The organism is Acinetobacter sp. YH12236 (assembly GCF_013417645.1).
Taxonomy (GTDB): Bacteria; Pseudomonadota; Gammaproteobacteria; order Pseudomonadales; family Moraxellaceae; genus Acinetobacter.
In genome coordinates this window covers 1-57092 of the sequence record NZ_VPDM01000023.1, presented here as the reverse complement: position 1 = coordinate 57092, position 57092 = coordinate 1, and the positions used below count along the sequence as shown (strand labels likewise).

General features: G+C 43.3%; 56 protein-coding genes and 1 tRNA gene (1 of these 57 running past the window's edge). 26 read left to right on the top strand and 31 right to left on the bottom strand.

All coding sequences use genetic code 11. The features are described from left to right. Positions 1-944 carry the 5' portion of a dihydrolipoyl dehydrogenase gene (locus tag FTV14_RS11055; protein WP_180011703.1) on the bottom strand. The gene continues 454 nt to the left of window position 1, outside the view, so only the first 944 of its 1398 coding nucleotides appear in the window; the start codon lies at positions 942-944; the stop codon falls past the left edge of the window. Between the two features lie 156 nt (positions 945-1100). Here FTV14_RS11055 and FTV14_RS11050 point away from each other — a divergent pair, with 156 nt between their 5' ends. After that, positions 1101-3098 carry a hypothetical protein gene (locus FTV14_RS11050; protein ID WP_179993330.1) on the top strand — a complete coding sequence of 666 codons (1998 nt, stop codon included), beginning with the start codon at positions 1101-1103 and terminating at the stop codon, positions 3096-3098. 215 nt (positions 3099-3313) lie between these two features. Here FTV14_RS11050 and FTV14_RS11045 read toward each other — a convergent pair whose 3' ends face one another. Beyond that, positions 3314-3649: a TIGR01244 family sulfur transferase gene (locus tag FTV14_RS11045; protein ID WP_004783676.1), complete on the bottom strand. Its 336-nt coding sequence runs from the start codon at positions 3647-3649 to the stop codon at positions 3314-3316. A gap of 125 nt (positions 3650-3774) precedes the next feature. On the opposite strand from FTV14_RS11045, the gene FTV14_RS11040 reads away from it, so the two are divergent. The 3 genes from FTV14_RS11040 to FTV14_RS11030 all read left to right on the top strand — a co-directional run bounded on the left by FTV14_RS11040 (position 3775) and on the right by FTV14_RS11030 (position 5553). Further along, complete coding sequence (locus FTV14_RS11040; protein WP_180053916.1) at positions 3775-4671, top strand: alpha/beta hydrolase; 897 nt, start codon at positions 3775-3777, stop codon at positions 4669-4671. Further along, on the top strand, positions 4672-5106 hold the full coding sequence (gene trxC, locus FTV14_RS11035; protein WP_004783672.1) for a thioredoxin TrxC: 435 nt from the start codon (positions 4672-4674) through the stop codon (positions 5104-5106). A 75-nt stretch (positions 5107-5181) separates the two neighbouring features. After that, the gene (locus FTV14_RS11030; protein WP_171523022.1) at positions 5182-5553 is read left to right on the top strand and encodes an acyl-CoA thioesterase; all 372 of its coding nucleotides are present in this window, start codon (positions 5182-5184) and stop codon (positions 5551-5553) included. Positions 5554-5611: 58 nt separating this feature from the next. Here FTV14_RS11030 and FTV14_RS11025 read toward each other — a convergent pair whose 3' ends face one another. Both FTV14_RS11025 and FTV14_RS11020 read right to left on the bottom strand, forming a co-directional pair. Further along, on the bottom strand, positions 5612-6115 hold the full coding sequence (locus FTV14_RS11025; protein WP_179993327.1) for a DUF4442 domain-containing protein: 504 nt from the start codon (positions 6113-6115) through the stop codon (positions 5612-5614). 27 nt (positions 6116-6142) lie between these two features. Then, positions 6143-6631, bottom strand: a complete 489-nt coding sequence (locus tag FTV14_RS11020) for a YajQ family cyclic di-GMP-binding protein (RefSeq protein ID WP_004783667.1) — start codon at positions 6629-6631, stop codon at positions 6143-6145. A gap of 91 nt (positions 6632-6722) precedes the next feature. On the opposite strand from FTV14_RS11020, the gene FTV14_RS11015 reads away from it, so the two are divergent. After that, entirely contained in the window at positions 6723-7037 is a 315-nt protein-coding gene (locus FTV14_RS11015; RefSeq protein ID WP_005233835.1) for a rhodanese-like domain-containing protein, read from the top strand. 160 nt (positions 7038-7197) lie between these two features. Here FTV14_RS11015 and mnmC read toward each other — a convergent pair whose 3' ends face one another. Genes mnmC through FTV14_RS10995 form a run of 4 tightly spaced genes read right to left on the bottom strand, consistent with a single transcriptional unit; the run spans position 7198 to position 10611 of the window. Further along, a complete protein-coding gene (gene mnmC / locus FTV14_RS11010; protein ID WP_180053915.1) occupies positions 7198-9105 on the bottom strand; it encodes an FAD-dependent 5-carboxymethylaminomethyl-2-thiouridine(34) oxidoreductase MnmC in 1908 nt (635 codons plus the stop codon). Positions 9106-9144: 39 nt separating this feature from the next. Further along, positions 9145-9663 carry a hypothetical protein gene (locus FTV14_RS11005; protein WP_159123094.1) on the bottom strand — a complete coding sequence of 173 codons (519 nt, stop codon included), beginning with the start codon at positions 9661-9663 and terminating at the stop codon, positions 9145-9147. A gap of 5 nt (positions 9664-9668) precedes the next feature. After that, positions 9669-9971 carry a YciI family protein gene (locus FTV14_RS11000; protein ID WP_004783657.1) on the bottom strand — a complete coding sequence of 101 codons (303 nt, stop codon included), beginning with the start codon at positions 9969-9971 and terminating at the stop codon, positions 9669-9671. A gap of 28 nt (positions 9972-9999) precedes the next feature. Continuing rightward, positions 10000-10611 (bottom strand): septation protein IspZ, encoded by a 612-nt coding sequence (locus FTV14_RS10995; RefSeq protein WP_005233839.1) that lies wholly within the window; start codon positions 10609-10611, stop codon positions 10000-10002. Between the two features lie 44 nt (positions 10612-10655). On the opposite strand from FTV14_RS10995, the gene FTV14_RS10990 reads away from it, so the two are divergent. Next, positions 10656-11507 (top strand): PHP domain-containing protein, encoded by an 852-nt coding sequence (locus FTV14_RS10990; protein ID WP_159123093.1) that lies wholly within the window; start codon positions 10656-10658, stop codon positions 11505-11507. A 2-nt stretch (positions 11508-11509) separates the two neighbouring features. Here FTV14_RS10990 and FTV14_RS10985 read toward each other — a convergent pair whose 3' ends face one another. From FTV14_RS10985 to radC, 3 genes are all read right to left on the bottom strand, one after another. Beyond that, the gene (locus FTV14_RS10985) at positions 11510-12532 is read right to left on the bottom strand and encodes a hypothetical protein (RefSeq protein ID WP_159123092.1); all 1023 of its coding nucleotides are present in this window, start codon (positions 12530-12532) and stop codon (positions 11510-11512) included. A 67-nt stretch (positions 12533-12599) separates the two neighbouring features. Beyond that, entirely contained in the window at positions 12600-13511 is a 912-nt protein-coding gene (locus tag FTV14_RS10980; RefSeq protein ID WP_159123091.1) for a bestrophin family protein, read from the bottom strand. A 72-nt stretch (positions 13512-13583) separates the two neighbouring features. Continuing rightward, the gene (radC, locus tag FTV14_RS10975) at positions 13584-14279 is read right to left on the bottom strand and encodes a DNA repair protein RadC (protein ID WP_180053914.1); all 696 of its coding nucleotides are present in this window, start codon (positions 14277-14279) and stop codon (positions 13584-13586) included. Positions 14280-14392: 113 nt separating this feature from the next. On the opposite strand from radC, the gene coaBC reads away from it, so the two are divergent. Then, positions 14393-15667 (top strand): bifunctional phosphopantothenoylcysteine decarboxylase/phosphopantothenate--cysteine ligase CoaBC, encoded by a 1275-nt coding sequence (gene coaBC / locus FTV14_RS10970; protein WP_180053913.1) that lies wholly within the window; start codon positions 14393-14395, stop codon positions 15665-15667. Positions 15668-15889: 222 nt separating this feature from the next. Next, positions 15890-16402, top strand: coding sequence for a hypothetical protein (locus FTV14_RS10965; protein WP_166135648.1), 513 nt, complete (start codon positions 15890-15892; stop codon positions 16400-16402). A gap of 49 nt (positions 16403-16451) precedes the next feature. On the opposite strand, the gene dusA is transcribed toward FTV14_RS10965, so the two are convergent. Beyond that, positions 16452-17474 (bottom strand): tRNA dihydrouridine(20/20a) synthase DusA, encoded by a 1023-nt coding sequence (dusA, locus tag FTV14_RS10960; RefSeq protein ID WP_180053912.1) that lies wholly within the window; start codon positions 17472-17474, stop codon positions 16452-16454. A gap of 296 nt (positions 17475-17770) precedes the next feature. Between dusA and FTV14_RS10955 the strand changes: the two genes are divergently transcribed. After that, on the top strand, positions 17771-18415 hold the full coding sequence (locus tag FTV14_RS10955; protein WP_180031440.1) for a HEPN domain-containing protein: 645 nt from the start codon (positions 17771-17773) through the stop codon (positions 18413-18415). Between the two features lie 6 nt (positions 18416-18421). Here FTV14_RS10955 and FTV14_RS10950 read toward each other — a convergent pair whose 3' ends face one another. After that, the gene (locus tag FTV14_RS10950; RefSeq protein ID WP_180053911.1) at positions 18422-19609 is read right to left on the bottom strand and encodes an MFS transporter; all 1188 of its coding nucleotides are present in this window, start codon (positions 19607-19609) and stop codon (positions 18422-18424) included. 968 nt (positions 19610-20577) lie between these two features. Between FTV14_RS10950 and FTV14_RS10945 the strand changes: the two genes are divergently transcribed. Genes FTV14_RS10945 through FTV14_RS10935 form a run of 3 tightly spaced genes read left to right on the top strand, consistent with a single transcriptional unit; the run spans position 20578 to position 23489 of the window. Then, the gene (locus FTV14_RS10945) at positions 20578-21705 is read left to right on the top strand and encodes a Re/Si-specific NAD(P)(+) transhydrogenase subunit alpha (RefSeq protein ID WP_180053910.1); all 1128 of its coding nucleotides are present in this window, start codon (positions 20578-20580) and stop codon (positions 21703-21705) included. An 11-nt stretch (positions 21706-21716) separates the two neighbouring features. After that, on the top strand, positions 21717-22040 hold the full coding sequence (locus tag FTV14_RS10940; RefSeq protein WP_004783638.1) for a proton-translocating transhydrogenase family protein: 324 nt from the start codon (positions 21717-21719) through the stop codon (positions 22038-22040). A gap of 3 nt (positions 22041-22043) precedes the next feature. Then, on the top strand, positions 22044-23489 hold the full coding sequence (locus FTV14_RS10935; RefSeq protein WP_159123084.1) for an NAD(P)(+) transhydrogenase (Re/Si-specific) subunit beta: 1446 nt from the start codon (positions 22044-22046) through the stop codon (positions 23487-23489). 59 nt (positions 23490-23548) lie between these two features. On the opposite strand, the gene FTV14_RS10930 is transcribed toward FTV14_RS10935, so the two are convergent. The 6 genes from FTV14_RS10930 to FTV14_RS10905 all read right to left on the bottom strand — a co-directional run bounded on the left by FTV14_RS10930 (position 23549) and on the right by FTV14_RS10905 (position 30782). Further along, positions 23549-24496 (bottom strand): IS30 family transposase, encoded by a 948-nt coding sequence (locus FTV14_RS10930; RefSeq protein ID WP_166136546.1) that lies wholly within the window; start codon positions 24494-24496, stop codon positions 23549-23551. A 371-nt stretch (positions 24497-24867) separates the two neighbouring features. Further along, complete coding sequence (gene rsfS, locus FTV14_RS10925) at positions 24868-25269, bottom strand: ribosome silencing factor (protein WP_004783634.1); 402 nt, start codon at positions 25267-25269, stop codon at positions 24868-24870. 81 nt (positions 25270-25350) lie between these two features. Then, positions 25351-26139, bottom strand: coding sequence for a hydroxypyruvate isomerase family protein (locus FTV14_RS10920; RefSeq protein WP_159123083.1), 789 nt, complete (start codon positions 26137-26139; stop codon positions 25351-25353). 41 nt (positions 26140-26180) lie between these two features. Continuing rightward, the gene (locus tag FTV14_RS10915; RefSeq protein WP_180053909.1) at positions 26181-27047 is read right to left on the bottom strand and encodes an NAD(P)-dependent oxidoreductase; all 867 of its coding nucleotides are present in this window, start codon (positions 27045-27047) and stop codon (positions 26181-26183) included. A gap of 36 nt (positions 27048-27083) precedes the next feature. Next, complete coding sequence (locus tag FTV14_RS10910; protein ID WP_005233879.1) at positions 27084-27872, bottom strand: crotonase/enoyl-CoA hydratase family protein; 789 nt, start codon at positions 27870-27872, stop codon at positions 27084-27086. 102 nt (positions 27873-27974) lie between these two features. Next, positions 27975-30782 carry an ATP-binding protein gene (locus tag FTV14_RS10905; protein WP_180002936.1) on the bottom strand — a complete coding sequence of 936 codons (2808 nt, stop codon included), beginning with the start codon at positions 30780-30782 and terminating at the stop codon, positions 27975-27977. A 331-nt stretch (positions 30783-31113) separates the two neighbouring features. On the opposite strand from FTV14_RS10905, the gene cysM reads away from it, so the two are divergent. The 5 genes from cysM to FTV14_RS10880 all read left to right on the top strand — a co-directional run bounded on the left by cysM (position 31114) and on the right by FTV14_RS10880 (position 37366). Next, complete coding sequence (gene cysM / locus FTV14_RS10900; RefSeq protein ID WP_180031433.1) at positions 31114-32043, top strand: cysteine synthase CysM; 930 nt, start codon at positions 31114-31116, stop codon at positions 32041-32043. 17 nt (positions 32044-32060) lie between these two features. Beyond that, a complete protein-coding gene (locus FTV14_RS10895) occupies positions 32061-32879 on the top strand; it encodes a 3'-5' exonuclease (RefSeq protein WP_159123080.1) in 819 nt (272 codons plus the stop codon). 6 nt (positions 32880-32885) lie between these two features. Further along, a complete protein-coding gene (rlmD, locus tag FTV14_RS10890; RefSeq protein ID WP_166135671.1) occupies positions 32886-34262 on the top strand; it encodes a 23S rRNA (uracil(1939)-C(5))-methyltransferase RlmD in 1377 nt (458 codons plus the stop codon). Between the two features lie 44 nt (positions 34263-34306). Further along, positions 34307-36616, top strand: coding sequence for a bifunctional (p)ppGpp synthetase/guanosine-3',5'-bis(diphosphate) 3'-pyrophosphohydrolase (locus FTV14_RS10885; RefSeq protein ID WP_179992984.1), 2310 nt, complete (start codon positions 34307-34309; stop codon positions 36614-36616). Between the two features lie 93 nt (positions 36617-36709). Further along, entirely contained in the window at positions 36710-37366 is a 657-nt protein-coding gene (locus FTV14_RS10880; RefSeq protein WP_180053908.1) for a hypothetical protein, read from the top strand. Positions 37367-37415: 49 nt separating this feature from the next. Here the strand turns inward: FTV14_RS10880 and secF are convergent, their stop codons facing one another. The 8 genes from secF to queA all read right to left on the bottom strand — a co-directional run bounded on the left by secF (position 37416) and on the right by queA (position 45675). Further along, on the bottom strand, positions 37416-38390 hold the full coding sequence (gene secF / locus FTV14_RS10875) for a protein translocase subunit SecF (protein ID WP_180053907.1): 975 nt from the start codon (positions 38388-38390) through the stop codon (positions 37416-37418). A gap of 7 nt (positions 38391-38397) precedes the next feature. Further along, a complete protein-coding gene (gene secD, locus FTV14_RS10870) occupies positions 38398-40296 on the bottom strand; it encodes a protein translocase subunit SecD (protein WP_159123076.1) in 1899 nt (632 codons plus the stop codon). Between the two features lie 52 nt (positions 40297-40348). Beyond that, entirely contained in the window at positions 40349-40678 is a 330-nt protein-coding gene (yajC, locus tag FTV14_RS10865; RefSeq protein WP_004783613.1) for a preprotein translocase subunit YajC, read from the bottom strand. Between the two features lie 100 nt (positions 40679-40778). Beyond that, positions 40779-41909, bottom strand: coding sequence for a tRNA guanosine(34) transglycosylase Tgt (gene tgt / locus FTV14_RS10860; protein ID WP_004783611.1), 1131 nt, complete (start codon positions 41907-41909; stop codon positions 40779-40781). A gap of 122 nt (positions 41910-42031) precedes the next feature. Beyond that, positions 42032-42886, bottom strand: coding sequence for a DUF4303 domain-containing protein (locus FTV14_RS10855; protein WP_180053906.1), 855 nt, complete (start codon positions 42884-42886; stop codon positions 42032-42034). Positions 42887-42998: 112 nt separating this feature from the next. Further along, positions 42999-43568, bottom strand: a complete 570-nt coding sequence (locus FTV14_RS10850; protein ID WP_179992981.1) for a LemA family protein — start codon at positions 43566-43568, stop codon at positions 42999-43001. Positions 43569-43593: 25 nt separating this feature from the next. Beyond that, positions 43594-44622: a hypothetical protein gene (locus FTV14_RS10845; protein ID WP_180053905.1), complete on the bottom strand. Its 1029-nt coding sequence runs from the start codon at positions 44620-44622 to the stop codon at positions 43594-43596. 18 nt (positions 44623-44640) lie between these two features. Further along, entirely contained in the window at positions 44641-45675 is a 1035-nt protein-coding gene (gene queA / locus FTV14_RS10840; RefSeq protein ID WP_180011730.1) for a tRNA preQ1(34) S-adenosylmethionine ribosyltransferase-isomerase QueA, read from the bottom strand. A 167-nt stretch (positions 45676-45842) separates the two neighbouring features. Between queA and FTV14_RS10835 the strand changes: the two genes are divergently transcribed. Next, positions 45843-45929, top strand: a tRNA-Leu gene (locus tag FTV14_RS10835). Positions 45930-46192: 263 nt separating this feature from the next. Here the strand turns inward: FTV14_RS10835 and FTV14_RS10830 are convergent. Then, positions 46193-47836, bottom strand: a complete 1644-nt coding sequence (locus FTV14_RS10830; protein ID WP_180011732.1) for an acyl-CoA synthetase — start codon at positions 47834-47836, stop codon at positions 46193-46195. Between the two features lie 241 nt (positions 47837-48077). On the opposite strand from FTV14_RS10830, the gene FTV14_RS10825 reads away from it, so the two are divergent. From FTV14_RS10825 to infC, 4 genes are all read left to right on the top strand, one after another. Further along, on the top strand, positions 48078-49361 hold the full coding sequence (locus FTV14_RS10825) for a D-arabinono-1,4-lactone oxidase (RefSeq protein ID WP_180053904.1): 1284 nt from the start codon (positions 48078-48080) through the stop codon (positions 49359-49361). A gap of 12 nt (positions 49362-49373) precedes the next feature. Beyond that, positions 49374-50543: an alanine racemase gene (locus FTV14_RS10820; RefSeq protein WP_180053903.1), complete on the top strand. Its 1170-nt coding sequence runs from the start codon at positions 49374-49376 to the stop codon at positions 50541-50543. Between the two features lie 227 nt (positions 50544-50770). Continuing rightward, positions 50771-52693 (top strand): threonine--tRNA ligase, encoded by a 1923-nt coding sequence (thrS, locus tag FTV14_RS10815; RefSeq protein ID WP_004783592.1) that lies wholly within the window; start codon positions 50771-50773, stop codon positions 52691-52693. 5 nt (positions 52694-52698) lie between these two features. Further along, entirely contained in the window at positions 52699-53250 is a 552-nt protein-coding gene (infC, locus tag FTV14_RS10810; protein WP_081400954.1) for a translation initiation factor IF-3, read from the top strand. A 61-nt stretch (positions 53251-53311) separates the two neighbouring features. Here the strand turns inward: infC and FTV14_RS10805 are convergent, their stop codons facing one another. From FTV14_RS10805 to FTV14_RS10795, 3 genes are all read right to left on the bottom strand, one after another. Continuing rightward, positions 53312-53707, bottom strand: coding sequence for a hypothetical protein (locus FTV14_RS10805; RefSeq protein WP_004783587.1), 396 nt, complete (start codon positions 53705-53707; stop codon positions 53312-53314). 225 nt (positions 53708-53932) lie between these two features. Further along, the gene (locus tag FTV14_RS10800; protein ID WP_034590072.1) at positions 53933-54484 is read right to left on the bottom strand and encodes a hypothetical protein; all 552 of its coding nucleotides are present in this window, start codon (positions 54482-54484) and stop codon (positions 53933-53935) included. A gap of 99 nt (positions 54485-54583) precedes the next feature. Further along, entirely contained in the window at positions 54584-55048 is a 465-nt protein-coding gene (locus tag FTV14_RS10795) for an Hsp20 family protein (protein ID WP_004783582.1), read from the bottom strand. A 310-nt stretch (positions 55049-55358) separates the two neighbouring features. Here FTV14_RS10795 and FTV14_RS10790 point away from each other — a divergent pair, with 310 nt between their 5' ends. From FTV14_RS10790 to FTV14_RS10775, 4 genes are all read left to right on the top strand, one after another. Beyond that, a complete protein-coding gene (locus FTV14_RS10790; protein ID WP_004783581.1) occupies positions 55359-55979 on the top strand; it encodes a glutathione S-transferase N-terminal domain-containing protein in 621 nt (206 codons plus the stop codon). A gap of 72 nt (positions 55980-56051) precedes the next feature. Then, a complete protein-coding gene (locus tag FTV14_RS10785; RefSeq protein ID WP_159123055.1) occupies positions 56052-56342 on the top strand; it encodes a hypothetical protein in 291 nt (96 codons plus the stop codon). Between the two features lie 7 nt (positions 56343-56349). Beyond that, positions 56350-56772 carry a YqaA family protein gene (locus FTV14_RS10780; RefSeq protein WP_034170828.1) on the top strand — a complete coding sequence of 141 codons (423 nt, stop codon included), beginning with the start codon at positions 56350-56352 and terminating at the stop codon, positions 56770-56772. A 115-nt stretch (positions 56773-56887) separates the two neighbouring features. Continuing rightward, positions 56888-57092 (top strand): DUF4372 domain-containing protein (locus tag FTV14_RS10775; protein ID WP_180012377.1); only part of this gene is annotated, 205 nt, incomplete at its 3' end.

Sequence of the window (57092 nt, the reverse complement as noted above, 5' to 3'; positions counted from 1 at the left end):
GCTTCATGTTGAATTGGGACATCAGGGGCTGCATCGCCAACAATAAAAATAGGCAAGTTTTCTAATTGCTTGGTTTTTTTATTAATAGGTAGCTTTTTAACATCTTGGAATTCAGGATTAATTTTTTCCAAACCTAATCGATCTAAATTAGAACTACGTCCAGTAGCTGAGAGTACATAATCTACTTCAAGACTTTGTTTTTGATCATTCTCTATATAGTCAATTTTTACCTGATCAGTAAGGAGTTTGACTTGATTAGGTAAAGTTTTAAATTTGATATCCAGCTCGTTATTTAATTGCTCTCTAACCAAAGCTTGTAGAGTTGGACTGGTGAGTGCACCTATTTTCTGACTACGAGCAAACATAGTAGTACGTACCCCTAAACGTTGCATGGCTTGAGCCAATTCAATTGCAATAACGCCACTACCAATCACTGCTAAGGATTTAGGTAGCTGTGTAAGTTCAAAGATTTCATCAGATGTCAGGAGTTTATCGCCTAGTTCATCTTTTAAGGTAGCATCAAAATTTGGTCGAGAGCCTACTGCAATAATAAAACTTTTAGCTTGATAAGATTTTCCTTCTACTTGGACTGTTTGAGCATTGGTAAATTTTGCGTGCCCTGATACCTTATGAGTTGAATCCCATTGTTCTACTTCTTTTAAAGTGGCCCGAATATAATGATCACGAAGCTTATGCAGGCGATCCATAACGGTGGAGGTATTTATTACGGCATCATGCTGTAATCCGAGATTTTCTGCAGTTTTTATCTCATGCATACGGTTAGCAGAAGAAATCAGAAGCTTGCTCGGCATACAGCCTACACGAGCACATGTTGTATCCCATGAACCGGCATTAATAATTAAAATATTTTGGGTATATTTAATAGCTTCTTTATAAGCACTGATTCCTGCTGTGCCTGCGCCGATAATGATTAAGTCGTACATTTATTGCTCTTATCAAATTTATTTGATTGTTATAAGCTAGCATACAAAACATTTGGCTTACCTTTATTTACATAAAAGCTCAACTGTGGTTACATAACGCATAATTAAATAAAGATTGATAACAAACTCTGAAGATAGAGGGACTTGGGGATTTAAATGATTAGTAAACAATTAAGTATGAAGTTATCTGCTCTTACTTTTGCACTAATGTTGGCCGGCTGCGGCGGTGGTGGTAGTGACGGATATTATAATAGTGGATCAAATTCCGGTAATACTGGGGGAGGTTCAGATAATGGTATTGAAAATCCTGAAGTTTCTAAACTTAATATTAGTAATGTAGAAATCATTGATGAGAATGGCAAAATAACTACAGTAATTACAAGTGCTGGTGCTATTGCGCAAGTTAAAGTGACAGATGAAAATAAATCACCTTTAAGTGGTGTATTAGTTACTTTTTCAGGTGAAGGAATTGCATTTAGTACTAGCAATGCTTCTGTATTGACAGATATGAATGGTGTCGCTGTCATTGCAATTAAACCAGTTGATGATCAAATAACAGGTGCGTATAAAATTTCAGCTGCAGCTGAGATGAATGAAAATACTGCTCAATCCGCGGCAACAAACTTCACTATTGGTCAATTACAAACTAAGTTTGATAACGTTAAATTAGAAAGTACATCAATTGAAGCGGGTGGCTCAGTTAGATTAACTGCAAATACTGTTGATAAAAATACTGGTGTACTTTTAAACAATATTAAGGTTAACTTTGAAGCTGAATGTGGAACATTTAGCACGAATGAAATTTTTTCTAATCAAGGGATTGTTGAAACTATCTATACTGCTATTTCAAGCGGTGGTCAATTATGTACTGGTACTCAAAAATTAACACTTTTAGCAAACAATGGGGCTGTCACTACAACTCAAAATGTGAATATTAATGCGATTAAGGCAAACTCCATAGTTTATACTTCTGGAGAGTTAAAATTAGGCATTCTAAGTAGTGGATCAAGTTCATCTGGAAAAGTTGAATTTACAGTATATTCAAACAACATTCCTGCACGTAATCAGGATGTGAACGTTGAGCTAGTTTACGCACCAAATGATTTTTCATTTGTTTCTTTAAATAATAAAACAAGTAAAATAATTAAGTCTGATGATCAAGGGCGAGTTATTGTTGATGTATTCCCAGGAAGTATTCCTGGCCCTGTAGAAATTAAGGCGACTTTAGTAAGTGACTCACAGGTTACTGCATTATCTAAAGATGTTTCAGTAGCAACAGGCCGTGTAACACAAAATGGTTTTAGTCTTTCTGTAAGTAAAAATGCTTTACAGTGGAATGTAGATGGGGATAAAGCTACTATCACAGCTCGACTACGTGATCGTGTAGGAAATAAAGTACCAGATGGTACAGTCGTAAGTTTTAATACAGAGGGTGGTAGTATTACACCTAACTGTTCAACTGTAAATGGCGAATGTAGTGTGGAATTACAAACACAAGATCCACGTCCTGCTGACAATCGTGTAACAGTATTAGCGTATGTTGAAGGGGATAAATCTTATATCGACAAGAACTCAGATAATTTATATACAGCGGGTATTGATGAATTAACTAGTAATATTGGTGATTTTTTCCGTGATGATAATGAAAATAATATCTTTGAAAATGCGCTTGGTGAGTTTTTATATAAGAGAGGTGCCATCGGTAATACTTGTACACCAAGTAGTATCACACAGCCTAATATACAAGGTACTTGTAATCAGAATTTGCAAGCAGTAATACGTCAACAGTTGATATTTGCTTTCAGCTACGACACCCCTACTGTAGTAGATGAGAAAATTACAGATAGAGCTAAATTCAGTTTTAATGTTTTTGGTAATAATGCTCAATCAGTACCAATGCCAACAGGAACAGTAGTATCAGTGACTGCTGAAGATAATACTAAAGACAATGAAAAATCATGTACTGCAGAGTTATGGAGCGGAAATGCTACAGTGCCAAATGTATTTAATCTTTTAACTCCTAATAGCTTTAAAACAAGTTCTCAAGTTTATTATGAATATAAGCTTAAAGACTGTGATGAACGTGATAGTCTGATTTTAAGTATTACTGCACCAAATGGAAAAGTACGTAAAAAAGAATATATTCTTAATTAATAAAAAAACAGCGCTTCGGCGCTGTTTTTTTTGAGAACTTCTTTTTAAAAGTTAAACAGAAGTTCCCATACTGACACCCACAGTAGGCTTAAAATGCATTGAACTACAACCCATCAATGCAAGACTGCAACATATAACCAGTAAGAATTTATTCATAGGTCGAGCTCTGAAACTAAAAGGAGATGTTGACTAAAAGTACATCTCCCCCAAATATCTTAATCATCCAGCAGATCCATCTGTTTCGCCAGCTGATATAAATTGTTGGAGCGATTTCCTGTACGGCAGAACATCAAGATCGGCTTTGGTAATTCGTTATAATGGTTAGCAAAGGTGCGCACATCAAGCTCGGTAATCTGGCCAGCAACTACTGGCTGGAAGACATAATCCAGACCTGCACTACGAGCAGCTTCCTCAATTTGTACGCTGGTTGGCTGTTCAGGGCCACCTTCCATATCCGGACGATTATTGATAATTGATTTAAAACCTTTTTCAACTACTTGAGAGATATGTTCAGGACCAATTTGGCCAGCAAAGCCTACATTTTCGCTCATGATGTCACTCCATTATGTCATTTATCTTGATATGCTTTATGATAGCATTAAGCTGAAAACATGATGGCCTAGTTCTGAAAAATTTATAAACGATTACAACTATAAAATAACGCAATGGAGCGCGTATGTACGCCTATACAGTCGAACCACTGTATGTCAAAAGCGGTCAGGAAGTGATTGCTGCGGATTTCTATCGTCCTCAACAGATTGACAAACCAGCTGTGATCCTGATGGCTCATGGCCTGGCTGCTTTACGTCATTTTAAACTGGTGCAATATGCCCAGCGTTTTGCCAGTGCAGGTTATGCGGTGGTTCTGTTTGATTATCGCTATTGGGGAGGCAGTACCGGGCGTCCGCGTGAACTGGTATCGATCAGTGCTCAACTTGAAGACTGGCGTACAATGATTCAGCATTTGCAGGTACGTAAATCCATTGATGCCAAACGGATTGTGTTATGGGGAACAGCATTGAGTGGCGGGCATGTACTGACATTGGCCGCAGAACTAAAAAATATTCAGGCGGTAATGGTACAGGTACCCTTTGTTGATGGTGCAGAAAGTGCCAAACTTTATCCTTTGCAGCAATTGCCTAAAGCCCTGAAGATTTCCAGTCAGGATTATATGGGGGCAAAGGTAGGAATGGCGCCCAAGACCTTGCCGGTGGTTGATCGTCATGAACTCTGTTTTATGCCGACACAAGACAGTTATGAAGGATATCTATCCATTGTGAATCCAGATTATTACTGGAGTGGTCATATCCCAGCCCGGGTATTCTTTAAATTGATGCGATATCGTCCTATTCAGGAAGTCCGCAAAATCACTATTCCTGTTCTGTTTATCGCAGCACAACAAGACAGCCTGATTCCCATTGAAGCCAGTCGGGAAACCGCAACCAATATTGCACCATTTGTACAATATCATGAGTGGAATATGCGGCATTTTGATATTTATCATGGTGAATGGTTTGAAAAAGCAGTCTCGACCCAATTAGAATTCTTACATCAACATATTGGAGTGCGCTAGATGATCATTGTATGCCCGAATTGCCAGGCTAAAAATCGTGTGCCTGAAGAAAAATTAACGGCCGATCCAGCATGTGGTCAGTGTCATCAAGCTTTAGTTCCACTGGCGCCGATTGAGCTAAATGAACAGAACTTTAGTCAGTTTGTCACCCATAGTGATCTTCCCATCCTGATTGATCTATGGGCAGACTGGTGTGGTCCATGTAAAATGATGGCACCGCATTTTGCTGCTGTAGCAAAAGAAAATCCACAAGTGGTATTTGCTAAAATTGATACCGAAGCCAATCCGCGATTAAGCTCAGCATTTAATGTACGTAGTATTCCGACGCTGGTTTTGATGAATAAAACCAATGAAATTGCTAGAATAAGCGGTGCATTACGTTCAAGCGAACTACAAAAGTGGCTTGATCAGCAGTTAAATAATGCTCAATCCTAATTTAAAAAGCCTGGAGTTCAAGTGACAGATTCTCATATTAAACCAGAGGGAGTACTTTCCCTGCAGACGATTGCAATGCCTGCGGATACCAACTGGAGTGGAGATGTATTTGGTGGCTGGATTGTTTCACAAATGGACTTGGCGGGAGCAATTCATGCAGAGCGCTTTAGTAAAGGACGCTGTGCAACGATTTCGATTAACCAGATGACCTTCCTGGTTCCTGTGAAAGTCGGCGATGTCATTAGCTGCTATACCAAAATTCTAAAAGTCGGTAATACTTCAATCCAGATGCAAATCGAAGTATGGGACAGTCATGATAACTCACGTGCACCTGTACGCGTGACTGAAGGGGTATTTACCTTTGTCGCAGTAGATGTCAAAGGCAATAAACGTCCAATTCCAGATGAAGCAAAACAGAAATTTGCAGAATCTCAGCAGAACTCATAATTCATGAAATAAAAAAATCCCAGATCAATAATCTGGGATTTTTTTATCTGTATTGAAATTAGCCTGGCTTCAACTGGTTCTTGGCAATCCAAGCCCAGAGCATTTCACATTGAATCGGTGCTTCACCAGATTCATCAGTTACAATAACTTGTACTAGTGTTTCACCTTTTTCTGAACTTTGCATCAATTGCTGCTGTTCAGGAGTCAACGTAGCCACCGCAGTCATGGCACCTTTGGTTGGACGCTTAAAGTCCACTTTTAGGCTTTTAATCAGAACCACTGCGCTGTCAGGCACATTCATCGCAGTCACAAAACCGGTCGCTGTTTCTGCCAGCAGTGCCATGGCACAGGCATGAATCTGACCGATATGGTTCTGCATGACCTTATGATTGGCCATACTTACCACGACTTTGGAAGCACTGATTTCCTGATAGCGAATCTTGGCAGAGCCAACCATCGGAACTACTCGGCCAAAAGTCTTACTCAATAAAGCAGTACGCATACCTTGCGGTAATCTTGATGTCGCTTTGACCAGTTTGGTCAGTCGGTTGCTCTTTGCCATAATTCCATCTACAGACGTTGAAATATCTTAGTCTTTAAAGTTGTTAAACTGTAAAGGCAGACCGAATTGTTGTTCTTTCAGGAATGCCATCACTTGTTGCAAGGTATCGCGTTTTTTATCAGTCACACGAATCTTGTCACCCTGAATTGAAGATTGCACTTTAATGCCGCTTTCTTTAATGGCCTTATTAATTTTTTTCGCCGTATCTGAGTCAAGGCCATCTTTAAGCTTGATCACCTGAACTACATTTTTGCCTGAAGCGGTCATTTTTTGTGGATCTAGTGCCTGAATATCCACTTTACGCTTGAAGAAATGATTTTCCAGCATGGTATACACTTGCTCACATTGGAAATCACTTTCTGTGCTAATTTTAATTTCCTTGTTTTTTTCATTCAGTTCAATAGAAACATCCTGTCCACGGAAATCGAAGCGGGTTGCAATCTCTTTTTGGGTATTTTGAACTGCATGATTTACTTCAAAAATTTCTAATTCAGAAACAATATCGAAAGAAGGCATAGTTTAGACCTTTACAAAGGGAAAGAATATCTGAGATGCTAGGGATGTTTTCTTCATTTGCCAAGTGTTGTTTACATCAAAGGAGTGCGCAATGATCCGTAAACAAGAAATTACAACATTTGAGTTCCCAGAAAATGCTGTAATCTGGGATGTACGAGATGCAAGTGCTTATGCTGAAGCACACGTGAAAGGGGCGGTCAATCAGCCCATTAACGATCTTTCAGCAGATAGCCTGACTCAGGTGTCAGCGGATCAACCGATTTACATTTTATGTGGTGGTGGGAGTAAAGCTCCACGTGCAGCTGAAAAGTTAGAAGGTTTTGACAGCTCACGTGAATATGTCATCCTGATGGGTGGTACTCGTGCTGCTCGTGATGCAGGTATGCCACTGGAACAAGGTGCATAATTGACCTTGTGAAAAAAAACGCCTAAGGGCGCTTTTTTGTTGTCTGGATTTCTTCAAAGTCCCCCTTCTTTAAAGGAGGATTTAGGGGAATTAAACTCTTTCTAAAACTTCCTCCCTTGCGGAACAGTGTTCCTCACTCTTTATTAAAGGGAGGAGCTCTTTAATTTTGAGGCTTAAAATAAGGCTTCTTGGCTTTTACCTTCTTTTGAAAACGTGTTACGTCGAGTTTTTTTACCAAGTTTGAAGGTGCGGGGCAGGCTTCTCCCAAAATCTGGGCTGCCAGAATTTCACTACACAGTGGTGCAAATAGAAAACCTTTAGAGCCAAGACCCGCAAAACTGTAAGCTTCTTGATCTACATTCATCTTACCGAGCAAGGGAAAATAATCTTGACTCTGGGCGCGTACTGCTGCTCGACCTTGCCAGGTTTCGGTAGAGGGTAATAACTGTGCATATTCAGGAAAGACACTGTGGATAAGTTCATAATTATGCACATGATCTTCTACTAAGACTTCTGCATCATCCCGGCCTGGATAGAATGAAGCACCCAAAATCAGTTGTTCTGGATTGAGCTGCATACAGTAACCGCCGTAACTATAGGCTGTATCCTGATTCAATGGCTGATCTTGATTATTGACCCAGCTGACCTGTCCACGAATCGGTTTCAGGACTGGATAATGTTCAAAGAATTGCTGGGTATCACGTGCGGTACATACAATGATGTGATCAAACTTGCCTAAGGATTGCTGCTCTGCAAATAACGCAGGCTGTTCAGCAGCCTCAATATGACTAATTTTGGCTTGTTTATACTGAATAAGAGGATGCTGCAGAATTTCATCACGCAGTTGATGAGGTGAAACTGCACCCGCTGCTAATAGTTTTAAAGCTGGAAATTCAGTTTGAATCTCTTGGTCTGCTGCACTTTGAGCAGCAAGAATTTCTGTGGGATATTCATCTGCCAATCCTAAAAGCTGTTCAGGATTTTTTAAGGCAAGCTGATTGACCTGAATTGAGCGAAAAGCTTTAAATTTCTGATAATGAATTAAGGCATGCTGCCAGGCCACCGTCATCAGATGTTCAGCACTTTGCTCAACTGGACACAGTTTAGGATTGAGCAGGGCAAGGGGATTGCCGGAACCGCCTGAAAGCGGTGCTGACTGGTCGTAAATCGTGATTTGATGACCACGCTGAGCGAATGCCCATGCTGCACTTAAACCTGCGATTCCAGCGCCAATCACAGCGATTTGACGAGGTCTGGTAGGATTCTCTAGATCCGGTTTAGTTTTTTTTTGAGCAATTTCCTGTTCTAAAGCCGTTTCACTGCCTTTATTTTCTTCAACAGGATTCCAGATCGCTTTCAGCATTTCACGTTTATGCCCAAATCCACGTGGACGGGAAATAGAGACTCCATGACGTTTTAAACCACGCTTTAAGACACCCGCAACACTGAAAGAAGCAAAAGTCGTTCCGGTCTCGGATAAGCGCACGATATTATTTAAAACATTTTCTTCCCACATGTCCGGATTGCACGAAGGCGCGAAGCCATCCAGAAACCAGGCATTAACGGGTGCAGTTTTTTCAATGACAGGAAAGACATCATGTGCATCTCCCAGCCACAGATCCAGACTGAAACGCTCTTCAGGAAAGCTGAGACGATGACAACCGGCAATCGGCATTGGATATTGGGAGATGAGTTGATCTGCTAGCGGTTTCAATTCTGGCCAGGCATTTAAGGCACGGACTAAATCTGCTCTAGAAAGCGGAAATTTTTCTACTGAAATCGTATGCAGATGGCTTTGGTTATCCGGACGAACCTGTTGCCAGAGTTGCCATAACGCCAGAATATTTAAACCCGTACCAAAACCCGTTTCACCGACACAGAAATATGCAAAAGGTTTTAAATCGGCCAGACGGGTACTAAGTTCATTGCCATTTAAAAAGACATGCCGGGTTTCCAGCAATCCATTGTCTTTGGAAAAATACACATCACCAAATTGCTTGGACACAGGCACATCAATGCCATCCACCAATTGCCAATCCAGATCGGCAGTTTGAATTGCATGCGACAAAACGGGTACAACCTTAAAGATATTTGGACGGCTTATAGATTACCACTGACGGCGACGTTTGGTATAAACATAGCTCGCTATCAGAAAGCCAAGTAATACACCGACTGCCAAAGTTGCAGCGCCGTAGAGAAACATCTGGGCACTACGTTCACTTTGCAGGACCTGTACCTGAACCCCGAGATTGTCGTTCTTGAGCTGCAATTCCTGATTTTGTGACAGGGCTTCCAGATTGGCTTTTTCCAGTTGCTGTAGACGCGTTGCCTGATCTTTGACTAAAGCTTTGACTTTGGCATCTTGCTGGGCTTTCTGCTTGGCGATTTCTTCTGCGGTGAGCGGCTTTTTCTCAGTCGGCTGAACAGTCTGAGCAGTTGTTGCAACTGCTGGAATAATTCCAGCCTGCTGTGCAGAAGCGCCCTGAGCAGGTGCTTGTGTGGTAACAGCTTGGACAGGAGTAGCTGCTGGCTGTGTAGCCGGGGCAACTGGAGCAGAAACTTCAACAGCCCAGGCAGAAGGAATCATGAAACAAAAGCCAATGAAACTGGCGGTAACAGCGCGCATGAACCTTATCCTTTAGGAAATGCTTTATTAAATGGTTTCACATCAATATGCGCGTATACGCCTTCTTTCAGGAATGGCTCATCCTGTAACCATGCATCCAGTGCTTCACGACTGTCAAAATCAACGATGATGGTGCTGCCATAGAAACCGGCTTGAGGATTGGCTGGATCTTTAGGCATGGCACCTGCAACAATCAGACGGCCTTCAGCATCTAACTGTTCTAGACGTGCAAGATGTTGTGGACGAATCGCAAGGCGTTTTTCAACTGTACCTTCCCGGTCGGTACAGCTAACGACGAATAATGGCATGATGACTCTCTATCGTTTGTAGTTGGACTTATTCAGCTGTTCTAAAGTATTTGCGCAATACAATAAACTGAATAATGATAAAGGAAAACATCACGATCATGTCACCGAATGCAGTAAATTCGCCCCAATATTTTCCATCCATCCATAAATAGGCGAAGAATGTATGCAGAAATGACATGAGAGTAAACATACCGACCCAGGCATAGTTTAATTTAAGCCAGCCTTTGGCACTCAAATTGAATACCGGACCAAACAGACGCTGGATGAGTGGCTTCTTATCTTTGCTAAACCATGGCGATAACAGGAAGACACCTGCAAAGACCAGATTCAGTAATACAGCTTTAAGACGAATATAGAAATCGTCGCTGAGCATCAGGGTGATCCCACCGAAGATCACCGTCATAAACAGAACAATCCATTGCTGTTTGTCCAGGCGAAATTTCTGCATGACAAATAACGCACCATAGACCACCAGCATGGAAATGATCAGACCCGTAGTTGCAACGAGAATATTGTTATTGTCGACACCCCCCGCAGAACCGATCAATTGTAGAAGTTGATGGTCAGTGTCTTTTGGATCTACAGTTTTATATAAATAAAAGAAAATAATGAGTGGCACAAAGTCTAAAAGTGCTTTCATGTTAGAGTATCTAAATCTGATCAAATAAATGTCATAGTATAGAGATGCACGGCGTAGATTTACATACACATAGTAATATTTCTGATGGAACTTTGAGTCCTCAGCAATTGGTCGAAGCGGCTGCGGACAAACTTATCCATACTTTGGCCCTGACTGATCATGACACTATGGACGGTTTAGTGTTGGCTGAAGAAGCTGCCAAAAATCATGAGATTAAGATAATTTCTGGAGTCGAGATTTCTAGCCAGTGGTCACGTCCTGCGACCAAGAAAAATTATGGCGTACATATTGTGGCACTCAATGTTCAGAATCCTGAGCCGTTACAAAAAGCCCTCAATCAGCAGAAGATCATTCGTGCCGAACGCTCTAAACAGATCTGTGACCTTCTGGTTCCTTTAATTGGTCAGGATATTTATGCTGACGTGATTGCCAAAGTTGATAATATTCCTGATCGGGTTACCCGAACCCATATTGCCAAAACGCTGGTAGAAAAAGGCATTGTGACCCGCCCCCAACAGGCCTTTGATAAGTACATCAAGGAAGGTAAAAAGGCCTATGTCAAATTTGATGGTCTGGGTCTGGAAGAAACCATTCAGGTCATACATGACAGCGGTGGCTTTGCCGTGTTGGCGCATCCAACCCGTTATGATTTATCCGCGACTAATATTCGTTATCTGATCGAGATCTTCGCCAAGTTTGGTGGAGATGCGGTGGAGTTGCCGCCCGCTATTGATCCAAGTTCAACCCGTCAGATGGTTGACCGGATGATTGCAGAGCAAGGACTTAAAGTTTCAATTGGCAGTGATTTTCATGGTGACCATATGCCCTGGATTAAACTGGGGAATGTGCCGAGCTTAAAACCAGGGCAGGTCGGGATTTGGGAGAGTTTTTGTTAATTCTAAATCTTGATGAATGGATCAGTTTTAAGATCTTGGGCGAATTTATACATCAAATGCAGAATGAGGACATTAACAAGTAATAAGGCCCATTCAGAAGTGATTAAAGTCATGATGACGATATACAGCATGATGGAAGTCAGGACTAAATTTCGATAAAAGTTTGGATGTTTTTTTGAAATGAACAGATGATCAATCTTGAGATCAAGTTTGAACTTACGATAGGCAATCACATCAATGCGTGAGGATAAGGCGAGTTCCAATTGTTTAAAGTATTTTGCATGAGAATGAATGAGATAAGTTTTACCATAACCTGTGGTTAACTGTAAGTCATGACTTTCTGGACAGGTTCTCAAGGCTTCTATGTGTGTAATTCGGGATAAGTCGAGCATAAGCGCCGATGGGATTTTTTCTAATCTCCCTAGTCCTCTTTGTGCTCCAACTTCTGTGCCAATGAATATTGAAAAATCATTATTTTGGGAAATTTCAAATAACTGGATGATTACATGAGAGCGTGTCAAAAAATGTATATCGATCAGTTGCCCAATCATCGCATCACTTAATTTGACTTGAAGTGTAAAAAAAGGCGAAAGATTAAAAACCTGTTTTAAATCTACATTAAACCAGATGCCTTGATCATGATTGGGCAGTTGTAATAATAACTGTGGCTGTTTCACCTGCCACCATTTTGCACGAATAGTACGTTGAGCCAGAATAATTGCTTGTGAATGTTGGACTGCTTGCTCAGTCATATCTTTTTTGAGTTGAGGATCGATCAAATATTTTTGTATAAAAAAAGGAAACTTTAAATTTATTCCTCGATCCTGAAACAGAAAGAGGGGAACACATAGACTAAATAAAATATGGAAAACAGGCCTACGTTGAAGATCGAGAAAAAGTTCTGATTGGACTAATGAACTCACTATAAAAGCCAAGATGGCACAAAGTAAAAATAGTGCTAAAGCCAACCATGGTCGAACAATGGGTTGAGGCACCGCTTGTTGAATTTTTTGTTTTAATTTCATATTTTTTTGAATTTTTAGATAAAAATTAGAACCTCAAAATGCTAATTCTGAGGCATTTATTTATAAATTATAGCAAATTATTATCTTGTGCCTGAATCGGTGGCGGTGTCGGTTTGCCCAGAGTGCCTAACAGTTCGATTTCAATGGTACGAACCATGGAGTCCAGTGGCAAGTCATTGCTTTGAGTTCCGAAAGGTTCTTCAATCTCTGAGCTTAGTGCATCCAGTCCCAAAAAAGTATAGGCCAAAATACCGACCAGCAAAGGCGTAAACAGACCAAGCGTTGAGCCCAGACTAAAAGGTAAAATAAAACAGAAAAAATATACGGTACGGTTCAAGAGTACCGAATAGGCAAAAGGCAAAGGCGTCGTCGCAATCCGGTCACAACCTGTCTGCACAATACTGAGTTCCGCGACATGATTATTCATCTGCATATAAATGATGTCAGAGATTTCACCTTCTTTGAGAGCTTGCATTAGCTCCCACTGAATCAGACTCAAGGTATATTGCGGTGCATTGGCCTGTTGATAGAGCTGAGTAATCGCCTGCTGGCTCATCCCACTTGTTTCCACCAGTTCAGTCGGATTGGCTGTCTGATGGCGCAGACGGTCACGCAGTACGTTCGCGAAAACGATGACGTGCTGAATCACACGTTCACGACGGCCTTGAGACAACATCCGGCAGTCACGGTCAAAATGACGTGCATTGGCAATCAGAATACCCCAGAGTTTACGTGCTTCCCACCAGCGGTCATAACAAGCAGTATTTTTAAATCCGAGAAAGATAGACAGTACTACGCCGATGAGGGTAAAGCCGACGAGAGGGAGTTCTGGAAAATGAAAATAACCTACACGTGAAAAACCACCAATAATGGCTGAAATCAGCATGACCACGCCTAAAGGAGGTAAAACCTTAGGTAAAATCGTTCCTCGCCAGGAAAATAATAATTTAAAAACGTTCTGCTGGTCACGTACGATCATTTATTGGAATCATCACAATTTTTTTTCATGATCTTCTTGAGTTGTAGCTGCTTTGTCAAGTGCTATTCCCCCTTAGGCTTCAGGTTTGATGAGTTGCTGCTCAGCAAAGGAAAAACTGCCCTCCAGCGCGATGATGCAATGGTCAATTAAACGGATATCGACCAGTCGACATGCCTGTTGAATCTGGCGGGTCAGATACAGGTCAGCTTTAGAAGGAGTGGCTTGGCCCAAGGGATGATTATGCGCAATCACAATTGAAGTTGCCTGTTGGGTAATGGCATATCTGAGCAACTGATTAATCGAAATATCACATGCATTCACAGAGCCATAAAACAGCTTTTTAAATGCAATTTTCCTTAAACTGGCGTCCAGACACAGGACCGCGAATACTTCCTGATTTTCCCCCAGTAATTCGAAACGTAAATAATCCCGCAGTCTTTTTGAATTACTCAGTTCTAAGGCATCCTGTTTAAGATGCTCGGCAATATAACGCCGTCCTAATTCTTTAACAGCCATTAGCTGAGTGTATTTGCTAATGCCCATGCCATGAAACTGGCTGACTTCCTCTAAGGGTGCATCGAGTAAAGCAGTTAGATGACCAAAATGTTGAATCAGTAGCCGTGCTAATTCTACGGCTGAATGCTGTTGTGAACCTGATCGGAGAAAAATGGCCAGCAGTTCCGCATCAGATAAACTTTCTGCCCCATATTGAATTAAACGTTCCCGCGGCCGTTCCAGTTCAGGCCAGTTTTTGATTGAAAATTGCATAGTTATTAGACTTATTTATTATGAATTATGAGTTTTCCCTGAAGCTGATCTCTTGGGAATGCAATTATTTAATGCTATTGTGAGCCCCACTGCAACAGAAAGGTAAGCTGTTCGTGAGCTTTGATCTAAGTGTAATTCCTCATAAAAATATCATTTTAGCAGTCACTGGCGGTATTGCTGCCTATAAATGTGCCATTCTGGTTCGCCGTCTGAAAGATGCCGGGTTTAATGTGCGGGTCGTCATGACTCAAGGCGCACAGGCTTTCATTACCCCTTTGACCTTTCAAGCCTTGTCAGGCAATCCGGTACATACCGAGTTGCTGGATCCTGAAGCTGAAGCGGGCATGGGGCATATTGAGCTGGCACGTTGGGCTGATCTGTTATTGGTTGCGCCAGCCAGCTGCGACACGCTGGCAAAATTTGCAGCAGGCCTTGCAGATGATTTGCTGAGCACTTTGTATCTGGCAACCAATGCACCGGTCTGGGTCGCACCAGCCATGAACCAGCAGATGTGGGCTGCCAAAGCAACCCAGCGTAATCTTGCGACTTTGATTGAAGATGGCGTACATGTGATTATGCCGGATGCCGGTTCACAAGCTTGTGGTGATGTAGGCTTGGGCCGTATGCCGGAGCCGGAAGAGCTGGCACGTCAGGTCACAGAATATTTCCATAAAGCTCAGCGCGCGATTGCAGAAAAATTTGGCATGCTGGCGGGCAAGCAAGTCACGATTACAGCTGGTCCGACCCGTGAAGCGATTGACCCGGTACGTTATATTTCCAACCACAGTACCGGGAAAATGGGTTTTGCATTGGCAGCAGCCTGTTATGCAGCTGGAGCGAATGTCACCCTGATTGCTGGTCCGGTGAGCCTAGATACCCCAAATGGCGTCAAACGTAAAAATGTTTCTTCGGCAGTGCAAATGCTGAATGAAAGCATGCAAATGCTGGAGCAGGGTTGTGACATCTTCATTGCGACCGCTGCAGTAGCTGATTATCGTGTCGCACAGGTAGCCGAGCATAAAATCAAGAAAGCAGGCGATGAGCTGAATGTCGCTTTAATAAAGAATCCGGATATTGTGGCGACCATCGCACAGCAGGAAAAACGTCCATTTATGGTCGGCTTTGCTGCAGAAACCCGTAATATTGAAGAATATGCAGCGGGCAAACTGGTGGCGAAAAAACTGGATATGATTGCCTGTAATGATGTTTCGCGTGCGGATATCGGCTTTGCTTCTGATGAAAATGCCATGACGGTATTCTTTGCCGAACACTATCATCTGGATAAGCGTGATCTGGACAAAGCCTCTAAACAGGAAATTGCTCAGCAACTGGTTGAAGCGATCCATGATGCCTTGCACCATGATCCTGCTGCAGAAGATGATTTTTAAGTTTTCAATGACGGTTAAAGCCCTGACTGATTCAGGGCTTTTTTATAGGGTTTTTTACCATGAAGTTAAAAAGCCAGTACAACATAAAAATAAAAACGACTTTATAGACTAAGGATTTATTTATTCATTTATTTAAAAAAAGTATAAAATGGATCACAGAATAATCCAAAGATGAAAAGTTTTACACATCTGTAAAGCAGTGAGAGAACACAAGGGGGCGGGATGAAAAAAATCATAATGATATTGATGATCGCCTGTCTGGCTGGATGCAGCTATTTTGTATCGATTGATGAACTGGCCAGAAATATTCAAGGACAAATGCAGCAAGAATTTAATGCCAATCCGAATTATCAGCATTATCGTCTGACTGTAGTAAATGTAAAAATCCGCCATCGCAAAGGCAATGAGTTTGAAGCAGTTTCACATCTGAATTATCAGGGCAATGAATATCCCATTAACGTTAAAATTTCAAAGGTGAATGGTGGTTATAGCTGGGCCATTGAAGATGATGCTTTTGCCTTTATCGATGAAATCGAGATTGAAAAATATCGTCAGCAACTGGATCGTGAACTGGAACAGTTGGCCTCATCACTTGATGATCTGGAACCTGTGCATGAACCTACCAATATTGAGTTAGGGCCAGATGTCCGTCCAGTTACAGAGCCTGTTCTGCAAGCGGCTTCCTATGATGAAGAACCGATTCCGGTCGGAAATATTACGGCCTATACCCACTAATTTTTATTTTAGGTCATAAAAAAGCACCGGGTCTCGGTGCTTTTTGATTTTAAGGCTGAACTTGATGTTCACGCAGATAATCTTCAGTGCGCTGCATGGCTTCCTGAATATTCAATAATGCTGTTTCTACATCTTTTAGCGTTTTGGCATTGCCACCACTTAAAGCCTGACGCCATTTACGTGCACCTGGTAAGTTCTGAAATAAACCTAAAATATGACGGGTAATAATTGACAATGGTGCACCTTCAGCCATACGTTGGGCAATATAAGGCAGCATTTGTTGCATGATCTCAAAACGGTCCGGTGCTTCGAGATTCCATAGTTGACCCAGCTCAGCTAACAGGTACGGGTTGTGATAGGCTTCGCGGCCAATCATCACGCCATCGACATGCTTGAGATGTTCAAGCGTTTCTGCATAAGTTTTAATTCCGCCATTAATTTCAATGGTCAGTTTCGTACGGTCCTGCTTCAGACGGTAAACATCTTCATAGCGTAGTGGCGGGATTTCACGGTTTTCTTTAGGTGAAAGACCTTGGAGTAAAGCAATTCGGGCATGCACAATAAAGTTATCGCAACCGGTTTTGGCGACCGTATCCACAAAATGCAGCATTTCTTCATAAGAATGCATGTCATCAATACCAATGCGATGTTTCACACTGACCGGAATATCCACGGCATTACGCATTGCATCAATACATTCTGCGACCAGATCAGGTTCAGCCATCAGGCAGGCACCAATTTTATTATTCTGTACCCGATCACTCGGACAGCCGACATTCAGGTTAACTTCATTGTAACCCCAGTCCTGAGCCATTTTAGTACAAGTTGCCAGATCTTGAGGGTTGGAACCGCCGAGCTGTAACACAATCGGATGTTCTTCTTGATTGAAGTCCAGATGGCGTTTGGCATCGCCATGAATGATGGCGCCCGTAGTCACCATTTCGGTATATAAAATGACATTTGGATTAAACAGGCGCGCAAAGAAACGATAATCTTTTGTCGTCCAGTCCATCATCGGCGCAACACTGATGCGAGGTTGAAGTTTGTTTTCAATGGTGCTGAGATCAGTCATTCAAAATCACGCCTTAAATGAAATGGAAGAGAAATAGCAGTACTAGAATAAGCAGGAGTTGCTGGAAATCTGCTCAAAAAAAAGCAGTACTGCAAAAATAGGGCGTAATACTAGCATAAAATTTGCATGACCAAAGGCTGAACTGCATGAGGAACGATAACTGTCATTCCAATAAAAATATTTAACAAGAGAAATTGTGGGAATTGAAAAAATAAACTCCCAGTCATTCTGCAATGCTATATTTTGAGATATTTAAGATTAAGATAAAGAAAACGAGATAAATAAGGAGAATAACGATGCTCATGTTGGAGGAGATTTATAAAAGCAAAAAACCTCAGCATTCAGACTATTTTAATTTACGGATTCAACGGGGACTTAGCTGGTTTAAAAAAGCATTAGAGTTGGATCAGGAATTAGAGTTTAAGTTTATTAGCCTGTGGATCAGTTTTAATTCGATCTATGCACAAGAAACAGAGGTTCGTCAGGATCAACAAAGCCTGCATCAATTTCTGGAAACCCTCTGTCAAAAAGATGTGGAGCAAAAACTTCAGCATATTGTCTGGGAAAAATACAGCCAGCCAATTTCTACACTGCTGGATAGCCCTTATACCGATCAAGGTTTCTGGGATTATCGCCATCATAAAGTCAGTCTGGAAAGCTGTCGTGAAGCATTAGATCAGCAAAAACAGAAAATACAAAAAGCTGTTCAAGAGCGGAATTTAACTGAAATCTTATTGGTGATTTTTAACCGTCTTTCCACCTTGCATTATCAGCTTATGCAGGGCGGTGCGACTTATCAGAGCTCATTTAACGTCAAACAGCTCCAAGACAGTTGCCGGGTTCTGGCCGGGTTGCTGCCCACTTTTATCTGCATTCTTTTGGAAAATGCAGCGACTTGGGATTCGGGTAAACCTTATTACCCAGTGGTACAAGTCAGCTAAATCGGTTTAAGCTTTTGCTCGATGTTGTTGCCATTGATCAATCAACGCAAACAGGGCGGCGCATAGTGCCAAGCCAAGTCCAAACAGACAGGTCATGCTCCAGCCACCATGATGCCAGGCATATACCCCCAGAGCTGAACCACAGGCACCACCAATAAAATACAGCGTCATGTAAATAGAGTTCAGTCGTGATTTGGCATCTGGGCGCAAGCGGAAAATCACGTTCTGATTACAGCTATGAGTAATCGCCAGACCTAAGTTAATCAGGGCATAACCCAGAATATAGCTGAGCAGTGATACGCCACCAAAATATAAAAATAGCCAGCTTCCTGCCAGAATTGAACAGCCAATCCAGGTCAGGATCTTGATATAACCACGATCCGCCCATTTGCCAATAACCTGAGTCGACAGCGCACCAAAAACACCAACTAGTGTTACTAGGCCCACTATCACATCAGAAAGATGAAAAGGTTTCTGGGTCAGCAGCAGGGCAATGGTTGAAAACAGCATACTCATGGCGGCAAAGGCACATGCACCAATCAGGGAGCGTAAGCCCAGTCGCGGTTCCTCACGCAGTAGCATACCCATCGATTTAAAAATTGCTGCATAGCTGATTCGCATACGCGGCATGCTGGGCAATTGTCCTTTTAAGTAAAAGCCCAAAACCAGCAGTGCCATACTACTGAGCGCATAAATGGTTTTCCAGTGAAACAGGTCTGAAAGCAATCCGGCAATACTGGTCGACAATAAGATACCGACTAATAAGCCACTCATGAGAAAACCGACCACTTCTCCGGTTTTTTCAGGTCGGACAGCCATCGTAGCTAAAGGAATCAGAATCTGGGCAGCAACAGAAAATAGCCCGGCAATAATAGTCCCCACCCAGAGCATCGGCAGGTTGACTGCTGTGGCACAGATCAGCAAGCCTAATGCGGCACCAAACATCAAGAAAGGAATGAGTCTGGACTTATTCAGCATGTCTCCCAAAGGCACAATAAACAGCAGGCCCAAGGCATAAGACACCTGCGCAAAGGTCACGGTCAGCGCCACTTGGGATTCTGGTACCTGATAATATTGCTGAATTGAGGAGATAAGCGGTTGGCAATAATAGTTTGCACCTGCACATAAACCACATGCGATCGCCATCAGCCATAACAGAGATTTATTTTGACTGATATCGAGAGGAGGAGACATGGCAAGTACCTTAAGCTCAGGGAGAATTTTTATAAAGAACATCAAAGATGATGCAGAAGTTGCAGGCACTATAGGCGAAAACCCGTCAGGATAAAAGTAGAAAAATAGTGCAAAGTACTCGCACTCATAGAAGAGAAATGCCACAAAAAAGTACTTTTCTGGATTGATAAGAGATGAAAATTCGCTAGAAATTTAACTTTTTCACTTAAGAAAATGTACGTGGAAGCGCTTTGTATTAAGTCATCTCATTTAAGACCAAGTGACAGAGATCAATCTGAATCAGTGATTGCCCAAAATTGGTGCAAAATGAAGAGTTCGTAAATCTAACAGTAGACTGAGTATTAATATAATAAATGTTGCAGAATATTTTTTTCACCTATTTCAGGCAAGTCTTAAGACTTGAGCTGAATAAGTCAAGTAAGTGAATCCCAAATCAATTTTTTCATCATCAATTCATATTTTTTATGAGTGAAAAATGAAAAAGTTATAGGAAAACAGTATTTTTTGATCTTAAAAATGAATATTCCAAAGTAGATTAAATTTGTCAAAAAGGTCAAAAACAGAAAACTGCCCTAGAAAAGTGCCCTAATTTAGGCTTTATCAGTTCATTTGAAATAAAGATTTGCTGAGCAGAAAAAATGAAATATCTGTCAGAATGATCAATGTAACAAAATAAAACAAAAAGTAATCTAATAAAAAATAACCAGGAAAACAGTCATCGTTCAAGAGAATGAATATCGTTTATAAATTCAGCAAATCAAAATAATCAGGCTCAACTAATAAATGCTATATGACAGCATCATTTTTATGAATCGTCAGTTCAAAATATGGGTATTTATTAAATAAATAATAGGTAGTAATTTCTAGAAGTTTAATTAGAATCCAAAAATTCAACAAAAACACATCCTGAGGGGAAGCACCGTAAATCACGGTGTTTACTTAAGAAAAAATTAGCTTGAGGGACGCTCATGCAGATTGGAATTCCAGCCGAAACTGTCGTCGGTGAAAATCGCGTCGCTGCGACGCCTGAGACAGTAAAGAAATTGATCAGCGCTGGTCATAGTGTGGTGATCGAACGTGGAGCAGGTGCTAAAGCTGCTTACATCGACAGTGCCTATGAGCAAGTTGGTGCCAAAATTACGGATGATGCCTACACCGGTAGCCAGATAGTTTTGAAAGTTCGTGCACCGAAGGGTGAGGAAATTCAAAAGCTGTCAGCCAACACCACGGTTGTAGCGATGTTTGACCCATACCGCAATACCGAGCTTGACCAGTTCGCGGCACAGAATGTGTCTGCATTTGCTCTTGAGCTTTTGCCACGTACTTTATCACGTGCGCAAAACATGGACGTATTGTCTTCGCAAGCGAACCTTGCAGGTTATAAATCAGTGCTTTTAGCTGCTGCTGAATATCAGCGCATGTTCCCAATGCTGATGACAGCGGCAGGTACGGTGAAACCGGCTCGTGTCGTGATCATGGGTGTCGGGGTGGCAGGCCTTCAAGCAATTGCAACAGCGAAACGTCTGGGTGCAGTCGTAGAAGCAACTGACCTTCGTCCGACTGCCAAAGATCAGGTTGAGTCTTTGGGTGGTAAATGGCTAGACGTGCCAATGTCTCCTGAAGAGCAGGCACGTGCTGATGAAGCAGCTAAAAACGGTTATGGCTGGATGCCAGGTGAACAGTACATCAAGGATCAGGCCGCGATTGTCGATAAAGCAGTATCGAATGCCGATATCGTGATTACCACTGCCTTGTTACCAGGTCGTGATGCACCACGCTTAATCCGTGCTGAAACTGTAGCCAAGATGAAACCAGGCTCAGTGATTCTGGATATGGCAGTGGAATCAGGCGGTAACGTTGAAGGTTCTAAGTGCGGCGAAACTGTTGTGACTGAAAACGGTGTGAAAATTCTGGGTGTTCCAAATATTCCATCAACGGTGTCGACTGAAGCTTCAGCGCTATATGCACGTAACGTGTATAACTTTGTTGAAACACTTTTTGATGCAGACAAGAACTTTGTCCTGAATCAGGAAGATGAAATTCAAAAAGCCCTACTTGTCACTCACGGCGGCCAAGTGCTGTTAAAACGTGGTTAAGGAGCAGACTCATGGTTGAAACAATTACGATTTTCGTCCTGGCCATCTTCGTGGGTTACTACGTGGTTTGGGGGGTAACACCAGCACTACATACGCCATTGATGGCGGTGACCAATGCCTTGTCTTCGATCATTATCGTGGGCGCAATGATTCAAACTGTTGGCCTGCCAATGGTGGGCGTTGAAGGCAGCGTGGATTTCCAGACCATTAACGTGGTGAGTGTACTGGGGGCAATCGCAGTATTTCTGGCGAGCATTAATATTTTCGGTGGCTTTGCCGTGACTGCACGTATGCTGGAAATGTTCAAACCTAAGCAAAAGAAAAAAGAGGGTTAAACCATGGAATTTATTCGAGAGTATGCGGATTGGTTCTACCTGATTGGCGCCGTTCTTTTTATCTTAACGCTACGTGGTTTATCTGGTCCTAAAACTGCAATTGCAGGTAACCGCTACGGTATGATTGCCATGGCGATTGCTGTAGTCACCACATTCTTTGTCGCTGAAAATCCAGTAGTCTGGATGATTCTTGCAGCAATGGCTGCGGGTGCAGTGGTGGGTATTGCGCGTGCACGTACTGTACCAATGACCCAGATGCCAGAAACAGTAGCACTCATGCACTCACTGGTGGGTCTGGCTGCGGTACTGATTGCAGTTGCGGCAATTATCCATAACAACAAGCTGGTTGAATTGGGCCCGGACCTGTTAGCTGCAAATGGTGTGACTTTCCATGAAATGAGCAAGGTTCACCTGTTTGAACTGTTTGTGGGCTGTTTTGTTGGTGCGATTACCTTTACTGCTTCTGTATTTGCATACGGTAAGCTGGCTGCAAAGAAATGGGCAAAAACCATTTCAGGTGGCTGGGTAAAACCGGTTCAGGCTCTGATCTTTATTGCAATGCTGGCAGCAGGGATTCACTTCTTCCTGACAGGTAGCATGACATCTTTCTGGGCAATGACTGGTCTTGCGCTGGCATTTGGCTGGGTATGGATTGCGCCAGTTGGCGGCGGTGATATGCCGGTTGTGGTTTCGCTGTTGAACTCATTCTCAGGCTGGGCAGCAGCGGGGATTGGTTTCACACTGGAAAACAACATGCTGATCGTTGCGGGTTCGCTGGTTGGTTCTTCAGGTGCGATTCTGTCTTACATCATGTGTAAAGCGATGAACCGTTCAATCATCAATGTATTGTTTGGTGGTGCGATGGGTGGTGCAGCTGCGCCGACAGCTGCTGCGGGTGCACAAGTGCAACGTAACTACCGTTCAGGTTCTGCAGATGATGCTGGCTTCCTGATGTCAAATGCAGACAGCGTTGTCATTGTACCGGGTTATGGTATGGCGCAAGGCCGTGCACAAAACGCAGTCAAAGAACTGGCAAACTTGCTGAAAGAGCAGGGCGTGACTGTACGTTTTGCGATTCACCCGGTAGCTGGTCGTATGCCAGGTCATATGAACGTATTGCTTGCAGAAGCTGATGTTCCTTATGAAGACATTCTGGAAATGGACGAGATCAACTCGGACTTCCCGGCAACTGACGTAGTACTGGTTATTGGTGCAAACGACGTTGTAAACCCGGCTGCAAAAGACGATCCGAACTCACCGATCTACGGCATGCCAATTCTGGAAGCTCACAAGGCGCGTACCATCATGGTCATCAAGCGTTCTATGGCGACCGGTTATGCAGGTCTGGACAATGACTTGTTCTATAACGACAAGACCATGATGATTTTCGGTGATGCGAAGAAAGTTGTGGAAGATATGACTAAAGCGATTAATGGTACAGGTCACTAAGACTTTCCATTCGCTGGATCATCTTAAATCCTCCTTTTAAAAGGAGGATTTTTCTATTCTTAGATTAGCATTTGAAGTGCAACACCATGTTGTTGCCATAATACCTGACTCGGACTTTTAAAGCCGAGTCTTTTTCTTGGACGATGATTCAAGCGTTGAGTAATTTCTGCAATATATGCATCCGTATAGTCATTCAAGTCACTGCCTTTTCTAATATATTGTCTGATCAATCCATTCGTATTTTCATTTGTTCCACGCTGCCAGGCGCTATAGGGATCAGCGAAATACCAATCTATATCTAATTCCTGAGCAGCATACTCATGCAGGCTGAACTCTTTACCATTGTCCGCGGTAATTGTTTTTAGATGCGCTTTGATGGGTTCCAATAATCTGATCGTAGCCTGGCAAACTTCCTCAGCCTTGCGCGTGCTGCACTTTTTCAGCCAAAGATAACCTGTCTTCCGATCTACAATTGAAACCAGGGATTGTTGGTGGTTCTTGCCAACTATCGTATCTATTTCCAAATCACCAAAGCGAGAGCGCTGCTCAATCTCAGCAGGTCGATCATGGATACTTTTGCGGTTTGTCAGTTGACCACGAGTTTCAATAGAGCCATATTTTCTCTTTCTTTGATTTCTGAAACGTAAGTTGTGGAAGAGCACACCACCTCTGCTTTTATCCTGCTGTATAAACCTGTATATGGAATGCAGACTGACTGAAACATGAGAAGCAATCTGTTCGGGACTCCATTGGAGATCAAGATAAGCTATGACTTGTACCCAAGTATCATAAGGGATTCTTTTGGGATTAGGACAATGCCGTCTGCGAGCTAATTTATGGGCATGTTGAGCGAAATAACCATTCCTTGCCCGATTGCGTGCTATTTCTCTGGAAATAGTGGAAGGTGAGCGATTTAGCCTCCAGGCGATATAACGTTTAGAAAAACCTTCACGTAACAATGTGGAAATCTGATATCTTTCTTCTTGAGTAAGATGAGTATAGTTCATGATGCAACTTTGACTTTGGTCGGTCGGAAGCAAAATGCTAGCTCATCTTGCTTCCTTCCAATAATTTAATCTCTGTTGCACTTCATTTGAGAATCCAAGATTTAAATAAGAGAGAAATTTTCCCTCCTATATAAAAGATTAAAAGATGAATCGGGAAGAATTACAAAATAAAATTAGCTACGGTGTTTTATTTTTAGAAAATTGGTCTGGATAAAATTGCAACAAAACGTTTAAAAAATGGGCTGACTAATTAAATCTGATCGAAAAGCGAATTTATTAAAGTTGCTGATCCATGAATTTCCTTTTTGATTTAAATCAAAGGATATAAAAAAAGCGACCTACATAGGTCGCTTTTTTTGAATATTCGATATTTATGCTACAGAATCTGCAGGATTGCGCCATAGGCTTTCTAGGTCATAGAATTTACGCGCTGTAGGCAGCATGCAGTGCACTACAACAAAACCAAGATCAATCAGGATCCATTCTGCATCACGTTCGCCTTCGATACCAAGCGGACGGAAACCTGCTTTACGTGCTTCTTCAGCAACATTATCTGCAAGTGATTTGATATGACGGGTTGATGTACCGCTTGCAATCACCATGGCATCTGCCACGTTACTGATGCTAGCAACATCAAGCTGAACAACTTCTTTAGCCTTTACATCTTCGAGGGCTGCATGTACAACTTTCAAGCATGCGTTTACTGCTTGTGCATGAGAATTCATAGTGTGATCGTGAGAATTAGAAGCGCTGGGCGATGGTTCTAAATTCATAGGGAGTATAATTTCCTAACAATTATGCATGATCTAATATAGCGGTTTTAGCCCAAAATTTCAAATGCACCTTCCGCCGCTTTAGTCATACTCCGGGAAGAACTGTTCTTTCCAGCCAAAGGATTCTTCCGAAGTCCCCAGAGGTTTATATTCGGCTGCGACATAACCATTGTATTGGCTATTCTCTAACCATTGAAAAATCTCATAATATGGAATGGAAGCGGTATTGGGTTGATGACGCCCCGGGCAGTCTGCAAACTGGATATGACCAATCTCTGCAATATTTTCTTTTAAGGCTTCAAGTACATCTTCACCCATCATGGCCATATGATAACAGTCATATTGCATTTTCAAGGCAGGATGATTGACAGCTTCCAGCATCTCCTGAGCTTGGGCCACATTCTGAATCAGGAAACGTGGCATGTCCTGACCGTTGATCATTTCAAAGACCGGCTGAATCTGATAATCAGAGAGCATGGAGCAGGCAATTTTCAGATTACTCGCCAAGGTGTTCAGGCAAGGAAGCAGGTCACAATCCAGTGGCTGTTTGCCGGCCAGAATATTGACACTTGGCACATTCAGAGCAGTCGCATATTGAATGGCCTGCTCTACAGCATGACGAAACTCGATTTCCTGTCCAGGAATACCGGCCAGACCGTGTCCACCTTGCATCAGATCACCAGCAGGCACATTAATCAGGCAGATGTCCAGATCATGCAACTGAAGCTGCTGCTGAATCTGCTCAATGCTCAGTTCATAGGGAAACTGGATTTCCACATGTTTAAAACCGTGCGCATGAGCCAAGGCAAAACGTTCTAACAAAGGTACTTCCGTAAAAATCATGGAGAGGTTAACGGCGAGTTTGGTCATGGACTTTTCCTTGCTCAAAGCAGAATATTGAAATGAAATATTTAATGGTCTACGTGCTTGATTACAGTAGCCAGATCGGCCTCAGCAAATCCGTCTTGCTGATGGGCTTTGAGTTGAGACAGGGCCTGGCTTGCCACAGGGATATCCAAAGACAAAGTAGCAGCCAGTTGCACCGCATTGTTCAGGTCTTTAGACAGTGTCTGCACTTTCCATTGCACGGGTTCAAACGTCTGGCTGGCCATACGTGGGGCCAGAATCTGAAAAGGCTTGGAGTCAGCAAAACCACCGGCTAATGCTGGTGCAAGCAGGGCAGTATCTACACCGGCACGATCGGCCAAAGCTACTGCTTCAGCAATCAAGGTACTATTCGCTGCCACAATCAGCTGATTACAGATTTTAGTCGCCTGACCGGTTCCCGTATCACCCATGCGAGTGACACGTTGTGAAAGCACGGTATAGATGGGATCAAGTGCGGTAATAGTTTTTGCATCACCACCCGCGAAGATGACTAGCGTGCCTTGTTCTGCACCGGCTGTACCGCCAGACACAGGAGAGTCAATCCAGATCGCTTGTTTAGCTCGGGCCTGTTCAGCTAGAGTTTTGGTTTGATGTACGGAAAGACTGGAAAAATCGACAATAACCTGTCCAGCCACCAGATTGGGCTGAATCTGCTCAAAGACCGATTGCACTGCGGCATCATCTGCCAGACAAGTCAGAATAACCGGATAATTTGCAATTTGATCTAGAGATAGCGGAGTGGCTCCAAGAGCAAACAAAGGATCGCAGGCACTGGCCGTACGGTTCCAGACTGCAACTTGAAAACCTGCTTTTAGCAAGCGGGTTGCCATACGACTGCCCATGAGTCCCATACCTAAAAAGGCAATTTTGCTATCATGATCGAATTGCATTTTATCTCTCATCTTTTGATTTTGCTTCAGCCATAATTATCGATATTGACGTGGCACAAACTGCACGTCCGGATTTTTATCCTTCTTGCGTGCCAGTTGACTGTTTTTACCGAGTAACAGTTTAAGCTGCCAGATTTTTTCCATACGCAATGACTTGTTGGGTTTGTGCTCCATCGCATCCAGCACAAATTTAGAGGCCATCAAGGCATCTGGAGAGCGTTGTAACATTTCTTCAGCCAAAGCTTGTGCTTTTGCTAATGGCTGTTCATCAACATGGGTGATCAGGCCAATTTCTTTGGCATAGGCACCTTCAAAAATACGTGCGGTTAAGGTCAGCTCTTTGGCCAGATCAATCCCGATCAGACCTTTGAGTGAACGCGTTAATCCCATGTCTGGTACTAGGCCCCAACGAGTTTCCATAATTGACATTTTGGTCGCAGGATGCGCGATCCGGATATCCGCAGCCAGCGCAAGTTGCATACCTGCACCAAAGCAGAAACCTTCAATGGCTGCAATGACGGGGACAGGCAGTTCCTGCCAGACCAGAAAAGCTTTCTGGAATAAGCTCTGTCCAGGACGGATCAGTTCCCAAGCCGCATAGGCCCGATTTTTAGGATTATTTAAATCGGCCAAGTCAATGCCGGCACTAAAGACCTGCGCTTCACCGGTTAAAATGACACAACGCACCGACTTGTCTTTTTTAATCCGGTTCGCAATCTGCACCAGTTCACGCAGCAGGGCAAAGCTCATAGCATTACGTTTGTCTGGACGGCTGAGAGTAACCGTGGCAATTCCATTATTTTTTTCAAAGCGCACAAGTGACATGGTATTCATCCTTAATTTTTCTGTAAGCGAGCATAGCATGAGCAATCTGTGCTTGCATGACAGCGCAGTCATACAGATATGAGTGATTAAAACAACAATGATTTAACCACTATGCTTGTTTAAGATTTGCTGGGCTGCCTGTTCTACCTGCTCAATTACGGCTTTCAGTTCATCCAGATATTTCAATACTTCCTGAACAAAACTGTCATCGGCCTTACGGCGTTCCTTACGCAAGGTCGAGACAAACTGCTCAAAACTTCCGGTAACTTTTTGCAGAGTCGGTGTGCCGACATAACGAGTAGCCCCATAGAGACGGTGCAAAACATGTTCCAGCTGCGGAAAATCTTCCAGTTCAATTAATTGCTCAATTTCATCCAGCTCTTTTTCAAAACTGTCGACCAGCATGCTGAGCAGATCGACGGCCAGATCTTCTTTATTGGCCGCCAGTTGCAGGCTTTGCTGCCAGTCCAGAATATTCGGATCTAGCGCATCAATGACATTGGCACGTTCCAGCACCGGAATCTTTTTAAAACTCTCAGTCGTCCAATGCGTCAGGATCTGCACGATCTGATCAATCTGAATAGGCTTAGTGACATAATCATCCATACCATTTTGTAGCAGTTTCTGTTTCTCATCGGAAAGGGCATGTGCCGTCAGGGCAATAATCGGCAGACGCTGATGATTTTCAAAAGTTGATTCCAGTGAACGGATTGCACGCGTGGTATCGATACCGGACATCACTGGCATCTGGATATCCATAAACACCAGATCAAAAGATGGCAGGCCCTGTTCATAACGACTCTGAATGATATCAATCGCTTCCTGTCCGCTAATGGCTTTGGTTGTGGTGACATTCAGTTCGGCCAGTAAAGCTTCCAGAACAATCAGGTTCGGCAGATGGTCATCAACAGCCAGAATATGCAGTCCCTGACCATTAAAGTCTTCATGCTGTTCCTGATCGAAGACAGGTTGATTACCAAGTAGCTGAATCAGAGCACTACGACTCAGTGGCTGATGCAGGGCACGGGCACGATGATCATTCAGCATGCTCGGATCAAGCTGCATCTGATAACCATACACAGCCAGATGTCCTTGATAGCGAGAGCGAATCTCTGTCAGTAGAGCCTGGCTATCGCCACTATGGTCGACAATCAGCCAGGTATTCTCAATATTCTGTAAATGGTTCAGACGACTGAACAGATCCAGAATAGAAGTCGATTCAATATGTTTAACGCGATAATTTTCCAGATAATGTCTTAAGACATTCGCTGTTGCCGGATGGGCAAGATAAGACACAACGGTCAGATCACTGAAGTCCGGATGTTCATGAACAATATCTTCATCCACCGGGAATTGGGCAGTAAACCAGAAGGTTGAGCCTTTTTCTGTTGGAGCGCGTTCCTGGTTATCTTCAAAGCCGATTTGACCATGCATCAGGTGAACCAGCTGTTTAGAAATGGCCAGTCCTAGACCTGTACCACCGAATTGGCGGGTGACCGAGGTATCGCCTTGCGAGAACGATTCAAACAGTTTTTTACGGTCAGTTCCGCTCAGGCCAATGCCGCTGTCCTGAACACTGAAATGCAGCAGACATTGTCCAATATCATCGTGCTCCATGCGTGCCCGGACAATGATTTCGCCATCTGGAGTAAACTTGATCGCATTGGAAATCAGGTTGGTCAGAATCTGCTTGAAGCGTAGTACATCACCAATCACATGTTTTGGCACATTGTCTGCAAAATAGAATGCCATATCGATATGCTTCTGTGCAGCCAGTGGTGAGAGCATGTCCATCACATCGAAAATGGCTTCTTCCAGATCAAAAGGTGCGGTTTCCAGTTCCAGTTTGCCGGCATCGATCTTGGAGAAATCCAGTACATCATTGATCAGGGCCAGCAGATGCGCAGAAGATTTGCGGATGGTCTGTAAATACAGGCTTTGCTCATTGCTAAGATTGCCTTGACGCAGCAGCAGGTGAATAAAACCATCAATACTATTTAAGGGTGTGCGTAATTCATGGGAAATATTGGCCAGAAACACCGACTTGGCCTGGTTGGCCGAAATCGCCTGATCACGTGCCTGACGATAAGTAATATTTTGAACTTCTAAAGTATCTAGAGTACGGCGCAAATCATCTTCAGTCTGTTCGGTATGCTCGCGCAATTCCAGAAAACTGAAATGCAGACGTTTCACCACATTGGCAATATCACGCTGCAAAAGACGCAATTCACCGGTACTGTTAATCACCATATGCTGATCTAGGGTGTCGGCATTCAGGCGTTGCAGCTGCATGCGAATTTCATACATCGGTGCAATCCAGCGACGAGAATAGAAATTCAGACATAACAACAAGAGCAATAAGGTCAATAAGCCGGTCGCAATCAAAACGATCAGGACCCGGTAGCGGGCAATTTCTAAGGGCTGATTGTCCAGTTCGATCGCTAGCCAGCCTGCATTCATGCCATTTTCATTTACTTTGACTGCATAAATATGATTGTTTTTATCTAAGATCGGGCCAACAAAATTGCCGTCTTTTTTAAAGTCCGGCCAAGGCGCCTGTTCCTGAAACCCAATACCAAGTTTACTTTTACCATTTTCATCCAGAATAGCCGCACGAACCAGATGCTTTTCATTCAGCATATTTTGCATGGCGTCATGAGCTTGTTCATATTGCCATGGATAAAGGCTCAAAATGTCCAGCGCATATTCAGAAGTGGCCTGAAAACGGGTCAGAATCGCAATGGCCATCTGCTTTTGCTGGGCACGTGCGGCATTGGAAGTTTCCGAGATGACCAGAGCAGCGCCGACACAGGCCAGAATAGTAATGGGTACAAAAATCAGTGCAATCAGCTGTCCATAAGCATGATTTAAGTGTAGGCGTTTAAACAGCTTTTTGTTGATATTTGACATGATTCAAGCAGTATTTTCCTTATGCTTTGCATATTAGCATGCTTTAAATCTACTGTTAAAATTTCAGCATTATTTTTCTAAAGCTCCAGATTAACGCAGAAAATAAGAACCATTGCGCTTAATAGTCGTTATGGGGGATTGAGCAAACCTTTGTAGGGGTAGAGGTGAGCTAAGTCACTGTCACAATTGAGGAGTTTTATCAAGCTAAAACGGGACGAATTGGCCATGCCGATCGTGATTTATACAGTTTTATGCAAAAGCACTGCTATAAATGGGTGCAGGGAAATGCATTTTTTCATACAATAGCCGCACCTCGATATAGGTGCAAATAATGAGTAATACCACCCCTGATTTTCAAGCAGACGAATTTTTACTGGACCATTATGTAGGCAAAACGCCACTGGTGCGTTTGCAGCGTCTGGCTAGTCACACTCAATCCACAGTACTTGCAAAACTCGAAGGAAATAATCCGGCAGGCTCGGTCAAGGACCGTCCAGCGTATAACATGATCATGCAGGCGGAAAAGCGCGGACAGATCAAACCGGGTGATACCTTGATTGAGGCGACCAGCGGAAATACAGGGATTGCATTGGCGATGGTTGCGGCCATGCGTGGTTACAAGATGCAGCTGATTATGCCGAATAACATGAGTCAGGAACGTAAGGACGCGATGCGTGCTTATGGCGCTGAACTGATTGAAGTGACCAAAGAGCAGGGCATGGAAGGTGCGCGTGATCTGGCCTTGCAAATGCAGGCTGAAGGTAAAGGTCTGGTGCTGAACCAGTTTGGTAATCCGGACAATGTTGAAGCGCATTATCTGACCACAGGTCCTGAAATCTGGCAGCAAACAGGTGGCAAAATTACACACTTTGTCAGCTCAATGGGTACGACTGGTACGATCATGGGCGTATCTAAATATCTGAAAGAAATGAATCCGGATATTCAGATTGTGGGCCTACAGCCATCTGATGGTTCTAGCATTGCCGGTATCCGTCGCTGGCCAGAAGAATATTTGCCAACGATTTTCGATCGTAGCCGTATCGACCGTATTATTGATATTCCACAGATTGAAGCGGAACGTACCATGCGTAAACTGGCGCAAAAAGAAGGCATCAGTGCGGGTACATCTTCTGGCGGTGCAGTTTGGGCATCCATCAAGCTCGCAGAAGAAAATCCGGATGCAGTGATTGTATGTATCATTTGTGACCGTGGTGACCGTTACCTGTCTACAGGCTTATTCTCTGTACAAGACCCTGAATAATTTTTGAGAAATCTTTTATGCGCCTGCCTGTTTTAACTTTCGATATTGAAACCCAAACCGATCTTAAATCAGGCGCGCATCTGTTTGGTCTGGATCTGCCCGAGGCTGATCTGGATCAGGCCCTGACCAAGTTACGCCGTCAGGAATCAGGCTCGGACTTTCAGCGTCTGCCTTTGCATGAGATTGTCTGTATTTCCGGTTTATGGATGGATGAACAGGGTATGCGCCTGTTTTCTTTCAGCCGTGAACAATACAGTGAAGCAGAGATTTTAAAAAAATTCTTATCCATTTTTGAAAAGCGTCATCCAACTCTAGTCAGTTGGAATGGCTCACAATTTGACCTGCCGGTTATTCTTTATCGGGCCATGTATCATGGTTTATCTGCCCCAAGTCTGTTCGATCAGGGCGAAATCGATACGCAAAAGCGTTATAATAACTACCAGAATCGTTACCATCAGCGTCATGTTGATTTGATGGATGTTATGGCCATGTTTCATGCCCGTCATTTTCAGAAACTGGATGATGTTGCTCATTTACTGGGTTATCCAGGTAAGCGTGGTGATGGTGGCTATCATGTACCTGAATATGTACGTAACCAGCAATGGAACGCACTCACCAGCTATTGCGAAGGTGATGTGCTCAATACCTGGTTGGTCTATATTCGCTGGCTGTTGCTAAAAGGCCAGTTGATGTTGCCTGATTATCAGCATCTGGTGCAGAGTACGATTCAATACCTGCATACCCAGCCGCAACATGCAGATTTTTTATCAGTCTGGCGTGAAACCTCACAAAGAACTGAATTTACCCGTTTTGATTTTCCCATCTCCACATCCTAGGTTTTCATGAAACGTCGAGTACAACCACGTCCAGCGCCGCAATCCGAGTATATTTTTCAGGTTGAATCACTCTCACATGAAGGACGTGGCATCGCTCACTATGGTTCACATCCGGATCATCCACTTGAAAAGCATGGTAAGAAAGTCTTTATCCGCTATGCCTTGCCGGGTGAAACCGTACGTGCCCGCATTACCCGTGAAGTCAAAAAACTGGAAGAGGCGGATAGCCTTGAGTTGCTCAGTGAGGCTTCCGAGATCAGGGTCAAACCTGTGTGTCCACATTTTGGCGTATGCGGCGGCTGCAATATGCAGCATATCCATCCAGATGCCCAAATTGAACTTAAGCAGAATGTTCTGAAATCACATTTGCAGCATTTTGCCGGGATTCAGCCTGTAGAATGGCTGCCACCGTTACGTTCACAACGTGAAGATTACCGTCGTAAAGCCCGGATTGGGGTGCGTTATCTGCCTCAAAAAGAAAAGTTGGTGGTTGGTTTTCGTGAAAACCAGTCCAATAAGCTGACCTCGATTGACCGCTGCATGATTCTGGATCGCGAGTTTGGATCGGTTACACGTCTTAAACAATTGCTCCAAAGTCTCGATGGTCAGGCAGATATTGGTCATATAGAATTGGCTATGGGTGATCATGACATTGCGTTGCTCATTCGTGAAACCGCAGAATTATCGGTAACAGATGTCAACCGATTGCGCCAATTTACGTTAGAGAAAGGTTGGCAGCTTTATTTGCAGCCTGCAGGCCAAGATTATTTGAAGCGGATTGATGAGCCTGAACAGGCAGCACGCTTACACTATGGTCTTGATGACTTTGATGTGGAATTCGGTTTTAATCCATTGGACTTCACTCAGGTCAATTCAACGATCAATCCGCAAATGGTGCGCTTGGCATGTGATTTGCTTCAATTACAGCAGGGCGAACGCGTTCTGGATCTGTTTTGTGGATTAGGAAACTTTTCTTTGCCACTGGCGCGCTGTGTTGGTGCGTCTGGTCAGGTGGTTGCGGTTGAGGGAAGTGAGGAAATGGTGCAACGCGGTGCGGAAAATGCTAACAATAATGGTATTGCACAAGTTTCGTTCTATTCACAAGATTTAACCAAAGATTTTTCGCACCAGTCTTGGGCAAATCAAGGATTTGATGCATTATTAATCGACCCGCCACGTGCTGGAGCAGAAGAAGTCATGCATTATATTCCTCAGTTTGGTGCCAAAAGAATCGTTTATGTGTCATGTAATCCTGCTACGCTTGCAAGAGATGCAGGGCTACTGGTACAACAGGGTTATCAGCTAACGAAAGCCGGTGTGATGGATATGTTTACGCATACCGGACATGTCGAGTCGATTGCCTTGTTCGAAAAAGAAAATTAAATAAACGATCAAAGAGATGATGTATCTAAAAGTAGGAGAAGGGTATGGTCACAGTACGTGAGCAACTGCCTGGGCGGCTCACTGAGTTGTCACAGGAGGCGACTGTAGAACATGCCGAACAAGCACAGCAGGATCTGACTGAATGGTTAGATCGGGTTCGTGGCATATTAGACGGGGCTCCCCTGAAGCAGCTCGAAGAAGTTGCCCGTTTAACCTTAGAAAAAGAGCTACAAAGTACGATTCAGCATCGCTCTAATACCTTCTATACCGGTATTGAAATGGCGGATATTCTCGCGCATCTCTATGTCGATGAAGATACCTTGTCCGCTGCCATGCTTTACCGCGCAGTACGTGAAGGCGTCATGCCACTGGCAGAAGTGCAGGAAAAATTCGGTGAACAGGTCTACAGTCTGGTCAAAGGCACGCTGTCCATGGGTAAGCTGTCTGAGCTGATTGAAAAAAATAAACGCCTGGAAGATCACTTTAATAATAACCAGCGTGAACATCTATCTGGCATTTACAAGATGCTGATTTCAGTGACAGAAGATGTCCGCGTCGTGTTAATCAAGCTGGCAGAACGTACCTATGCACTGCGCGAACTGGCCAATTCTTCACGTGAACGGCAAGAACGGGTCGCACGAGAAATTCTCACCATTTATTCTCCTCTAGCGCATCGTCTCGGGATTGCCCAGTTGAAATGGGAACTCGAAGATCTGGCCTTCCGCTATCTGGCGCCAGAACGCTATAAAGAAATTGCCTCTTTGCTGAATGAAAAGCGTCTGGAACGTGAACAATATATTCAGTTCGTGATTGATAAATTGCGTGAAGAGCTGGCAGAACACGGCATTGAAGCTGAAATTAACGGCCGGGTGAAGCACATTTATTCGATCTATCGGAAAATGAAAAGCAAAAGCCTGAGCTTCGACCAGCTGTATGACATCCGTGCGCTGCGTGTATTGGTGAAAAGTGTGCCTGAGTGTTATCACACGCTCGGGATCGTACATCAATTGTGGCGACATATTCCGCATCAGTTTGATGACTATATTACCAATCCGAAGGCCAATGGTTATCGCTCTTTACACACAGCTGTGATTGCGGAAAACAAGTCACTTGAAGTGCAGATTCGTACTTATACGATGCATGAAGAGGCTGAACTTGGCGTATGCTCACACTTCAACTATAAGGAAGGTTCGAAAAATACCGATACTTCCTTTAATCATCGTCTGCACTCCCTGCGTGCAGTGATTGAGCATTATCAGGAACGCAATGAAGCCAGTGCACATAAGGATGAAGAAGAGGAAGTTGAAAATTTTGAGCATATTCAAGATTTTGAAGGCTTTGAAAAAATCTATGTGTTCAGCCGTGATGGTGATATTAAAGAGTTACCACGAGGGTCAACCGTACTCGACTTTGCCTATCATGTACATACGGAAGTCGGCAACAAATGCTATGCAGCCCGGGTCAACCAGCGCTATGTACCTTTAACCTATGCCTTGAAAACCGGGGAACAGGTTGAGATTCTGACCAAGAAAGACCGTGAACCAAATCGGGACTGGTTGGTTAATTCACTGGGTTATATCAAGACTGCACGTGCCCGTGACAAGTTACGTCACTGGTTCCGTCAGCAGGATCGCAGTAAGAATCTGGAAGTGGGTCGTGAAATTCTGAATAAAGAATTGGCACGTCTAGCAATTCACCCGAAATCAATCGACTTGGGTGATTATTGCAACCATTTCAATGTGAAAAGTGGTGAAGACATTCTGATTGGTCTGGTGAATGGTGATATCAGCCTGCATGCCCTGATCAATCAGGTGAACCGTCATATGCATCTGGATCAGGATGAGCCTGAACTGGTGCTGAAACCGGCGTTGAATCCGCGTGCCAGCCATACTTTGTCTGCACATGGTATTCTGATTGATGGTCTGGATAACGTCGAACTGCATGTAGCCCAGTGCTGTCAGCCGGTGCATGGTGAATCGATTGCGGGTTATATTACGCTGAATCGCGGTGTAAGCATCCATAAGGTGGCTTGTCCGGATTATGTACGCATGATCTCGCAGGAACCGGAACGTGCGGTAGAAGCCGACTGGGAAATGCAGCCGACTCGCGGTCAGAGCGTGCAGATTGTGGTGGAAGCCTATGACCGTCGTGGTTTGCTTAAAGATCTGACTCAGGTGATTTTCTCGGATCAGATCAATATCCGTCAGGTAAATACTATTTCTGAAGCAGATGGTATTGCCAATATGAAGCTGTTGATCGAAGTTAAAGGCTTGGCTCAACTTTCCAAATTATTGGCCCGTCTTGAACAGCAGCCGGGAATTATCAGTGCCCGCCGTCTGGTTCAAGGTAACTGATTCTTTTTAGGCATGATTAGAAAAGCCCGCATTTCAATTGCGGGCTTTTTTGTTATAAGGTGTGCTGAAGAGGGAAAAGAGCAAATAATAAACATGAGTGCCACGGAAATATTTGAACTGAGACGAAATAATCTGGCCAAAGTAATCGATCAGTTGATTGATAGCCAGCAGTTTAAAAATGGCAAAGAGATTTGCGAGCACTTTGGTCTGTCTGCAGCCTATATTACCCAGCTATTGAACAGTAAGCGCCAGATTGGAGAGAAGGCCGCACGCGAGCTGGAGCAGCAACTGGGCCTGGAAAGTTTAATATTGGATCGTGCTCAAGCACCTGTTATTGAATTGGCATCTAGTCCTGTAAAAATGAATTTGTTCCAGATGCAGGTTGTTGAGCAGCAAGCCTTTAAAATGAAAACTATAGATTCGGCAGAAAGACTTTTACCATGGCTTAAATTGGAGCTTCAGCATTATGCCATTCAGGTCACAGGACAATATTATTTTCCGAGCCTAAAAGCAGGCTGGTGGTTGGTCTGTGATGCGCAAGCTGTATTACAGTCATCTGGCTTGGCGTGTCTTTATTTAATTAATGGACTGCAACTCATTGTGGAGCTGATGTCGGAAAACCAGGACAGCTATCAGATCCAAAGTCTGGATGAAAGCCGCAAGGTCAGTTTCCAAAAGTCTGATGTAGCTAGAATCCATCCTGTGATTGCCATAGTGCCTCAGCATTCAATTTTTTTAGACCAGAAATAATTCAGCCCATCATAAGATGGGCTGAATAGGGAAATCGAAAACGGATCGCTTATGGAAGCTGATTTTCGTCTTCAAATTCTGGTTTCACCTGAACAATAAAGTCCTGACGATTCAGACCACGCCATAGGGCGAAGGCTGTACCGACATAGATCGAAGAATAGGTACCAACAAAGACACCCACAAACATCGCAATCGAGAACCATTTCAGACCAGCACCGCCCATGATCATCATGGCCACTACAACCAGTAATAAAGTCATAGAAGTATGAATGGTACGGCGTAAGGTTTCAGTCAAGGCAATATTGATAATTTCAACAGGTTCGGCACCCCGGATCTTACGGAAGTTCTCACGGATACGGTCAGAGACCACGATATTATCGTTAAGTGAGAAACCGATGATCGCCAGTAGTGCAGCCAGAACCGTAAGGTCAAATGGCCATTGCATCATGGCAAAAATACCAATCGTCACCACGATATCGTGGAACAATGACAGTACAGCACCCATCGCCAGTTTGAACTCAAAGCGGATGGTGACATAGACCAGCATCAACAAGAGGGCAAGAGCAACTGCACCCGCAGAACGCACATACAGCTCGTTACCGACCTGTCCACCGACTACATCGACCTTAGGTACCTGAGCCGCATTGCCTGGCAGCTGAACTGCTGCAGTAACGGCTTTGGTAAGGTCTTCTGCTTCAATATCTTCCTGAACCGGCATACGTACCATCAGGTCACGTTCCGAGCCCAGCGTTTGCACGACCGCATCATCAAAGCCAGCTTTGCTGAGTGCCTGAGTTACATCATCAGGTTTTACCGGATTGGTATAGTTCAGCTCTGCTGAGACACCACCAGTAAAGTCCAGACCGAGGTTCAAGCCTTTTGTCGCAATAAAGAAGATGCTGGCAACCGTCAGGATGATAGAGAACACTGCCGCAGGCAATGCAATCTTCATAAACGGAATGATACGTTCGTCTTCAGGGCGACCGTACTGTTTCTGATTCAGTTGAGTATTTTCAGTCATCATCGATCTCCTAAATGCTCAACTTTTTCAAGTTACGTTTTTTGCCATAGATGATCTGTACGATCGCACGGGTTACGGTAATCGCCGTAAACATCGAGCAGACAATACCAATCATCAGTGTTACAGCAAAGCCTTTGATTGGACCAGTACCAATTGCAAACAGAATGAACGCGACCAGGAAGGTAGTTAAGTTCGAGTCGAAAATGGTGTTATAGGCTCGATCATAACCGGCCACAATTGCCTGTTTCGGCGAGGCGCCCCATTTCATTTCTTCCCGTATCCGCTCACAGATCAGTACGTTGGCATCGACCGCCATACCGATGGTAATCACGATACCCGCGATACCCGGCAGGGTGAGGGAAGCGCCAATCCACGACATCACTGTCAGAATCATCGCCAGGTTAACGACCAGCGCAAAGTTGGCAATTACACCAAACAGACGGAAGAATACGACCATCCAGATCGCTACTAGAATGAAGCCGATTTGGGTAGAGAGTACGCCTTTATCAATATTTTCCTGACCCAGACTTGGACCAATCACACGTTCTTCAACGAAATACATTGGCGCAGCCAGAGCACCAGCACGTAGCATCAAGGCAAGCTCAGAAGCTTCCTGAGGTGAGTCCAGACCGGTAATACGGAATTGAGAACCCAATACTGCCTGAATGGTAGCAGCGTTAATCACCACAGATTCGGTATATGGTGTACGCACTTCAGTTTGTGCACCTGTTGCCGGGTCTTCTACGTAGCTGATCTTTTGCTTGTTCTCGATGAACAGTACCGCCATACGTTTGCCTACGGCATTACGTGTGGCATCTGCCATCAATTTACCGCCAGCGCTGTCCAAGGTAATGTTAACTTCAGCACCACCAGTATCCTGACTAAAGCCAGAAGATGCATTTTGTACACGTTCACCGGTCAAAATACGGTTACGGTTTAGCAATAACTGACGACCACTGTCCAGAGATTCATAAGCAAATGCCTGAGTTCCTGCTGGAGCTGTACCACTTAATTGGCCAGTATAAGGATCGATGTATTGATCATTCAGATCAGACACCAGACGGAATTCCAGGTTCGCCGTACGACCCAAGACACGTTTTGCTTCTGCGGTATCCTGTACACCCGGAAGTTCAACCACAATACGGTTGCTACCTTGGGTTTGTACCAGCGCTTCAGCCACACCTAACTCGTTAATACGGTTACGTAAAGTAGTTAAGTTCTGGTTCACCGCATAAGATTCGATTTCCTGCTTACGCGTATCGGTATAGTTGAGGCGTAAAGTCGAACCGGTTTCAGTCGCCACTGCCTGCTGATTGAATTCATTGCCATTACGGCGCAAGAAATCCATGACGGCAGCACGATCATCATTATTGGCAAACTGCACAACAATGGTGTTATTGCTTAAATTCAGGCTATTGAATTTCAGGTTGTTATCACGCAGCTGACGACGCAGGTCAGTTGCTGAGGTGTCCATGCGCTGTGCAATCGCCTTGTCCATATCCACTTCGAGCAGGAAGTGAACACCACCACGTAAGTCCAGACCCAGTTTCATTGGTTTGGCACCAATTTTCTGTAGCCATTCTGGAGTGGTTGGAGCAAGGTTAAGTGCTACGACGTATTCATCACCTAAACCACGGCGTAAAGCTTCTTTGGCTTTCAGCTGTGCTTCACTTGAATTTACACGTAATAAAGCAGCGTTATTACTAAAGCTATTGTCGTGAGTTGCAATATTTTCAGTTGTTAAAATCTGCTCTGCTTTTTGTACGATGCCTGCGTCAATCTGAGTACCGGCTTTGGCACCCGAAATCTGTACAGCAGGTTCATCTGGATACAAACTTGGCAGGGCATATAAAGTACTGACCACCAGGACAACCAGGATCAGCACATATTTCCATGCTGGGTAACGCATTCGTTTTCTTCTTAAAATGAAAAAGTCGTGCGGGGAGCACGACTAATTTTGATTAAATGTTATTTAAAGTGCCTTCAGGCAGAACTGAGATCACACTCGCACGTTGAACTTTGACTTCTACACCGCGGCTCAACTCAACGACTGCGAAATCACCTTCAATTTTAGTGATTTTGCCCATTAAGCCGCCTGCAAAAACGACTTCGCTGCCTACGCCAAGGCTGTCAACCAGAGCACGGTGCTCTTTGGCACGTTTTGATTGAGGGCGCCAGATCAGGAAATAGAAGATTGCAACAAAAACCGCAATCATCAAAAGGTTAGCCATCAAGCTTGGTTGTTGTGCAGCTTCACCTGCAGCGTGAGCAGTCGAAATAAATAGGCTCATTTCATTTTCCTAAAATAAAAAACTGGTGATCAACTTGATAATAAATTGACATATTCTTGCAATTTACCCTGTCTTTTTCCTCAGCGCAAATGCTGAAAGATTAATCTTGTGGACAAGGTGGAACTTCCAGGCCACGACGAGCGTAAAAGTCCTGAACAAATTCATCAAAAGTTCCGTTATCCAGCGCATTGCGGATATCTTCGGTAAAACGCTGGTAATAACGCAGGTTATGGATGGTACCGAGCATAGAACCCAGCATTTCTCCACATTTCTCTAAATGGAACAGATAAGCGCGGGTAAAGTTCTGACAGGTATAGCAGTCGCAATGTGGATCAAGCGGGCTTTGATCATGACGGTATTGGCTGTTACGGATACGCACCAGACCATCGGTCACGAAATAATGACCGTTACGTGCATTTCGGGTTGGCATGACGCAGTCGAACATGTCTACACCGCGACGGATGCCTTCAACGATATCTTCCGGTTTGCCGACACCCATCAGGTAACGCGGTTTATTTTCCGGCATTTTGTTCGGAAGATAATCCAGCACCTTGATCATTTCTTCTTTCGGTTCACCGACAGACAGACCGCCAATCGCATAACCGTCGAAGTCAATCTCAAGCAGGCCTTTTAAGGACTCATCACGCAGGTCTTCATACATCCCGCCCTGAATAATCCCGAACAGGGCATTTTTATTGTTGAGTTCATCATGATGATGTTTCTTGCAGCGCTCAGCCCAGCGTAAAGATAGCTGCAAAGATTTCTGCGCTTCTTCATGGGTTGCAGGATAAGGCGTACATTCATCAAAAATCATCACAATATCGGAGTTCAACGTATGCTGAATTTCCATTGAAATTTCAGGTGAAAGGAAAACTTTTGAACCATCGATCGGGGAGCGGAAGGTCACGCCTTTTTCTTCAATCTTGCGCATTGCACCCAGACTGAAGACCTGGAAGCCGCCTGAGTCAGTCAGAATCGGTTTATCCCATTTCATGAAACCGTGCAGGCCACCATGCTGCTTGATGACTTCAAGGCCCGGACGCAGGTATAAGTGGAAAGTATTACCGAGGATAATCTGTGCTTTAATACCTTCAACATCACGTGGCAACATGCCTTTAACCGTGCCATAAGTACCAACTGGCATAAAGACGGGTGTCTCTACTACGCCATGTTCAAGCGTTAAACGACCACGACGGGCACGACCCGACTGACCTAATTTTTCAAACTTCATAAGAGTTCCAAATCAAGGCGAAAAAACAGTTCGCTGATTACTAATGCGAATTAAAGGGCGCTATTTTCCTTGATTCTGACCTTAAACGCCAGCATTGTAGAGAATTCACTCTGTAATTTTATTTATCGATGAATAGAGGAAATATCAGGTGAAAGAGGTAAGTTTGCAGAAAATTGCTGTAAACGCTGCATAATTTCTTCCCGGCTCAAGGCACAGCTACCATCAGGTTCAGCCGCCATGGCAGCAATATGCTGGATCAATTTTTGGATATAGATATTGCTGTCGATAAAATAGGATTCCAGCGTCAGTAAATAGGCATCCTGCGCCACTTGCAAATAGTCATAAGGTTCCATAGCCAGCATTTGTTCCAGATCAATCAGAATATCCTTATCACTTTGTGAGAGTTTTAAACGTTTATTGACTCTCGGTTGAGACAGGGTCTGTCTGAAAGCTAAAAAGTCCTGCAATAAGCGACTGTCGGAATTGAGTTCAAGTGCAGATTGGCATTCACATTCGGGTTGGATCGGAACGCTGAGGAAAAAAATAATCGAATCTAGATCCAGACCATAAGCTTCAGATAATTTGCGTTTGGCTTGTTTAAAAGTTTCTAGCAATAAATCCAAGTGAGTAGCAGGAAGCTGTTTTTGTTGAGCTAAGACAGGATGGCCAAAACTATGCTGGGTTTTAAAATACTCTGCCAGCAAAGTTTTAAAAGGCATGAGTTCAGATTGTGAAGAGCTTTGGCTTTTATAGCGCCATTTTCGTACATTCCAGCGATCCCGTTCGGCCAGATATTGCTGTGAATCTTCAGGGTCCTGAAAAATGCTACGTTCTGTGGAAATCGCCAGATCATCCAGCAGCAAAAATTCATCAAAGACCAAACTACAGGCATAGATGTGATCATCCTGATAGCGGTCATACAGCTGATAAAATTCCTTGACCAGCGTCTGTTGCAAGTGTTCTAAATAATCCAGCATGATTTTTTATTCTTTTTATTGGGTTTTTATAAGTGTATTGCTTTATCTCTCGCTATTGCATCATAAGCCAATGTATTGCAAATCAAAAACTATAAAATGTAATGATTTTTTCTCAGTGAAAGTTCGGACGATAGTCAAAGTTTTGAGTCACGGTCTGGTCACGGAAAGGGCGTACTGCTTTCTTTCTGAGAAACATGTTATTGATAATATTGTGCGGGAAAATCTGAATCTGGTTATTGAAGAGTTCGACATTGCGGTTGTAGATGGTAATTGCAGCGCCGACATTTTCATTCTGTTCTTCAATTTCATTCATCATTTTCAGATAAATGTCATTAGCTTTCAGTTCAGGGTAGTTTTCAATCACCACATTCAGGCTGCGCATCAGTTCTTTATTCAGGTTTTCAACCCGTTGTAACTGGGCAATATCGGCATCCTGAATATTCAGGCTCATAATGTTCTGGCGCAGTTCAGTGACTTTCTCTAAAGTTCCTTTTTCAAAACTGGAATATTGCTCAACCAGAGGTTGCAGACCATCCAGGATTTTTAGTTTTTGCCGCTCATAGTTGGCGACATCGGACCATGCACGAATAGTGGAGTTATGATGACGCACAATGCTGTTACGAATCATGATAATGGCAATAATGACCAGAAGCGGGATAATGACAAAAACAAAAAATCCCATAAAAGTAGTCCCCAGAAAAAAATAATTATTTTAAAAATTGCGTCAGATCAGTATGTAACTTTTCCAATTCTATTAATTTAAACGTTCTGAGATGGCCACGCAATGTGGAAATATCGTTAATTTTATCGTGTTTACTGGATACCTCAAATAAATCATGTGGTCCCAGATAGCAGAGTATATGGCTTTCCGGGTGAAACAATAAATCGCCCTGACGCTGTTCAAAAAAGTCCGCTAGTCGAAGTACAAAACCAGGCGTGAGCATTTTGGCCATTTGCATCGGATCACTGCCAAAGAAATTTAACTTCTGGTTGGTGCGAATGTCGCTGCTGTGCCAGGGATAAGCATAAGGATAATGAAATTTCTTTCTGGAGGTAGTCACGGCTAGCCCCTGAATCTGAACATCAAAAACAAATACCCCCCAAAGGTCTTTATGTACCTGGGTCAGTTTGACCGGTTGACCTTCCTTATTGCGTACCTGAACTTCATGTACATAATGATATTGAAAGACTAGAACCTGATGTTGTTGACCATCTTCATCTTCCCAGACGGTGCTGGCATAGCGTGAAATTTCATTACTCAGAGAGCCCTGATTAAATACCGGGAACAGACGTTTTAAATGGCTAATAAAATGTAGGGGATTCAGTGGAATAGAAATATGTTGTGGCTGCCTCTGAAAAGCCAGCTGGTATTTTTTGGCGAGCGCCTCATCTTCCAGATAACGAATGACTTCATCCAGTGGCTTTCGATGTTCATAGCTGATATAAGCCCAGAATACCAATAGGCATCCAAAGAAAACACCGCTTTGCATCCAGATATTGGCAGGCGCTACAAAGATGCAGCCAATCAGAAAGAGTCCGATTCCGGCCAGAGCAAGCGGTAAATTATTTTCAAATTTTAAGCTAATTGGGCCATTCCAGGGGTGCAAGCCATCCAATAATTCCTGATAGCTTTTGGCCTGACGACCCAGATCCCAGAGCCGTGCGATATTGCGAAACACCACTTCATTTTTCTTACGTCGAATATGAATGGAGTGCTGCACAGACTCGATCGGCATCGGGACGGTTCCTGCTGATTACTGCGCTTGATCAATCAGCATGGCATCGCCATAACTGAAGAAGCGGTATTTGCTTTCAACCGCGTGCTTGTAAGCATTCAGGATGTTTTCGCGGTTAGATAGAGCCGAAACCAGCATGAGCAGGGTAGATTCCGGTAAATGGAAGTTGGTAATCAGACGATCCACCACTTTGAACTCATAACCCGGATAGATGAAGATTTGAGTATCACCGGTCCAGCCTTTCAGTTCACCACCATTGGCCTGAGCCGCACTTTCGGTCGCACGGGTTGCGGTCGTACCGACAGCAATCACTTTATTACCACGTGCTTTGGTGGCTTTGATCAATTCCATGGATTCATCCGATACCTGACACCATTCGCTGTGCATGATATGGTTTTCGATATCATTGGTACGAACTGGCAGGAAAGTACCTGCACCGACATGCAAGGTCACAAAGGTTTTCTGAATGCCTTTTTCTTCCAGTTTCTTCAGCAATTCTTCATCGAAGTGCAGGGAAGCGGTAGGAGCAGCAACGCTGGCCAGTTTTGTCGGATCATTGAAAACGGTTTGATAACGAACCGTATCAATCTCTTCCGCTTCACGGTTGAAATAGGGTGGAATTGGTAGCGCGCCGTATTTATCCAGCACATCCAGAATCGGCTGAGAAAACTCGACAATAAACAGATTTTCATGACGGCCTTGAACGGTGACTTTGACTTCATCTGGACCAATAAATAATTCTGCACCAGCTTTAGGTGTATTGCTGGCCTTGATATGACAATGCGCAATGAACTGATCCATCATACGCTCAACCAGTACTTCAACTGCACCACCAGAGGCACGTTTACCTTTCAGACGCGCTTTCATCACTTTGGTATCGTTCAGAACCAGCAAATCGCCTTCATTCAATAAATCCAGAATATCGGTGAACTGGTGATCGTGATATTGGCCATGTGCATCAAGGTGTAACAGGCGGGAAGCACTACGTTGTTCAAGAGGATAGCGAGCAATCAGCTCATCAGGGAGATCGAAACTAAAATCAGAAAGTTGCATGACAATTTACGATAAAAAAACTGCGGCTAGTATAAACTTTTTTCTTTTTTATGGCGGGAATTGCTCGATTATAAAACAAAAAAATAAGAATTGTTTTAAAATTAGGCAAATGTGTTTTTTCTGCGTTGACAAGTTTTTGAAACAGAGTAATATAGCCGTCATCCACTCCCGAGGTGGTGAAATTGGTAGACGCGGCGGACTCAAAATCCGCTGTCAGAGATGACGTGTCGGTTCGAGTCCGACCCTCGGGACCAAAATTCTGAAGAACCCCAAGCATATTAAGTCTTGGGGTTTTTTATTGCCTAAAAATAAGCATGTGGATGTGAGCTTCTTTGATTGATTGCATTCTTTTTTTTCAATTTTGAAAGAGTTATTTCAGAATAAGTACCTTAATCAGCACCTAAATAAACAAATTGTCTTTATTCTGAATATAAAAAAGCCCCACTCATCAAATTTTTCTTTTTCACCATCAAAAATAAAATTCAGGAGTGGAGCTAGATATTACAGTCTTAATAAATTAAGAAAATTCACCCGTTGAGCGTTCTTTGGCCCAGTCACGCAGGATAAATTTCTGCAATTTCCCGGTTGAAGTTTTTGGAATCTCGGTAATCACCACATCTTTAGGTACTTTAAAACGCGCCAGATGTTGCTTGCAGAATTCGATAATCTCTTCTGCTGTGGCAGTTTGTCCTACTTTCAGTTCGACAAAGGCACATGGCACTTCCTGCCAGCGAGGATCTGGTTTTGCCACCACGGCTGCCGTGAGAATAGCAGGATGCTGATAGAGCACTTCTTCCACTTCCAGCGATGAAATGTTTTCACCTCCCGAAATAATCACATCTTTAGAGCGGTCAGTGATTTTTGCATAACCATCAGGTTGGCATACTGCCAGATCGCCAGTATGGAACCAGCCACCGGCAAAGGCTTCTGCAGTTGCTTCCGGATTCTTTAAATAACCTTTCATGACGATGTTGCCACGGAACATGATTTCACCCATGGTCTGACCATCATGTGGCACTTCCTGCATAGTGTCAGGATCAAGTACTTTCATGCCATCTTGCAGCGGATATGGTACACCTTGACGAGAATGCAATTGCGCCTGCTCCTGAATCGACAGATCTGACCAGCCTGCCTGAGACGCACAGAGCGCAGAAGGGCCGTAGGTCTCAGTTAGACCATAGACATGAGTCACATTAATACCGATATTGCGCATGCCCTCAATGATTGCAGCAGGAGGCGCAGCACCCGCCACCATCACTTCGACACGATGATCAAACTTGGTCTTTTTCTCTTCAGGGGTATTGATCAGCATCGACAGCACAATGGGTGCACCGCAGAAATAATCCACTTTATGTTCAGCAATGAGTTTAAAGATCAGTTCCGGATCAACTTTACGTAAACAGACGTTCGTACCGCCATTGGCTGCCATGGTCCAGGCAAAGCACCAGCCATTACAGTGGAATAGCGGTAAGGTCCATAAGTAAGTGGCACGTGGCATCATGCCACAGGCAATGATATTACTGGCTGCATTAATATAGGCGCCACGGTGATGGTAAACCACGCCTTTCGGGTTACCTGTGGTTCCAGAAGTGTAGTTCAGGCTAATCGCATTCCATTCATCATCCGGTAAATGCCATTCAAAATTGGCATCGCCTTGAGCCAGCCAGTCTTCATATTCAATCTGGCCGATACGGGTATCTTCACCCTCAAATTCCTCATCAGTCACGTCAATCACATAAATGTCTTGCTGTGGAACCAATGCCAAAGCTTCTGTTGCAACTGCAGAAAATTCTGGATCGACCAGCAGTACTTTGGTCTCAGCATGTTCCAGCATGAACGCCAATGTTTTGGCATCCAGACGGGTATTTAAAGTATTCAGGACCGCACCCGCCATTGGCACAGCAAAGTGTGCTTCGATCATCGCAGGTACGTTTGGCAGTAAAACTGAAACGGTGTCATTTTTACCGATGCCTAAATTCTGGAGCTGGTGGGCAAACTGACGGCAACGATTGTATTTTTCACGCCAGGTAATACGACGCTTACCATGAATGATCGCATTTTGATTCGGGTAGATATAAGCCGCGCGATCGAGATAGCGTAAAGGTGACAGCGCTACAAAATTGGCAGGGGTGCGCGGTAATTCATCGTATGCCTTAACCATTGTAAAACTCCGTTCTATATTTATTTTTCATATCCTGTTAAAAAAGATATGCAATTCTTGGAAGTCTTGCAGTTATGCTTTAGTCGAGTGCGAATGTATAATTTTAAAAATTTAAATAATTGAATATTAATAAAATTATTTTTAAGCACCGATTTTTTTGAACCTATGGGTTCCCATATTTGCCTTTTTAGGTATTTTACTCTAAATGGGTGTTAAATATAGCCTCAGCCAAGGAATAATAATGAAAATACAACAGGCGGATGCAACATGGCGCAACTGGTCAGGTAGCCAGTACAGTTCTCCTCAAATTTTTGAGCCTAAAGAAATTAATGAATTGCAAAATCTGGTGAAGTCACATGCGCAGATTCGTGTGGTGGGTGCAGGACATTCATTCAGTGCACTAGCCAAAACCGATGAGGTCTTGATTCGTCTGGATCATTTCAAAGGCGTGATAGATGCAGATGAAGCGACAGCTCAATGTACTGTACAGGCAGGTACGCGTTTATATGAGTTGGGTGAATATCTAGCCCCTCTTAATCAGGCTTTGATCAATCAAGGTGATATTGATCAGCAAAGTCTGGCGGGTGCAGTCTCGACCGGTACGCATGGCACGGGAATTGATTTGCCGTGTTTATCTGCTTTCGTTCAAGGCTTTGAATTACTGACTGCAGATGGCGAATTATTGCAATGTGATGAGCAGCAAAATACGGAAATTTTTCAGGCAGGGCGGGTAGTACTGGGCAGTCTCGGAATACTCACCAAAATCACCCTGCAAAATCGGCCGCGTTATAAATTAAAAGAACAGATCCGGTTGTGTCCGTTAAAAGACATATTTTCCAATATCGATCAATGGAAACATCAGTATCGGCATATTGAGTTTTGGGCTTTTCTGTATGCTGATCAGGTCATGCTGAAAACGCTGGATGAAACGGATGAATGCATTCAGCCGAGAAAAGAAAGCTGGCCATCAGAAGATAGTTTATTAATGTTGTGCTCGGAATTGACACGGTTATTGCCGTCTACCAATCCTTATCTGCAAAAGCTGCTCGGTGTTTTTGTCAAACCGACCTGTTTTGTGGATTGGTCCAGTCAGATTTTCCCCACACCGCGTAATACCCGATTTAATGAAATGGAATATCAGATTCCGGTCGAACTAGGCTTGCAGTGTCTGGAAGAAGTGCTGCATTGTTTAAGGCAGCATCGTGTGCCGATGTTCTTTCCGATCGAGTTTCGTTATGTCAAAGCGGATGATATCTGGCTTAGTCCGTTCTATCAGCGGGATTCAGTTTCAATTTCTATCCATCAGTTTTATAAGCAGGATTATTATGTCATTTTTAATCTAGTGGAACCGATTTTTCAGAAATATCAGGGGCGACCGCATTGGGGGAAATTGCATAGCATGCATGCCGCATCACTGCACGACTTATATCCAAGATGGGATGAATTTATGGCGCTACGTCAGCAGCTAGATCCGCAGCAAAAATGGCTGAATCCATACTTAAAACAACTGTTTCTGGCTAAGTAGCAGGAGTGGAAGATGCAATCAACTTATTTTCAGCAACTGACTCAAGACCTAAAACAGCAGGGTACAGGTACACCACAACTGATTCTGGATTTGGTTCAGTATCAGCATAATCTGGATGTTGTGCAGGCAAAACTACCTCCGCAGTTAAAGCCTCGTCTGGTGGTGAAATCTCTGTCCAGTACTGAGTTGCTTCAATTCGCTAGTGAAAAGCTGAATACCCAGCGTTTTATGGTATTTCATCTGCCACATCTTCGGGAAATTATCGGAGCATTTGAGCAAGCGGACATTCTACTCGGTAAGCCAATGCCGGTTCATGCAGCGCAGCGCTTTTATCAAAGCTGGTTTGGTCAAATGGACTTAAATACTCAAGTAAATATTCAATGGCTGATCGATAGTCAGGCACGTCTGGAGCAGTATCTGCAACTCGCCCAAAGCCTGAATCTTTGCCTGAATGTGAATATTGAAATTGATGTAGGGCTGCATCGCGGAGGGGTGAACAGTCAGGAGCAGTTTATAGCCCTACTCAAGCTGATTCAGCAGCATCCTTTGTCTCTAAAATTCTCCGGATTAATGGGCTACGATGCGCATGTAGCTAAACTGCCAAAAATTCTTAAAAGTCCTGAAAAAAGTTATCAGCAATCACAGCAGATTTATCAAAAATTCAAGATGACGCTGCAACAGCAATTTCCTGATTTATGGCATGAAAACCTATGTTTTAATGGTGGCGGCAGTCCGACCTTTATGCAGCATTGCCAGCAGAGTGTTTGTAATGATCTGGCTTTTGGTTCCATGCTACTTAAACCCAGTGACTTCGATCTGAAAAATCTCTCTGCTTTAAAATGTGCCTTGTGGATTGCCACACCAATTTTAAAAGTGCTGCCTTATGGCCAGATTCCCGGTCTGGAAGTATTTAATTATCTACCGCATCAGTATAAAGCATTATTTATTTATGGTGGCTACTGGCAGGCGGACTATTATTTTCCAGAAAAAAGCCAGCCGCATATTTTATATGGACGCAGTAGCAATCAGGAAATGGTTCTGGTATCGAAATCTTGCGAACTGAAAGTCGATGATTATGTGTTTTTAAGACCAACTCAAAGCGAAGCCATCATTCCCCAGTTTTCTCAATTGTGTGTCTATGCTGAAAGGCAATTTGAAGCGTGGCAAACCTTTAGAGAATAAATAATTCTTGAGTGAATAATGATCTTAACTCATTGCAGCTCAAAAGAACTTTTTGGTGATAAATCCTATTTTTATTAGGGAAAAGGTTTAATCATTGGCTCAAGCCGTGTAAAATTCTAGGCGATTTTTTATTTATCCACCGTTTTTATCTTTTGAGGTTCTCCCTCGATCATAATCTCGCGGTGACATGCTCCATGGTACGGGGCATCACTCCTTAAGGATTTCATATGCCAATTATCACTTTGCCAAATGGCGATCAAAAACAGTTTGATCACGCCGTATCTGTGATGGAAGTTGCTCAAAGCATCGGTCCTGGTCTTGCAAAAAATACCGTTGCAGGTCGTGTAAACGATCGTCTAGTGGACGCGTGCGATCTGATTACTGAAGACGCAACCTTACAAATCATCACGCCTAAAGATGAAGAAGGTGTCGAAATTATTCGTCACTCTTGCGCACACTTGGTGGGTCATGCCGTTAAGCAATTGTTCCCAGAAGCAAAGATGGTCATTGGTCCAGTCATTGAAGAAGGTTTCTACTATGACATCTGGATGCCACGTCCATTTACTTTAGATGACATGGCTGCGATTGAAGAGCGTATGAAAAAGCTCATCGATCAAGACTATGATGTCGTGAAAAAAATGACTCCGCGTGATGAAGTGATTGCAGAATTCACAGCCCGTGGTGAAGAATACAAATTGCGCCTGATCGCAGACATGCCTGAAGAAACTCAAATGGGCCTGTACTACCATCAGGACTATCTGGATATGTGCCGTGGTCCGCACGTACCAAATACCAAATTCCTAAAATCATTCAAGCTGACTAAAATCTCTGGTGCTTACTGGCGCGGTGATGCGAAAAACGAACAGCTACAACGGATCTATGGTACAGCTTGGGCGGATAAGAAACAGCTCGCAGCTTATATCAAGCGTATTGAAGAAGCTGAAAAACGCGATCACCGTAAAATTGGTAAAGCCTTAGACTTGTTCCATATGCAGGAAGAAGCACCAGGTATGGTGTTCTGGCATCCAAACGGCTGGACCATTTACCAAGTGCTTGAACAATACATGCGTAAAGTTCAGCAAGAAAATGGTTACCTTGAAATCCGTACACCACAAGTGGTGGATTTCACGCTTTGGGAAAAATCAGGTCACGCAGCGAACTATGCTGAAAACATGTTTACGACTCATTCAGAGAACCGTAACTACGCTGTAAAACCGATGAACTGTCCTTGTCACGTGCAAGTGTTCAACCAGGGCTTAAAATCATATCGTGATCTTCCAATCCGTTTAGCGGAGTTTGGTTCATGTCACCGTAACGAGCCATCGGGTTCTTTACACGGCATCATGCGTGTACGTGGTTTTACCCAAGATGATGCGCATATTTTCTGTACTAAAGAACAAATCGGTACTGAAGTTGCAGACTTTATCAAATTGACACTAGACGTATACAAAGATTTTGGCTTTGAAGAAGTACAAATGAAGTTATCTACACGTCCTGAAAAACGTGTGGGTGATGATGCACTTTGGGATATGGCAGAAAAATCTTTGGCAGATGCTTTAGATGCTGCTGGCCTAGATTGGGATTTACAACCAGGTGAAGGTGCATTCTACGGTCCGAAGATCGAATTCTCATTGAAAGACTGCTTAGGCCGAATCTGGCAGTGTGGTACCATTCAATGTGACTTCAACCTTCCAGAACGTCTGGATGCCTCTTATGTTACTGAAGACAACGATCGTGATCAGCCTGTGATGTTGCACCGTGCAATTCTTGGCAGTTTCGAACGTTTTATTGGTATACTGATTGAACACTACGCGGGCTTTATGCCACCTTGGTTATCACCAGTGCAAGCGTGTGTCATGAATATTACTGATGCTCAAGCCGAGGCTTGTGAGTCAGTCGTCGCGAAACTTAAAGAAAACGGAATTCGTGCAATTTCTGACTTGAGAAATGAGAAAATCGGCTTTAAGATTCGTGAACGTACTTTAGAGCGTATTCCTTACTTATTGGTACTTGGGGACCGTGAGGTAGAGGAAGGTACTGTGAATGTCCGTACCCGCTCAGGAAAAAATTTGGGTACTATGTCAATCGATGCTTTCGTTGACTTAGTAAAAGCAGCCGTTGCCGAACGCGGCCGGTACATTGTGGAGTAACAGCGATTAAACAGCCTGACCGTAATCAACAGGGCGGTAATAAATCAAACCGTCCTGCCTTGAATGATGAAATTCGTGCTAAAGAAGTTCGTCTTGTAGACGAAAATGGTGAGCAAAAAGGTATTGTAAGCCTTGCGGAAGCATTGCGCGCAGCAGAAAATGTTGAGCTTGATCTTGTTGAGATCGTAGCCAATGCTGAGCCACCTGTTTGCAAAATCATGGACTTCAATAAGCATTTGTTTGATCTGAAACAAAAGCAGAAAGAAGCGAAGAAAAAACAACATCAAGTCCAGGTGAAAGAAATCAAGCTACGTCCTGCGACAGATGTAGGTGATTACAACGTAAAATTACGTGCAATCATCAAATTCCTTGAAGAAGGAAACAAGGTTAAAATTACCCTGCGTTTCCGTGGTCGTGAAATGGCTCACCAGCAACTGGGTCTGGCTCAACTGCAAAAAGTTGAAGCAGACGTCGTTGAATATGGTGTTGTTGAACAAGCACCAAAAATGGAAGGTCGTCAAATGGGTATGCTGCTTGGTCCTAAAAAGAAAAAGTAAGCATCTCTTGATGAAAAAAGCCCTGCATTTGCAGGGCTTTTTTATGAGGTAACTTAATTTTTTATTGAGTAGGGTAGGATTTTCCTGCTTCTACAATCGGAATATTGGCCTCAGTGGGTACATAAATTATTTGTTGAATACGACCTTCACGTAGGGCTTCACCAAATGCACCAATAAATTCCTGCTTGCGATATTCAGGATAATCTTTAGCTGCCTGCCCAACGAGTTTAATAGCTTCTGCACGCAGTTTGGCACTTTCCAGTTCCGCTTTTGCAACTTGCACTTGAATCATTTTAGATTGTTCTGCTTCAGCCAATGCTGCCTGACCATCCATCCCTTGTTTCCAAACTTTATAATGTGGCCAGCCAAACAATAGCAGTAAAATGACAATCAATAAAAAGAAGAGCAAGCCCAATAGCATGAATGGACTTAGGGCGTTGCGACGGACATAATTCATAGTGCACCTACGGCAGATTTTTTTATCTATGGTATTTATTGAATGTTTTATTCTGTTTCAGAAAAGCATAGCCGAAATTTTATGTAAATCAACTATATGTGGTGATAGGGGAAAGTCCCAACCAGAACACCATTTTTTAATAACTGCTTTTTATCCTTTGGAATCTGATGAGATAAATTTCTTTCAGCTTAAACCATATAGTTAAAAGTGTTTTTGAATCAGCTTTTATGATCTTAAATTCCAAGCACTGTGCATGGCCTGAATAATTTCTTTAGCTTGCTGACGGGAAAACATCGATAAATGAATCCGGAATAATCTTAAACAGAGCCGGTCGCGCCAACTGGACTGACAAAGAATAAAATCGAGAGTGCCATCTCGCTGATTAATTTGATGAGCGGGAAGTCTGGTTAGCCAGCGTTTGGTACGTGCCTTAATTGAATCATATTGAGGATTGATAAAGCTATAATGGACGGCTTCACGATATAAACACAGGCTGATCCGGTAACCTGCCAAAGTGTAATAAATTGTCCGCGAGGTGATTTTTAGTTTAATGCTATATACCAAGAGCGATAGCATCAGGAAACCCAGCATATAGCCATAAAAGCTTGGAGACTCCTGCCATAAAAATACCAATCCTCGAATAAAACTGGAAGGAGGATCTGGAGTATGAAGGTATAAGGTCATCAAAATCCCAATGGGATAGCAAAGAAGGAGAAGTCCCATATGTTTCATCGTCTGGGCACTTTGATGAAACAGAATAATATCTGATGTGCTCATATTATTATTTTTATAATGAGTGAAAATTGAACACTTTCAAGCTTAAGGATTCTGTCCTAAAAAAGAAAGACCCATTCGGGTCTTTCTTTTGGCAGGTGATTAGCTTTGCTGCTCGTTAGATTCATTTTTTTCAGCTAACAGTTTTTTGCCAATCGGAATCTGACGAGGCAATTTTTCTTCTGGCACATTGCGCTGCAATTCGATTTTCAATAAACCATTTTCAAATTCAGCTTGTTGTACCTCTACATGTTCATCCAGTCTTAAAGACAATTTGAATGAACGGTGGGCGATGCCTTTATGCAGGAATTCCACAGTCGTATCTGAATTTTCTTCCACCGCTTTACCGCTAATGGTCAGAACCTGATTTTCCAGATTGATCTCTAGCTGGTCTTCATTGAATCCGGCAGCAGAAACCACAATGCGGTAATTGTTGTCGCCGGTTTTTTCAATGTTGTAATGTGGATAGTTCGGTGCCTCACTTTGCATTGCATAATCAAAAAGGTCATTAAAGCGGTCAAAACCGATACTACGACGGAATAGTGGGCTAAGACTGAAATTGCTCATTGATCTTACCTCCTGATCTCAGAAAAGTTTTTTAAACAACATGCAATTCTTCAATATGAACTCAGTGATTAGAAACAATCTCCTGAATAGATCATTGCTCTATTTCTAATATAGGATTGAGGCGAAGCTTTTCAAGCCTCAAGATTTAAAAATATTTGAACCCATCTTGGGCTAAAAATAATGCTTTAAATTTAGCGATTTTACTGCTGAATCTATAACAAAATATGCGGAAGTAGGGCTTTAAATCATGCTATAACTAGATCAAATTTCAATAATGTCATGTAAAAACGAAAAGGTAACAGGTAATAACATGATTGATCTCTATTATTGGGGAACGCCCAATGGCCATAAAATTACCATCGCATTAGAAGAAATGGGCTTGGAATATAAAATTTTTCCGATCAATATTCTGGAAAATGATCAGTTTCAACCTGATTTTTTACGTATCTCTCCAAACAACAAAATTCCTGCGATTGTAGATCAGGATGGCCCGCGTGGCGAACCGATTTCAGTCTTTGAATCTGGCGCGATTCTGCAATATTTGGGTCGTAAAACCGGCCTGTTTTATCCGGATGATGAGCAGCAACGTGTTGAAGTTGAACAGTGGCTGATGTGGCAAATGGGTGGCTTGGGTCCGATGCTGGGGCAGAATCATCACTTTAGCCGTTTTGCTCCTGAGCGTATCCCATATGCTACTGATCGTTATGTTAATGAAACCAAGCGTCTATACGGGGTTCTGAACAAACAGCTGATTGGTCAAAAATATGTAGCCGGTGAGTATTCGATTGCGGATATGGCTATTTTGCCATGGGTGTTACGTCATGAATGGCAGCAAATTGATCTGGCAGATTATCCGGAAGTACAGGAATATGTGACACGCCTGACTGCGCGTCCAGCGGTGCAAAGAGCGTTAGCAATACAGGTCAGATAAGTCTGGCCTTTGTGCTAAACTAGATAAAAGTAGATTAAACCACCTTTGGGTGGTTTTTTATTGGGTGAGTATATGAAAGATTTTTTCCTGAACTTTACTAAAATCGTGGAAACGAATCCTCGAATTTACTGGAGTATTATTTTCGGTATCGCAGCTTGTCTGCTGCTGTTCGTTGCTGAAATTGTGCATGTGGATCAGGTGATCAGTGCCTTGAATACCAAAGATCGTCAGATTTTAAATACAGCTCTTGAGCCGATCACCCAGAAATATCAATGGTCACGTATTTTGGTCATGGTTATGGCTATAGTCTGGGCGAATTGGGAATATCTTAAAGCCAAGAAAAAACTGGGTTTAAGCCGTTAGTCTCGGGATGTCCCTGTTTCTGCTCTTTCTTGCCGCTTTTGGTGCAGCCACTTTATTACCGCTGCAGTCGGAAGCGGTTTTGCTGGGTTTATTATGGCAAGGGAGCTATTCGGCGGCCTTGCTCATCATGATTGCAAGTGCTGGAAATATCTTGGGTTCCTGTGTGAACTGGTATCTGGGGTTCAAGATTGAGCAATATAAGCATAAAAAATGGTTTCCAGTCTCTGAGCAGCAGATGCTGAAAGCCCAAAGTACCTATCAGAAATACGGCTATTGGTCATTATTGCTGAGCTGGGTGCCGATTATTGGCGATCCAATTACGTTAATTGCCGGTTTGCTTAAGGAAAATTTTACCCGTTTTATCTTGATAGTCAGTATTGCCAAAATTGGACGTTATCTGTTTGTCTATTGGGCTTATGCGATGTTTTAAAAAAAGAGGCATAAAGCCCACTGCTGTCCCATAGTTTGCTTTAAATAAAAAAACCTGAGTCCTAACAGTTAAAATATGAGTGCAAACAAACACTTTAACGACCAGGATTCAGGTTTTGTCCCATCAGAATACCGTATTTCATGAGCTAATTAAACCTCTTGTGCGACAGGATTTTGAACAACTTGCTAAAGTACACCATGTTGGACAGAAATTTAGAGCGGCTTCCCGGTGGGATCAGTTTATTGCCATATTGATGTCTCAATTCTCTTGTAGGCAAAGTCTGAGAGATATTCAATCCAATTTGGAGTGCCAACAGGAAA

What these genes read in the sequence shown, in the direction of transcription:
- queA (WP_180011730.1), bottom strand. Translation starts at nt 45,675, where the DNA reads ATGCAACTTTCTGATTTTAGTTTCGATCTCCCTGATGAGCTGATTGCT.
- thrS (WP_004783592.1), top strand. Translation starts at nt 50,771, where the DNA reads ATGCCAATTATCACTTTGCCAAATGGCGATCAAAAACAGTTTGATCAC.
- FTV14_RS10935 (WP_159123084.1), top strand. Translation starts at nt 22,044, where the DNA reads ATGGAATTTATTCGAGAGTATGCGGATTGGTTCTACCTGATTGGCGCC.
- FTV14_RS10795 (WP_004783582.1), bottom strand. Translation starts at nt 55,048, where the DNA reads ATGAGCAATTTCAGTCTTAGCCCACTATTCCGTCGTAGTATCGGTTTT.
- FTV14_RS10880 (WP_180053908.1), top strand. Translation starts at nt 36,710, where the DNA reads ATGAGTGCCACGGAAATATTTGAACTGAGACGAAATAATCTGGCCAAA.
- FTV14_RS10800 (WP_034590072.1), bottom strand. Translation starts at nt 54,484, where the DNA reads ATGAGCACATCAGATATTATTCTGTTTCATCAAAGTGCCCAGACGATG.
- FTV14_RS10820 (WP_180053903.1), top strand. Translation starts at nt 49,374, where the DNA reads ATGCAATCAACTTATTTTCAGCAACTGACTCAAGACCTAAAACAGCAG.
- FTV14_RS10830 (WP_180011732.1), bottom strand. Translation starts at nt 47,836, where the DNA reads ATGGTTAAGGCATACGATGAATTACCGCGCACCCCTGCCAATTTTGTA.
- FTV14_RS10990 (WP_159123093.1), top strand. Translation starts at nt 10,656, where the DNA reads ATGCACGGCGTAGATTTACATACACATAGTAATATTTCTGATGGAACT.
- tgt (WP_004783611.1), bottom strand. Translation starts at nt 41,909, where the DNA reads ATGAAGTTTGAAAAATTAGGTCAGTCGGGTCGTGCCCGTCGTGGTCGT.
- FTV14_RS10780 (WP_034170828.1), top strand. Translation starts at nt 56,350, where the DNA reads ATGTCCCTGTTTCTGCTCTTTCTTGCCGCTTTTGGTGCAGCCACTTTA.
- FTV14_RS10985 (WP_159123092.1), bottom strand. Translation starts at nt 12,532, where the DNA reads ATGAAATTAAAACAAAAAATTCAACAAGCGGTGCCTCAACCCATTGTT.
- cysM (WP_180031433.1), top strand. Translation starts at nt 31,114, where the DNA reads ATGAGTAATACCACCCCTGATTTTCAAGCAGACGAATTTTTACTGGAC.
- FTV14_RS10895 (WP_159123080.1), top strand. Translation starts at nt 32,061, where the DNA reads ATGCGCCTGCCTGTTTTAACTTTCGATATTGAAACCCAAACCGATCTT.
- FTV14_RS10965 (WP_166135648.1), top strand. Translation starts at nt 15,890, where the DNA reads ATGAAAAAAATCATAATGATATTGATGATCGCCTGTCTGGCTGGATGC.
- rlmD (WP_166135671.1), top strand. Translation starts at nt 32,886, where the DNA reads ATGAAACGTCGAGTACAACCACGTCCAGCGCCGCAATCCGAGTATATT.
- FTV14_RS10885 (WP_179992984.1), top strand. Translation starts at nt 34,307, where the DNA reads ATGGTCACAGTACGTGAGCAACTGCCTGGGCGGCTCACTGAGTTGTCA.
- rsfS (WP_004783634.1), bottom strand. Translation starts at nt 25,269, where the DNA reads ATGAATTTAGAACCATCGCCCAGCGCTTCTAATTCTCACGATCACACT.
- FTV14_RS11015 (WP_005233835.1), top strand. Translation starts at nt 6,723, where the DNA reads ATGATCCGTAAACAAGAAATTACAACATTTGAGTTCCCAGAAAATGCT.
- FTV14_RS11020 (WP_004783667.1), bottom strand. Translation starts at nt 6,631, where the DNA reads ATGCCTTCTTTCGATATTGTTTCTGAATTAGAAATTTTTGAAGTAAAT.
- FTV14_RS10845 (WP_180053905.1), bottom strand. Translation starts at nt 44,622, where the DNA reads ATGCCGATCGAGTCTGTGCAGCACTCCATTCATATTCGACGTAAGAAA.
- trxC (WP_004783672.1), top strand. Translation starts at nt 4,672, where the DNA reads ATGATCATTGTATGCCCGAATTGCCAGGCTAAAAATCGTGTGCCTGAA.
- FTV14_RS10980 (WP_159123091.1), bottom strand. Translation starts at nt 13,511, where the DNA reads ATGATCGTACGTGACCAGCAGAACGTTTTTAAATTATTATTTTCCTGG.
- FTV14_RS10950 (WP_180053911.1), bottom strand. Translation starts at nt 19,609, where the DNA reads ATGTCTCCTCCTCTCGATATCAGTCAAAATAAATCTCTGTTATGGCTG.
- FTV14_RS10995 (WP_005233839.1), bottom strand. Translation starts at nt 10,611, where the DNA reads ATGAAAGCACTTTTAGACTTTGTGCCACTCATTATTTTCTTTTATTTA.
- FTV14_RS10855 (WP_180053906.1), bottom strand. Translation starts at nt 42,886, where the DNA reads ATGCTGGATTATTTAGAACACTTGCAACAGACGCTGGTCAAGGAATTT.
- FTV14_RS10945 (WP_180053910.1), top strand. Translation starts at nt 20,578, where the DNA reads ATGCAGATTGGAATTCCAGCCGAAACTGTCGTCGGTGAAAATCGCGTC.
- FTV14_RS10915 (WP_180053909.1), bottom strand. Translation starts at nt 27,047, where the DNA reads ATGCAATTCGATCATGATAGCAAAATTGCCTTTTTAGGTATGGGACTC.
- FTV14_RS10850 (WP_179992981.1), bottom strand. Translation starts at nt 43,568, where the DNA reads ATGGGATTTTTTGTTTTTGTCATTATCCCGCTTCTGGTCATTATTGCC.
- FTV14_RS11050 (WP_179993330.1), top strand. Translation starts at nt 1,101, where the DNA reads ATGATTAGTAAACAATTAAGTATGAAGTTATCTGCTCTTACTTTTGCA.
- FTV14_RS10940 (WP_004783638.1), top strand. Translation starts at nt 21,717, where the DNA reads ATGGTTGAAACAATTACGATTTTCGTCCTGGCCATCTTCGTGGGTTAC.
- FTV14_RS10785 (WP_159123055.1), top strand. Translation starts at nt 56,052, where the DNA reads ATGAAAGATTTTTTCCTGAACTTTACTAAAATCGTGGAAACGAATCCT.
- FTV14_RS10955 (WP_180031440.1), top strand. Translation starts at nt 17,771, where the DNA reads ATGCTCATGTTGGAGGAGATTTATAAAAGCAAAAAACCTCAGCATTCA.
- FTV14_RS11040 (WP_180053916.1), top strand. Translation starts at nt 3,775, where the DNA reads ATGTACGCCTATACAGTCGAACCACTGTATGTCAAAAGCGGTCAGGAA.
- yajC (WP_004783613.1), bottom strand. Translation starts at nt 40,678, where the DNA reads ATGAGCCTATTTATTTCGACTGCTCACGCTGCAGGTGAAGCTGCACAA.
- FTV14_RS11030 (WP_171523022.1), top strand. Translation starts at nt 5,182, where the DNA reads ATGCCTGCGGATACCAACTGGAGTGGAGATGTATTTGGTGGCTGGATT.
- secD (WP_159123076.1), bottom strand. Translation starts at nt 40,296, where the DNA reads ATGCGTTACCCAGCATGGAAATATGTGCTGATCCTGGTTGTCCTGGTG.
- FTV14_RS10790 (WP_004783581.1), top strand. Translation starts at nt 55,359, where the DNA reads ATGATTGATCTCTATTATTGGGGAACGCCCAATGGCCATAAAATTACC.
- FTV14_RS11045 (WP_004783676.1), bottom strand. Translation starts at nt 3,649, where the DNA reads ATGAGCGAAAATGTAGGCTTTGCTGGCCAAATTGGTCCTGAACATATC.
- secF (WP_180053907.1), bottom strand. Translation starts at nt 38,390, where the DNA reads ATGATGACTGAAAATACTCAACTGAATCAGAAACAGTACGGTCGCCCT.
- FTV14_RS10910 (WP_005233879.1), bottom strand. Translation starts at nt 27,872, where the DNA reads ATGTCACTTGTGCGCTTTGAAAAAAATAATGGAATTGCCACGGTTACT.
- radC (WP_180053914.1), bottom strand. Translation starts at nt 14,279, where the DNA reads ATGCAATTTTCAATCAAAAACTGGCCTGAACTGGAACGGCCGCGGGAA.
- FTV14_RS11000 (WP_004783657.1), bottom strand. Translation starts at nt 9,971, where the DNA reads ATGCCATTATTCGTCGTTAGCTGTACCGACCGGGAAGGTACAGTTGAA.
- FTV14_RS10930 (WP_166136546.1), bottom strand. Translation starts at nt 24,496, where the DNA reads ATGAACTATACTCATCTTACTCAAGAAGAAAGATATCAGATTTCCACA.
- FTV14_RS11005 (WP_159123094.1), bottom strand. Translation starts at nt 9,663, where the DNA reads ATGCGCGCTGTTACCGCCAGTTTCATTGGCTTTTGTTTCATGATTCCT.
- FTV14_RS10825 (WP_180053904.1), top strand. Translation starts at nt 48,078, where the DNA reads ATGAAAATACAACAGGCGGATGCAACATGGCGCAACTGGTCAGGTAGC.
- FTV14_RS10920 (WP_159123083.1), bottom strand. Translation starts at nt 26,139, where the DNA reads ATGACCAAACTCGCCGTTAACCTCTCCATGATTTTTACGGAAGTACCT.
- FTV14_RS10905 (WP_180002936.1), bottom strand. Translation starts at nt 30,782, where the DNA reads ATGTCAAATATCAACAAAAAGCTGTTTAAACGCCTACACTTAAATCAT.
- FTV14_RS10805 (WP_004783587.1), bottom strand. Translation starts at nt 53,707, where the DNA reads ATGAATTATGTCCGTCGCAACGCCCTAAGTCCATTCATGCTATTGGGC.
- FTV14_RS11025 (WP_179993327.1), bottom strand. Translation starts at nt 6,115, where the DNA reads ATGGCAAAGAGCAACCGACTGACCAAACTGGTCAAAGCGACATCAAGA.
- dusA (WP_180053912.1), bottom strand. Translation starts at nt 17,474, where the DNA reads ATGACTGATCTCAGCACCATTGAAAACAAACTTCAACCTCGCATCAGT.